A 57,671-nucleotide genomic window follows, 5' to 3' on the forward strand; every position below is an offset into this window, starting at 1 on the left:
GATGTCCCCGTCCGAGGACCCGCCCTCCGCCGTGACCTCTCCGCCGGTCTCGCCCGCCGCCAAGGCGTCCTGTGGCTTGGCGTCCGTCCTGTTCTTCCTGGTCTCGCTCATTGTCTACTCCGTGGGTCTCAGGGGGACCCATTTCTGTGGTGCCCGTCCGGCGACTCCCCCGTGGGTCGCCGGGCGGGCATCTCAGTGCCGTTCACCTCGGTGCCGTTCACCTTCAGAGGTGAGGCATCCCCCGACCCGCCTGCCCCCCGTTGCAGCGAGTCGATTGCCTCAAGAGTGCCGGGCCGCGATAAACGATCGATGAACGCGCCCGTCCGGATGCGGTCAGGCGACGGCGGCGGGCGTCAGCAGCGCCCGTACGTCCTCCGCCTCGGCCGCCCCCGCCTCCTCGAAGAGCCCCAGCGCTTCGCGCCAGCACGCCCGCGCCCGGTCCGACTGCCCGAGGCTGTCCAACGCCCGTCCCAGCAGCGTCAGGACGTTGCCCCGACGCCAGAGCCCGCCGATGCCGCGGAGATGTGTCAGGGCCTGTTCGGCGTGGGCGGCCGCCTGCGTCGGGCGCCGGGCCGCCAGATGTGTCGCAGCGAGCCGGTAGAGCGTCATGCCCACCCAGAACCGCTGCCGGTTCTCCTGGAAGACCGCCAGTGCGTCGGTGAGCCGGCTCAGCGCCTTGTCGTGCTGCCCGAGGTCGGTGAGGGCGAGCCCCAGGGCGTAGAGCCCGTTCGCGAGCCGCAGGGTCCCGCCGAGCTCCCGGTAGATGGCCAGGGCCTGTTCGGACAACTCGACCGCGCGCGTCGGCCGCCCCATGTTGAGCTGGACCCGGGAGAGGTTGCTCAGGGCGCTCGCCTCGCCGGGACGGTTGCCGTCGGCCCGGAACGCGTTGAGGGCCTGGGTCAGATGGGCCTCGGCGTCCTGGTGCCGGTTCTGGTAGATGGCGATGATCCCGAGGTCGTTGGGCGCGTAGCAGCAGGGGATCGGGTCGCCGGCGGCCCGGCCCAGCGCGAGAGCGGCTCGCGCTTCGGCGTCGGTCTCCGCGAACCGTCCCGCGATGCTGTGCCCATGGGCGAGCACGGTCCGGGCGCGCCCCTCCGCCTGCGGATCACCGGCCTCGCACGCCGCGCCGAGGACGGCCCGTGCGGCCTGCTCGTACTGCCGGGACACGGCGCCGGACTCGGCCAGATCCTGGGTGGCGAGCAGCAGATCGGCCGCCCGCCGGAGGGTGCCGGCCGCGGCGGACTGGCGGGCGGTGGCGAGCAGGCACGCGGCTTCCGCGAACAGCCAGTCCAGCGCTTCGGGCCGGTCCTTGAAGACCAGCCCGGCGTTCTCCGTCGCGGCCAGGTGGTGGACGACGCGGTCGCCCGGCCGCTCCAGTGCGTAGACGCGCGCGGCGCTCGCCAGATAGAAGTCCAGCAGCCGGGACATCGCCGCATCCCGCTCCGCGGGCGGCTGCTCGTCCCGCTCCGCGCACGCACGCGCGTAGAGCCGTACGAGGTCGTGGTAGCGGTAGCGGCCCGGCGCCGCCGACTCCAGGAGCGAGGTGTCCACCAGCGACTCCAGAAGCTCCTCCGCCTCGTACGGGTCCAGGTCCAGGACCGCCGCGGCCGCCGCCAGGGAGATGTCGGGTCCGTCGGCCAGGCCCAACAGGCGGAAGGCGCGGGCCTGCTGGGGCTCCAGCTGGCCGTAGCCCAGCTCGAAGGTGGCCTTCACCGCCAGGTCACCCGCCTGGAGTTCGTCCAGCCGCCGCCGCTCGTCGGCGAGCTTCGCGGCGAGCACCGAGACCGTCCACGTCCGCCGCGCCGCGAGCCGCGAGGCGGCGATACGGATCGCCAGCGGCAGGAAGCCGCACGCGGCGACGACATCGAGCGCCGCGTCGCGCTCGCTGCCCACCCGCTCCTCTCCCACGATCCTTGTGAACAGCTGGAGGGCCTCCTCCGGGCTCATCACATCCAGGTCGACCAGGTGCGCACCGGCGAGATCGACCATCCGGACCCGGCTGGTGATCAGCGCGGCGCAGCCTTCGGTGCCGGGGAGCAGAGGACGCACCTGTGCCGCGTCGCGCGCGTTGTCGAGGAGCACCAGCACGCGCCGCCCGTCCAGCGTGGAGCGGTAGAGCGCGGCCCGTTCGGCGACCGAGTCCGGGATCGCGGCGTCGGCCGTGCCCAGGGCGCGCAGAAAGGCTCCCAGCACCGCCTCCGGCTCCGCGGCCCGTGCGCCCGCGCCCTGGAGGTCGACATACAACTGCCCGTCCGGGAAGTGGTCCCGCGCCGTGTGGGCGACATGGACGGCGAGGGTCGTCTTGCCCACGCCCCCGATGCCCGCCACCGCCGAAACGGCCATGATCCGGCCCTCGGCGGTCGCCAGCTGCTCGCTCAGCTCCCCCACGAATGCGGCGCGGCCGGTGAAGTCGGCTACGGTCGCGGGCAGTTGGGCAGGCCGGACCAGATTCGGAGGCTGTTCGCTCGGCTCGCAGACCGGTGCCGCGAGTCCCGAGTCGGCCTCGAGGATGCCCTGGTGCAGATCGTTCAGCTCGGTGCACGGGTCGACGCCCAGCTCGTCCGCGAGGAGCCGCCGGGTGTCCGCGTACACCGCCAGCGCCTCCGCCTGACGCCCGCTCCGGTAGAGGGCGAGCATCAGCAGGGCCCGCAGCCGTTCGCGCAGCGGGTGCGCGGCGGTCAGGGCGGTCAGCTCCGAGACGGCCTCGGCGTGGCAGCCGACTTCCAGGTCCATGTCGAGGCGTGTCTCGATCAGTTGGAGCCGCCACTCCTCGAGGCGGGTGCGCTGGGCCTCGACGTACGGGCCGGGCAGCCCGGCGAGCGGCTCCCCGTCCCACAGGTCCAGGGCGTCGTTGATCAGCTCCCGGGCTCGGCAGCGGTCGCCGCGGCTGCGGGCCTTCTCGGCGTCGGCGGCGTAACTCTCGGCCATGGCGATGTCCAGCCCGCCGTCCTCGACCCGGATCGCATAGCCACCGGACTCGCTGACCAGAGCGTCCGCATCCGGGCCGAAGGCCTTGCGCAGCCGGGAGGCGTACGTCCGCAGGGCGGCGAGGGCGGCGTTCGGCGGCTCGTCCCCCCACAGGGCGTCGACCAGTTCGGAGGCGGTCGCCGTGCTGCCCCCGCGCAGGAGCAGGGCCGCGAGCAGGGCCCGCTGCTGTGGTGAACCGGGCGGGAGCGGCTGCTCACCGCGCCAGGCCCTTACGGGACCGAGTACGGCGAAACGCAGACGCGTCCGGTGCGCCGGTTCCTGTCCCATCGCTGTCCCCCAGCTGATCTCGGAGTCCTGTCGCACAGGCCAGTCTGCCTTGTCCACGACTGTCGCGTCAGTAGGGGCACCCTGTCTCCACAAGCCTGGTACAGACGCACTGTTGCATGCCGCGCCCACGTCCGGGCGGCGGCCCGCGGTTGGACTCCCGGGCGGCCGGGATCGTGAGCGTACGGGGCAACGGTGTGGAGACCATCCGGGACGACGAGGTGACCGGGGGTCCCGGGCCGTGTGCTGCGCTCCGGGCGGGACACCCGCACGGTGAGCACCGCGGCCCGACAGCTGTGCGGTTGCCGTCGTTGCGCCGTCACCAGGGCGGCCGCGGCAGCGGCTTCGCGGTCGTCGCAGCCGTCGCCTCTCCGCGCCCGGCCCTCCCCTCCCGGACCCGTGACGAGGCCCGGGAGGGAAGCGCCGGTGCATCGGTCCGCCCGCACAGGGGTGTTCGTGGCTGAGGATCAGCTGCGCTGGACGAACTCGCAGTTCACGACGGAGTCGAGGGCAGCCGAGTCCGCCACGACCGTGTCGATGCCGGGGCCGCAGTCCACCACGTCGAAGCCCTGGTTACGGCTGACGATCGCATCGTTGCCCGGCCCGCCGTTGAACGTGTTCGTGGTGGGCGGGCTGTCCCAGCCGTCGGGGTCGTTGAGCCGGTCGCTGCCGCCTCCGCCGTCGATGGAGTCCTCGCCCAGCCCGCCGTCGATGGCGGCCGGAACGAGGATGTCATCGGTCACGACCGCGCTGTCGTCCCCGTCGCCCAGGGCTGCGCCGATCGACGTCACGGTGGCGGTCGGGCCGCAGGTCGCCGAACCGGTGGTGAGCTGGGTGCAACCGGGGCCTGCGGTGAGGATGGGGGTGTCGGTGACGAGGAAGGTCCCCGCGAGGTCGGAGAAGGTCACCGCGTTCGTTTCCGCGGGCAGCGCGGCATAGCGGATCTGGCCGCCGACGCGTACCACGGCTGACGGGTTCGCGGCTGCTGAGCTGGTCACTGCCCCTGTCAGGGTGATCGCGCCGAGAAGGGGGACGAGTACGCGCGCTCCGCGGCGGAGGCGTGCAGCGTTCAAGGTCATCGGTGCAGTCCTTGCTGTCGGGCGTGCCCCATGAGCCGCTGGCGACTCGCGTGAAGCGCCCACGCGGGGCGTGGGCGCGATGGGGCCGCAGTCCTGATCGCGGCCCTCGAAGAGGTCCGTCAGTCCTGCGGTACCCGGTGCCCTGCCGACCGCATCGGGCCGCGGCGGCAGTACGCTCCGCTGCCGCGTGCGATCCCTCGTCCGGTCCTCCCCGGGTTGCACCGGCCCGACGTACGGTTACGGGGCGGGCGCCAACGCCCGCGTCAAAGCCTGCGCCAACGCCCGCGCCATGTCACAGCACTGGCCCGACGGTGGCCCGGACGCGACCGTGCCGACCGCTCCCACCGTGACCGCGTCAGTCCTCGCCCAGGAAGATCGGATTGGTCAGGGCGGCCATCGCTCCCGGAAGGCCGGAGGCGTCTCCGCCGGCCGGGGGGTGCCGAACCTCGGCGCGGACATAGGCGGCGCTCGACGGCGTCGTACGCCACTCGACCGTGCCGGAACCGGACGGCGGCAGCTGCGTGGCGTACAACTGGCCCTGGTCCGTGACCAGGCGGACCGAGCAGCCGGGAACGCCGGCCACCTCCAGACGGGCCGTCACCTCCTCCTGGCGGTCCACCGCCAGCCGCCCACCGATCCCGGCGTGCCGGCCGCGCCCCCCGGTGGCCCGGAAGGTGAGCGCGACCTCCGAGGACTCGGCGATCCAGCTCCGGCCGGCGCGGAGACCCTCCAGGATCGCCTGCCGGGAGAGGTCATCGGCGAGGACGACGGTCTGCGGATGGCCGACCACCTGCGGTTCGCGGTGGGCGTCGCTGTTCCCCATGGCGGGCAGCCAGCGGGGTGTCCTGTCTCCCGGCGCCGGGGACCCCGCGCGGACCGCCGCCACCAGGGTGTTGTCCCACTCGGCGATCGTCACCTCGTCATCCGGGGTGTACGGGCCGTTCCAGACCTCCACCGCGTCGGCGTCGTTCAGGCCGAACTTCCAGTTGCAGCCGACGCAGGTGGCGTGCGGATGGGCCGGGACGACCAGACCGCCCGCCTGGCGGATCTTACGGGCGAAACGGCCGAAGGCGTTGTCACGCGCCCGGTAGCGCCAGTCGATGAAGGTGCCCGCGTCGGTGCCGAGCGCCACGACATGGCCGTTGCGGGTGGTGATCTCCTCACCGGTCAGGATGAGCAGATCGTCACCCCACAGCCCGTGCCACGCGCCATGGCCGGAGGTCGTGTTGTGCTCCGTCGTGGTGATGAAGTCCAGCCCCGCGGCGCGAGCGGCGGCCGCGACCTCGGCAGGGGTCCGTTTGCCGTCCGAGTGGACGGTGTGCAGATGGCAGTCGCCGCGGTACCAGGCCCGGCCCCGGCCCTTCGCCCGCTGCGGAGGGTGGACCGGTTTCGGCGTGGTGCCCTGCTCGCCGTACCGGAGCGTGATGGTGACGGAGTAGTTCATCCCCTGCGGGGCGACCGTGTACGGGCCCAGGACGACATGCCAGGTGCCCGGCCGGACCGGGCCCGCGAGGTAAGCGGGCGTCGCTTCCTCCGCGCTGATCGCGAACTCCGTGCGGGCGCCGCCCGACCAGCCCCGGAAGCCCCGTCCGCCCAGGTCCGTGCCGCGCTCGTCGAAGATCCCGATGTCACAGGCGTTGCCCTGCGTACCGGGTGGGACGACCGGTTTGTCGTACGTATAGGAGACGGCGATCTCCCGTACTCCGCTCGGCACTTCGACCGGGAGGTACACGAAGTCCGGCGCCCCGGGCGGCAGGTGCCCGGTGATCGTCCTCGTCTCGTCCCCGCCGGCGTCACGCTCCTCGGTGCCCCTGGCGAAACTCACGCCGTTCAACGTAAGCGCGGCGGTCGTCCCCGTCACCACGGACGCGCGCAGCAGCCCGCGGCGGCCCATTCCGTCGGACACCAGGTCTTCGCACATGCCGCTGACTCCTCGGAGCGTCGGAAGGGACGGAAGAGAAGCAAAAGGAGGGAGTGGTGCGCCCGACTCTCGTATTGAGCCGTGAACCCCCGGACAAGGGAAGAGGGGACGCGGCTTTCGTGGCGGTGAGGATTGCGTCCGGGGAAAGCCCGGGGAGGAGGGCTTCCGGCGCCGGGCCTACGTGCGCTGTCCCGCGGAAAGGGGCAGGATCGGGACCCGGACGGGTGAGTCCCGGGTGACCCTCCGTCCTCCGAGGCCCGTCGTCCCTCACCGGAGGTGCCCCCGTGCGGATCGCCACCACCATCTTCGCGACCGATGAGACGATCACCCCCGTACGGCTCGCGCAGGAGCTGGAGCAGCGCGGCTTCGCCGGGCTCTATCTTCCCGAGCACACGCACATCCCGGTCAGCCGCGAGAGCCCGTACCCGGCCGGCGGCCCGCTGCCGCCCGAATACGGCCGCACGCTCGACCCGTTCGTCGCCCTCGGCCAGGCCGCCGCCGTCACCGACCGGCTCGGCCTCGGCACCGGCATCACCCTCATCGCCCAGCACGACCCCATCGTCCTCGCCAAGCAGACCGCCACCCTCGATTTTCTCTCCGGCGGCCGCTTCACCCTCGGGATCGGCTTCGGCTGGAACGTGGAGGAGGCCGCCGACCACGGCGTGGACTGGGCACGCCGGCGTGAAGTGAGCCGCGACCGGATGGCCCTGATGCGGGCCCTGTGGGCGGAGGAGCCGACCGCGTACGAAGGGGAGTTCGGTTCGGTGCGCGCCAGCGAGGCGTACCCCAAGCCGGTGCGGCCGCCCCGGGAGCGCACGGGGGCGCCGCCGCTCAGCGGCCCCCGCACCCTGGTCGGCGGCGGTGCCGGACCCAAACTGTTCGCGCATGTCGCGGAGTACGCGGACGGCTGGCTGCCGATCGGCGGCCGCGGCCTCACCGAGGCGCTGCCCGCTCTGCGTACGGCCTGGCAGGAGGCCGGCCGGGGCCCGGAAGGACCGGCCGTCGTGCCGTACGCGGTGCGGCCCTCCCCCGGAAAGCTCGCCCACTACGCCGACCTGGGCGTCGACGAGGTCGTCCTCCAGCTGCCGCCCGCCGGAGAGGGGGAGGTCCTGCGGGCCCTGGACGCGTACGCCCAGTACTTGTGAGGGGCTGCCCTTCTTTCTGAGGGCGCGGCCCGACGGCTTTTGAGGGTGCGGTCCGAGGGGCCGTCCGACGTTCCGGTTCGAGGTTCCGGCTATTCCCGGCAAACAGGTCACAGGGTCGTGAGCAGCCGCACACACACCCGGGACCTGCGAGGGCTTTCGTGGCTGGAATGCGCTCGTATGCTCGGGGAATGACGACCAGCGCGCAGGGGACCGAGCAGCCCGGACCGACCGCGAACGCCCTGCGACGGGCGCTGCGCCGTGCCCGTGACGGAGTGGCGCTGGACACCGCCGAGGCCACCGTCCTGCTCCAGGCGCGGGGCGCGGATCTGGAGGATCTGATGTCCTCCGCGGCGCGGGTGCGGGACGCCGGGCTGGAGGCCGCGGGCCGCCCCGGGGTGATCACCTACTCGCGCAGCGTCTTCATCCCGCTCACCCGGCTCTGCCGCGACAAGTGCCACTACTGCACCTTCGCCACGGTGCCCGGGAAACTCCGCCGCGCGGGCCACGGGATGTTCATGAGCCCGGACGAGGTACTGGACATCGCCCGCCGCGGCTCCGAAATGGGCTGCAAGGAAGCCCTGTTCACCCTGGGGGACCGCCCCGAGGACCGCTGGCCCGAGGCCCGCGAGTGGCTGGAGGCGGAAGGGTACGACGACACCATCGCGTATGTGCGCGCCATGGCGATCCGCGTCCTGGAGGAGACCGGGCTGCTGCCGCACCTCAACCCCGGTGCGATGTCCTGGACGGACTTCCAGCGGCTCAAGCCCGTCGCCCCCTCGATGGGCATGATGCTGGAGACCACGGCCGAGCGCCTGTGGAGCGAGCCCGGCGGCCCGCACTACGGCTCGCCGGACAAGGAACCGGCCGTCCGGCTGCGGGTCCTGGAGGACGCGGGGCGCTCCAATGTCCCCTTCACCAGCGGACTTCTGATCGGGATCGGAGAGACGTACGAGGAGCGCGCCGAGTCGCTGTTCGCCCTGCGCCGGATCTCGCGCACGTACCACGGCATCCAGGAAGTCATCCTGCAGAACTTCCGCGCCAAACCGGACACCGCGATGCGCGGCATGCCGGACGCGGAGCTGGAGGAGCTGGCCGCCACCGTCGCCGTCGCCCGGCACATCCTCGGCCCCTCCGGCTGCATCCAGGCGCCGCCGAATCTGGTCGACGAGGAGTACGCGATGCTCATCGGCGCAGGGATCGACGACTGGGGCGGTGTCTCCCCGATCACCCCCGACCACGTCAACCCCGAGCGCCCCTGGCCGCAGATCGAGGAGCTCACCGAGCGCTCCGCCGCCGCCGGCTTCCGGCTGCGGGAACGGCTGTCCGTCTACCCGGAGTACCTCCTGCGCGGCGAGCCCTGGCTGGACCCGCGGCTGCTGCCCCACATCCGGGCCCTCGCGGACCCGGAGACCGGTCTGGCCCAGGAGGGCGTACGGCCGTCCGGGCTGCCCTGGCAGGAGCCCGACGGCGGCTTCACCGCCTCGGGCCGCACGGAGCTGCACCGCACCATCGACACCGAGGGCCGGACCGCCGACCGCCGGGAGGACTTCGACGAGGTCTACGGCGACTGGGAGGCCCTGCGCGAGGCCGCGGCGCCCGGCATGGTCCCCTCGCGGCTCGACGGCGACGTACGCTCCGCGCTCTCCGTCGCGGCCGACGATCCCACGAAACTGACGGACTCCGAGGCCCTGACGCTGCTGCACGCCGACGGCCCGGCGCTGGACGACCTCTGCCGGATCGCCGACGACCTGCGCCGGGCGACCGTGGGAGACGATGTCACCTACATCGTCACGCGCAACATCAACTTCACCAACGTCTGCTACACCGGCTGCCGCTTCTGCGCCTTCGCCCAGCGCCGCACGGACGCCGACGCCTACACCCTCTCCCTGTCGCAGGTCGCCGACCGGGCCGAACAGGCCTGGGACGTCGGCGCGACCGAGGTCTGCATGCAGGGCGGGATCCACCCCGACCTGCCGGGCACGGCCTACTTCGACATCGCGCGCGCCGTGAAGGAACGCGTGCCCGGAATGCATGTGCACGCCTTCTCCCCGATGGAGGTCGTCAACGGGGCGACCCGCACAGGCCTGTCCATCCGCGACTGGCTGACGGCCGCCAAGGAAGCGGGCCTGGACACCGTCCCCGGCACCGCCGCCGAGATCCTCGACGACGAGGTCCGCTGGATCCTCACCAAGGGCAAGCTGCCGGCCGCGACCTGGGTCGAGGTCATCAGGACCGCCCACGCGCTCGGTATCCGGTCGTCCTCGACGATGATGTACGGCCATGTGGACCAGCCCCGGCACTGGCTCGGCCACTTCCGGCTGCTGGCCGAGATCCAGCAGGCGGCACTGGCCGAGAACCGGGAGGGCTTCACCGAGTTCGTGACACTGCCCTTCGTGCACACCAACGCGCCGGTCTATCTGGCCGGTATCGCCCGTCCCGGTCCTACGGCCCGCGACAACCGCGCCGTCACCGCCATGGCCCGGCTGCTCCTTCACCCGTACATCCCCAACATCCAGACCAGCTGGGTGAAGCTGGGCACGGAGGGGGCGGCGCAGATGCTGCGCTCGGGCGCCAACGACCTCGGCGGCACGCTGATGGAGGAGACCATCTCCCGTATGGCGGGGTCGCGTTACGGCTCCCACCGCTCCATCCGTGATCTGGTCGCGATCGCGGACGCGGCAGGCCGGCCGGCCCGGCCCCGTACGACCACCTACGGCGAGGTCCCGGCCGAACGCCAGGAGGCGGCCCTGGTCTCCGACGGCCACCTGCCGGAACTGCTCCCGGTGCTGGGTGAGTCAACTACTCGGCCGTGAACGACCGAGGGTGTTGACTCGGTTCGGTACGGCTGTGTTTATGCTCCCGACTGCCCCCTGGACAGGGCGGTTACGGGTCACATCCACCGGTCCCCGCGATGCGGGAACCGGATCAGGCTGAACGGCCGTGGGTGACTGAACGGCCGTCTGCCGGAAGCGCTCCCGGTGCCGGGGTGCCGGGGTGCCCAGGGCGTCTCACCCCTGGTGCCGCTTTGTCGTCGCTCGCCGACCGGGCGGCGACCGGCAGCACCCAGGGTGTCCGCCACGTCCTGACAACAGCACCCACAGCAGCCCCGGTACCTCGCGCGGCGGCCCGGTTCCGGTCCGGCGCCCGCCGGGCGGCCCACGCCCGAGCCGCCGCGCCGCGGGAGGGTCGACGCAAGGCTGAGCCGCCGGTGTCCCGGCGCCCAGGACGGCAGGTGAACGGGGCGGGGCCGCGGCAGGCCGTGCCGATGACGCATGCCACCAAACCCGTATGTTTCGGGGCGATTGGTTACAATCCGTCCTTGCCTCGGAGCTGCCCGTTCGCGTTCGATTACAGTGCTGCGCGAGCGAGGGACAGGCCGTACGGCTTCGGAACGAGAGCGGAATCGGGAGGACGCAGTGAGCGCAGCGGGCACAGCTGTCTGGGGCCGCGCCGAGCAGCAGGACTTCCGCAGCCGGGTCCGTGGCTGTCTCCTCGGCGGCGCGACCGGCGACGCCCTCGGCGCCGGTATCGAGTTCGACTCGCTCGAGGACATCCGCCTGGCCCACGGCCCGGACGGCGTCACCGACTACGTCCCCGCCTACGGGCGGCGCGGTGCGGTGACCGACGACACACAGATGGCCCTCTTCACCGTCGACGGGCTCATACGGGCCCAGGTCCGCCGGGACACCGGCGCCTGGCACCCGCCCACCGACATCTACCGCGCCCATCTGCGCTGGTCCGTCACCCAGCGCGACTGGGGACCCGACGAGCGGCGCAAGGACGACGGCTGGCTGGCCCGTGAGGAGTGGCTGTACGCCCGGCGCGAGCCGGTCCGCGCCACGCTCACCGGCCTCGGCGACGGCGTCATGGGCACTCTCGACAAGCCCAAGAATCCCGAGTGCAAGGGGTGCGGCGCCCTCGCGCGCTCGGCCCCCTTCGGGCTGCTCGTCGGCTGGGAGCCCCAGCTCGTCTTCCAGCTGGCCGTCGAGTGCGCCGCCCAGACCCACGGCCACCCCACCGCCTACCTCGCGTCCGGTGCCCTGGCCGTCGTCGTCCACACCCTCGCCCGTGGCGACGACCTCGACAGCGCCATCCAGCACGCTCTCCGGCAACTCGCCACCCGCCCCGGCCACGAGGAGACCACCGACGCCCTGCGGCATGCGCTCGGCGCCGTACGCCAGGGCATGCCGACCGCCGCCCGGGTCGAGTCCTTCGGCGAGGGCCGGACCGCGGCGGACGCCCTGGCGATCGGCGTCTACTGCGCGCTCGTCGCCGAGGACGTACGCCACGGCCTGCTGCTCTCCGTCAACCACGGTGGCGAATCGGACTCCACCGGCGCCGTCTGCGGCAACCTCCTGGGCACCCTGCACGGCGAGACGGCCCTGCCGCCCGGCTGGCTGGCCGAACTGGAGGGCCGCGCCACCATCCTGGAACTCGCGGACGACTTCGCGATGGAGATGACCCAGGGCCCCGCACTCCACGGCCCGGCGGTCTCCTCCCCGGGCTGGCTCGCCCGCTATCCCCGGGCGTAACGCCCAACTCCGGTGGCCCGCCCCTTCCCTATCTCTGACGGCACGTCAGAATCATCTCGCGACCTTGGCCAGTCGCCACAGCCCCTCCGCGATCTCGTCCGGTGTGTGCGTCGTGAAGGACAGCCGCATCGTCGCGGGATCGGCCGGACCTGAGTAGAAGGGCGCCCCCGGCACGTATGCCACATCGTGCTCCACCGCCTCCCGCAGCAGCGCCGTCGTGTCCCGCCCTTCGGGCAGGGTCGCCCAGATGAACATCCCGCCCTCCGGGGATGTCCACCGCGACCCGTCCGGCAGTGCGTCCGGCAGCCCCGCCAGCAGCGCGTCCCGCCGCTCCCGGTATGCGCTCCGCACCCGCACCAGATGGGCGTCGAGGTCGGCGTCCGCCAGATAGCGCGCGGCCGCCGTCTGATCGACCGTCGAGGTGTGCAGATCGGCCGACTGCTTCGCGACGACACAGGCGCGGCGGAGGGCTGCCGGGGCGCGCAACCAGCCCAGCCGCAGGCCAGGGGCCATGATCTTCGAGAAGCTGCCGAGCAGGGCCGTACGGTCGGCGGCTTCCTCGTACGACGCGATCCAGGGCACCGGGCCCCCGCTGTACCGGAGTTCTCCGTACGGATCGTCCTCGACGATCCACACGTCTCCGCGCGCCGCGGCCTCCGCCACCGCGCGCCGGCGGGCGGGCGGGAGTGTGCGCCCGGTCGGGTTCTGGAACGTCGGCACGAGATAGAGCAGCTTCGGCCGCTCGCGGGCCACCAGCTCCTCCAGCGCCGCGGGGTCCACGCCCTCCTCGTCGCCCGGCACCGGCACGACCCGGGCGCCCGCGAACGCGAAGCACTGCAGGGCGGCGAGGTAGCAGGGGTCCTCGACGAGCACGGTGTCGCCGGGTTCCAGCAGGGCCGTGGACAGCAGGGTGAGGCCCTGCTGCGAGCCGGAGGTGATCAGCAGATCATCCGGGCCGGTGACCAGGCCGCGCCCGGAGAGCCGGGTGGCGACGGCGGCCCGGAGGTCCGGGTCGCCCTCGGTCGTGGAGTACTGCAGCGTCCGGCGGGCGGTGTCACCGTCGAGCGCCTGCTGGAAAGCGGCCCGCAGCCCGTCCGTGTCGAACAGTTCAGCTGCGGGCAGCCCGCCCGCGAACGAGATCACTTCGGGGCGTGCGGTGAGCGCGAGGATGTCACGCACCGGGGAACCAGCGACCGAGGCGGCGCGTGCGGCGAGACCGGGGGCGGAGGTGCGCATGGACGGAACTCCTTCGCTCAAGGGGTGGCCGCACTGTACGAGAAATCATGCAGTGTCCACCTATCCGTCCGCGATGCGGTTGGCGATGGCGATGGCGACGGTCTTCGGGCCGAGGCCGCCTCCCCTGGACCGGCCGCTGCGCCCGTCCCGGTTTCCGGACGCCAAGCAGCGGCGGCACCTGGAGGGCAAGGGCAAGGGCAAGGGCGAGGACGCCGGCACCCGGCCGGGGCCGCGATGGTTCCGCGGGAGCATCCGCGCGGGTGCCTCGACGGCCACCTCAGGGTTCCGGAGCGCGAACTCGCCGCATCCGGCCTCGGCCGGGGCGAGTTCGCCGCTGCTTCATCCGCACCCTCCCCGGCACCGACCGCTGTGTCGTCGGACTCCGTCGGCCGGGGGGCGCCGGAACATGGCCGAGCCCCCTCGGCCGGGACGGCGGGCCAGTCGAGAGGGCTCCGGGCGGTGGCGCATATGCGGTGCGGGGACGGTGCGGCTCTTTCAGTCGAGGTCGAACGCGCCCTGGCTCAGCTCGGCCACGAACGCGGTCCATGTTTCGGGGGCGAAGGAGAGCGAGGGCCCCTCGGGGTCCTTGGAGTCCCGCACGGCGACGGTGCGCGGGGCGGGGGACTTGACCTCGACGCATGCGCCGTTTCCGGCGGAGTACGAGGACTTGGTCCAGATGTCCGTGGCGCCTTGCTGAATTGCCATGTCTGCTCCGGTTTGTACCAGTTGGTGAGGTTGCCAGCGTTCCTGCTCGATGGCGTGATCGACGCTACTCGCCAACCGTGCTTCCGGAGGCGGCCGTTCACTCGACCGGATGGCATATTCCGTTGCGGCTTCCATGTCGATGTGGCGAGGGTGTACCGTACCCGCGCTCATCACCGGGACGATGGCTGTTCAGCGTGCGTAGTCCTTGGCGACCTCGGTGATGAACTGCCGGGTCTGCTCGACATTGAGCGCCTGGGCCCGCAGATGCTCGTACATCACGCTGTAGCTCTGTACGTCGTTCGCCTTCTCGAGATAGAGATCGCTCGTCACACCCTCCAGATACACCACGCTCGAGTCGGCGGCGTCCGGGAACTCGAGGATGGTGTACTGCCCCGTGACGCCGGGGTGAGCGCCCATTTCGTACGGCATGATCTGCACCGTCACATGGGGGAGTTGGGACAGCTCGACCAGATGGTCCAGCTGGTCGCGCATGATCTGGCGGCCGCCCACCATCCGGCGCACCGTCGACTCGTCGAGGACGGCCCAGAGCCGCAGCGGGTTCTCCTCGGCCGTGATCCGCTCCTGGCGCCGGACCCGGACCTGCACCCGCTTCTCGATGTCCGTGTGCGAGGCCTCGGGAAGGGCTCCGGAGATCACCGCTTCCGCATAGGCGCGGGTCTGCAGAAGTCCGGGCATCACCTGGGGCTCGTACACGCGCAGCGAGGCCGCGTCGGTCTCGAGACCGATGTAGACGCTGTACGGGATGTCGCCGAAGGCATGCCACCAGCCCTGCTGGCGCGAGTCCTTGGCCATCTGCATCAGCGAGTCGACGATCCGGTGGTCCTCGACCTCGTAGACACCGCACAGATCGCGGACGTCGCGCTGGCTGATGCTGCGGCGGCCGTTCTCCAGCCGGCTGATCTTCGACTGGGAGACCAGCAGCCGCTCCGCCACCTCCTCGGCCGTCATGCCCCTGAGCTCGCGCAGCCTGCGCAGCTCCTGGCCCAACCGGCGTCGTCTGACGGTGGGATTGACGTTGGACGCCACGAGCTGCACCTCCGACTTGTACCGCTGTTTGTCCAGCAGACTGCCACTCCGGGCCACGGCGGCGCTGGAAAACGGCCACAGAGGGTCCCGATGCGAGCACATGAGGCTACGCGGACCTCCGCGGGCGCCCGCCTCCGGACGCCCGAGCGGGCCCGGGCACACGCACGGGGCGGCGGATCCGGCCGTCGTCCGGGCGGCCGGACCGCCACCCCGCGCATGGGTGAAACGCCTCCGGCAAGGGGGGCTCGCGGCGTGACGGTGTCCGGGGCCCGGCCGGATGCCCCGCGTCGTCGAACGCAGCGCCATTGCGCTCGTCCGTCCGACGCGGTACGCCCGGCCGTACCCGGTCACCGCTTCTCGTCCACGGCCGCCCGTGCCGGGAGCACTTCACGGCTCCCGGACCGGGTCGTGGGGACTGCGGTGCGGTAGGTGAAGCGGTCGGTGGTACGGGGTGATGCTCGTGTGCTGTCGGGTTCGCTGTCGTGTGTCGCCTCGGTCAGTGGGCCACCGCACGGGCCATGGGGCCGCGCCGTGACTGCACCGGGACTCCGGCGGGCTCCGCGCCCGCCCGGGCCGGTGCGCGCCGTGGCTGGGCGGCGACGCCGTTCTGCACATCCATCACGGCGTGCGCGACGAGTCCGCCCATCGGGTCATGCCTGATCAGGTCCCGGAGCCGGGAGCGGGAGGACCGCCCTTCGTTCCCGGGATAGAGGTGCTTGCCGAGTCCGACCGCGTGGGCCAGCGCGGCAAGCGCCGCGGTCCGCGGGTCCGGTGGCACCCCGGTGCGGATCGCGTTGTCCAGCCGGGCCCTGATCTCCCGGCTGATGGCCGTCTCCGTCGCCTGATAGCGAGTCGTCGGCAGCACCCCGCACATCTGGCCCGCCACGGCATGCACCATGCCGCATCGCTCCAGATGCGTGAGGTAGGTCTGACGCAGCCCCAGCCGGGGCCCGCCGATCCAGTGCACTGCCCGCACCGGGCTGCCGCGTCGGCGCAACAGCTCCAGCGCGGAGTCCAGTGTCGGATCTCCTGTCGGCCGTGGCATCACCACGGCGATACGATCCCCGTCCGGGGCTATCCGTCCTGCCAGAGCCAGCTCCACTAGCTGGGCCCCGGCCAGGCCGAGGTCGAGCGACTGCGGCTGCGCCGTGGTACCCGTGGCCGGGTCCAAAGCGAGCAACAGAAGCTCTTCCGGAATTGTTCTGCGGCTCCTGCCCATCCATGCCTCCCCGCGTGGATGTCTGACAGGGTGACCCCTCTCACACTTATCTGTCGAGAGTGCCTGGGTGTTTCGTACGGGAACCAGCACGTATGTCGTTCTCGTCTAGCACCGGGACTCGGCTCGGCGGGGGGTGTGGGCCAGGTCGCAACAGCGTGGCGGCGTGGGCACTCGTAGCCGGGCTGGAAACTGGTAAGTGCGGATGAGCAGCGGGACGTGGCGCCGGTCGGGCGCCGGGTGTCCCGCGCGATGTATGGAGGAGGCATCGGTGGCGGGCGAGTCCCCCGAGAGGTCGGAGCAGCGGAAGTCGTCGGGGGAGACGGCTCGTGGCGAAGGTGATCCGCGGCTCGCGGTCTTCCGGGCTTCTCCGGAGGAGCCCGCAGAGGCCGCGGAGGACGACGACCCCGAGACGCCGCCGGCCTCCGAGGACAGTGACGGGACCGATGACCGGGCCGGTGACGGGACTGACGACGCCGAGTCGGCCGAAGCCGACGCGGATGGGGCCGACGGGGTCGACGGCGACGGCTCCGAGGACGGGCCCGACGAGGGCGGCTCGGACGTGGACGACGCGCGGCTGCGTGCCGCGGTAGCGGCCTGGGTGGCCGGCACGGACGCAGAAACAGACGGTGAAACGGACGCTGAGGACGCGGAGTCGCAGGCGGACGCGGCGGACGCGGGCGCTGGGGACGCCCCGGACGAGGCGGACGGGGGCGCTGGATCCGGCGCGGCGCCGGAAGCGGACGAGGGCGGGGACGCGGGGGGACCGGCGAAGGCGGGCGGCTCGGCCGAGGCCGAGGCGGAGGCGGAGGACGAGGAGCCGGAGCCGTCCTCGAAAACCGGCCGGAAGAAGGCCGGGAGCGACCTGCCGAAGCGCCCCACCGACCGCCCTGCGGCGACGCCGGGTGCGCTGCGTGAGCCCGAGAAGCTGCGTGAGCCCGAGAAGGTGCAGCCCGCCGACGACGATTCGGCGGAGGCGGACGGGGAGCCGGAGCCCACGGAAGGAACTCTTTCGGCCGGTGACGCCGGAACAGGTAAGCCTGAGGGCGGGGACGAGGTGAAGAAGCCGGTGGACCAGCCGACGGCTGTGTTCAAGGCGCCCACGGTCGCCGTCGACGAGGGGCCCTCCGGCACCGGATCGACGTCGGATCAGAACGCCGCCGACGAGGAGCGGGAGGAGCGGTCGCCGGGTGCCGAGGCCCCCGAGTCCGAAGCCGCATACGGCGAGGACGGCCTGGGCGAGGACGGCCTGGGCGAGGACCGTCACAGCGAGGACGGTCAGGGCGAAGACGGCCGCGGTGAGGACGAGGGCGGCGCCTCGGACGAGGAGCCGGCAGGCGGGGCGGAGGAGCCCCACGAGAGCGCTTCCAGCGACCTGGTGACCGCAGCCTTCGGCCCCCGGCCCAAGAGCCGGGAGAAGGCCGCCCAGGGCTCCTCCGCGTCGGATGACGCGGAGGACGAGGGCGAGGAGAAGCGCGAGGGCGCGGACAGAGCCGAGGACAAGGGCGGGAAGGGCAAGGAAAGGGGCGAAGTCGAGGGCAAGGATGCAGCCCAGGGCAAGAGCCCCCAGAAGGCCCAAAAGAAGGCCCAGGAGAAGGCGCAGCAGAAGGACGAGGGCGACGACGAGGCCCGAGGCCGGGGGGCCAGGGACGACAAGGACCGCGACACAGCCCGCGTCCAGGGCGGTGACCGGGGCGACGACAAGACCCGTGACAAGGCCCCCGGTAAGGGCGGTGACAAGGTTGGCGGCAAGGCCCCCGGTAAGGGCGGCGGCAAGGCGGGCGGAGAGGGCGGCGGCAAGGCGCCGAGTGGTCGTGGCGACGGTGGCTCGAAGAAGCCCGTCGACCAGCCCACCACCGCCTTCAGGACGGTGCGCCCCGCCGATGGTCAGGGGCGTGAGAACAAGCCGGACACCGCGGCCGCCAAGAAGCCCGTCGACCGGCCGACGACCGCGATCAAGGCCGTACGGGCGGGTGCCGCGCCCGAGTCGGAGGCCGAGCGGACCAGCCGTTTCGTCCCTCTGAAGTCCGCCGACGCGGCGCCCCGCAAGCCACAGCCCGCCGTCGGGACCGCAGCCGCCCCGTCCGTGCCTCCGCAGCCCAGTACCGCGCCGTCGCTCCCGGAGTCCGAGCGGACCAAGCAGCAGCCGCTGCCGCCCGAGCCCACCCCGGGTGAGCCCGCACCGATAGATCTCCTCGCACAGCTGACCAACACCCCGCCGCCGCCGGAGACACCGGTGCGGATTCTCGTGCGGCGGATCAAGATCTGGACGCCGCTCGTCGTACTTCTCGCGATCATCTTTGCGATCGTGCAGGCAGTCCGGCCGCTGCCCGAGCCGACGCTCGACCTCACCGCGCGCGAGACGTACGCGTTCGACGGCGGCAAGCCGTCGATGCCGTGGCCCGCGAAGGGCCAGGCGGCCGTCGGGGTCGACGGCCTCGGCGGCTTCGGGACGTTCGGTGAGCAGAAGCCCGTACCGATCGCCAGCGTGGCCAAGACGATGACGGCGTACGTCATCCTCAAGGAGCACCCGCTGAAGAAGGACAGCCAGGGTGCCCGTATCCCGGTCGACGCGAAGGCCGAGGCGGATGCGCAGCTCGGTGCTCAGAACGAGTCCGTGGTGGAGACCAAGAAGGGCGAGAAGCTCACCGAGTACGAGGCCCTCAACGCCATCATGATCGCGTCTGCGAACAATGTGGCGAGGCTGCTGGCTCGTTGGGACGCCGGTTCCGAGGAGGCGTTCGTCAAGAAGATGAACGCCGCCGCCAAGGACCTCGGAATGAAGAACACCACCTACACCGACCCGAGCGGCCTCGAGGCGACGACGGTCAGCACCGCCGAGGACCAGGTCAAGCTGGGCAGGAAGGCGATGCAGGACCCCGTGTTCCGCGAAGTCGTCGGAAAGCCGTCGTATGTGGACCGCAACGGCAAGAAGCAGGACAATTGGAACCGGCTCGTGCCCTTCAGCGGTGTGGGCATCAAGACGGGCACCAGCACCGCCGCGCAGGGCAATCTGCTCTTCGCGGCGCAGAAGCCGGTCGGCGGCACCACGCAGCTGATCATCGGCGCTGTGCTGCGGCAGCCCCCGTCCCCCTCGGACAACTCCATCCTCACGGGCGCCGTCGATGCGAGCAAGGTGCTGATCACCGCCGCGGCGGACTCCCTGACGAGCAGTAAGGTCGTCAAGAAGGGCGATGTCGTGGGGCAGGTCGACGACGGACTCGGCGGCACGACCCCGGTCGTCGCGACCAAGGACGTCTCGGCCGTGGGCTGGGCGGGCCTGACCGTGGACATCGCCCTCACCGATGACGGGAAGACCGTTCCGCACGCGGCGAAGGCGGGGACGACCGTCGGCATCATGACCGTGGGCAGCGGCCTCGGTCAGGTGAAGGTGCCGATCGCGCTCCAGGAGGATCTGAGGGAACCGGGCTTCGGCGACAAGCTGACCCGCATTCTCTGACGGGTCCCCCGTACCGTCCCGGGGCCCCGGCGCATTCCGCTGCCGGGGCCCGTGACGTACCGGCTCGACGTACCGGCTCGACGTCCCCGTGCCGTACGGCCTGTTCTTCGACGGCGGGCACGCCCTCCTCCGTCAGCGGCAGCGTCCTGTCGCCGCCCGGCTCGCACGGCCGCGTGAGCGTGCGCAAGGGGACGCGAGCCCCACCGGCGCAGGCCGAGAAGGGCGACGAGGTCTTCGCCCCCGGCCGGAAAACCCCAACCTGACAGCAACCTCGCCGTCCGCGGCGGCGTCTCCAGGGACGTCGGCCGCGGGCCACCGGCGCGCGTACGTGACGCCGCGCCGCCCCGGTTGCGGTGGGTGCCGCGTGCTAGCGTCGCGAGCGCCGATCCGTGTACGGTCCCCGCCCGACCAGCAGGGGAAGTCGCACCGAACCGGGTGGCGTGATCTCGGGGATGGACGCCGGGAAGACGGGGAGAGCCGCAGTGACCACCGTGGAGCCGACGCGCGCTGATGACGACAGCGGCGGCGCGAAGGGACGGATACGCGTGCCCGGCCCGCGGCGTGGGGAGGACGGCGAGGAGGGCGGCGGCGTCGCCGCCGTCGCAGATGGCCACGGGAGTGACGCCCCGGAGCATCCGGAAGCCACCGAGCGTTCCGGAGCCACCGAGCGTCCCCAAGCCACGAAGCGTTCCGAAGAGGCGAAAGGTGCCGAAGCCACCAAGGCTTCCGAGAACGCGAAACGTGCCGAAGCGGGGGAGCGTCTCGTAGCCGCAGAATCTCCGGAGCGTTCGGAAGACACGGAGCGTTCGGAAGCCACGGAGCATCGGAACGCCGGGGAACGTCCCGCGCGTCCGGAAGCCGGGAAACGTCCGGAGTCGCCGGAGCCGTCACGGCCCACCGGCCCTCAGACCGTCCCCGCACCTCCGTCCCGAGCCACCGGTCGGCCGGCGAAGGCGACAGCGCCCACGGCCACCCGGCTCGGCTCCGCGCTGCGCCGCGTCGCCCCGCGGCCCGTCCGTATCACCCTGCTCGTCGCCGCGGTGCTCCACATCGTGTGGTTCCTGCTGTTCGCGAACAGCGGGGGCGATCTGGCCGCACAGGATGCCTGGGCCGAGTTCGCCGGGCGCCATCCTGACTCGGCGTACAACCTGGCGTGGTACGGCGGGATGCACCCGGTCTCGTACAGCGTCATCTCGCCGTACCTCATGCATGTCCTCGGTGTGCGCACCACGATGATGATCGTCGGCACCGTCTCCTGCGGCCTGCTCGCGTTCATCCTCACCCGCAGCCGCGGTGTCGAGCGCCCGCTTCCGCCCGCCCTCGCGGGTACGTTCGCCTTCATCTGCAACGCTGTGTCCGGCAGGGTGACGTTCGGCCTCGGGGCGATGTTCGCGCTGGGCGCGGTCGCTCTCGTCTTCTCCTGGCCGCGCACCTGGCGCTCCCCGTCGCGGATGTACGTACGTGCCGGTGCGGCCGCGGTGCTCGCCGGGCTGGCGACCGCGGGCAGCCCGGTGGCGGGGCTCTTCCTCGGGGTGCTGGCCGCCGCCCTGTTCCTGGACAAGCGCCGCCCCGCCGCCTACGCCCTCGGGGTCACCCCGGTGATCGTCGTGGGTCTGTCCGCCTGGCTGTTCCCGTTCTCCGGTACGCAGCCGATGAGCTTCAGCACCGTCGTGCTGCCCTTCCTGTCCGCGGTCGCCGCGCTGCTGCTGGTGCCCGCGGAGTGGCGGACCGTACGGATCTCCTCCGCCGTGTACGCGCTGGGTGTCCTGCTGACCTGGATCATCGACTCCCAGATCGGCAGCAATGTCACCCGTCTCGCGCTGGTGTTCGCCGGTGTGGTCTTCGTGGCCGCGCTGCCCAAGGCCCCGTACCGCTCCCGCCGCTGGGCGGGGCTGTGCGTCGCCCTCGCGACCGTCACGGCCTGGCAGACGGTCAAGACCGTCGACGACGTCGTCAACACCACGCCGGAGGCAGCCTGGGCGCGGGAGCTCGCGCCGCTGGTCCACCAGTTGAACCAGGGCGACGCCGATCGCGGCCGGGTCGAGGTCGTCCCGGCCCGCAGCCACCGCGAGGCCTCCGCGCTCGCCCCGTACGTCAATCTGGCGCGCGGCTGGAACCGGCAGGCGGACCGCGAACGCAATCCGCTCTTCTACGAGGAGGGCATGCTCACGCCGGGCAGCTATCACATCTGGCTGAAGCGCTGGGCCGTCCGCTATGTGGTGCTGCCCAAGGACGAGCCGGACGGCGCGGGGGCCGACGAGGCGCGGCTCATCGAGGCGGGCCAGCCGTATCTGAGGAAGGTGTGGTCGGACGCCAACTGGAAGCTCTACCGGGTGGTCGGTCCGACACCGCTGGCCGACCCGCCGGCGAGCGTACAGCGGGCCGGCGCCGGAGAGCTGATCGTCACCGTGCCCTCCGCCGGCCCGGTCCTCATCCGTATCCCGTACTCGCCGTGGCTCGGGCTGGTCGACGGCGACGGCAAGGGCGTCGAGCCGCCGGCGCCATACGAGAGCGGCGAGGGCTTCCGGAACCTCAACGGCTGTCTGACCAAGGAGGTCCAGTACGGCCTCGACGGCGCGCCGGAGGACGAGTGGACGCTGCTGCACGCTCCGCGTGCGGGCACCTACCGGATCGCGGCCCCGTACCAACTGCCCCGCGGCACGCCCTGCCCGGATGCGAACTGAGCTGATCCGACCTGAACTGGCCGGAGTTGATCCGAACTGACCAACGCCGCACCCGGTCGTCGTACGACTCCGCCCGAACCGTGGTGTCCTGTCCCTTGGGTATTGCTCTGGCCAATAAGCTCCAGAACCAACAGACTTGGCTGAGCGTCATGTGACGACAACGGGCTGTATGCGCCTGATGTGGGCGCCGGGGGCGACGGACGGGGCGGCGGAGTGGACATCCGGATCAGCGTCGAGGGCAGCAGGGACCAGGGCAGAGAACTGCAAGGCATCGCCGGGTGGCTCAAGGACGACGAGTCGTTCACCCAGCACTGGACATTCAAGTCGGAATCGGTGCCCGGCCGGGCGGGCGCGCTGGAGGACCTCGTCGTCGCTCTCGCCGCACATGCCGCGGTGTCGACGCTGGACGCCCCGGTGCGCGCCATGGTCGGCGCACTCATGGGGTGGCTGCGCAGCCGGGTGCGGCTCAGCCACGGCAACCGGACCGTGGTGAAGATCCGGGTGACGGGCCGCCCGGCGGTGAGCATCACCCAGGACGACCTCACCGCCGAGCACATTCCCGATATCGTCCGGCGGGTCAGCGAGGAGCTGGAGTCCGGCGCGGCCGGTGGTGCGTGAGCCGTGACCCCCGTTGTCCCCGATCGGAGGGGCTCGCGGGCATTCCTCGTCGGTGTGCCCCGGGTGACCGAAGGCGGATTCGAACCGCTGAAGTACGTCGAGCGGAATCTCAAGGACCTGGCATCCGTGCTGTCCGAAGGGGACCGGCCCGACGGGAAACGCGGGATCATCCCGCAGGACGCGATCACCGTCCTCGCCTCCCCCAGCCAGCGGAAATGGCTGAAGGAACTGAAACGGGTGGGGGAGGAGACGACCGACCTCCTCTTCTTCTACTTCGCCGGCCACGGCTACCGCGATCCCTTCGACAACCAGCTGTATCTGATGACGCAGGACGCCGACCTCGACGTCAATCCCGCCGTGGCCTGGTCGCATGTGCTCAAGACGCTCGAGCGCACGCACTTCCGGCACGCGGTGTTCCTCCTCGACTGCTGCAACTCCGGTGTGGCCGTGGAAGGCCGGGGTGCCGGGCAGACCGGGCACTACACCCTCTCCTCCGCCCTGCCCACCAAGACCCAGCCCTCGGAGGGCATCAAGGTGGACCAGGGTCCGCCGCGCAGCCGCTTCACCCATGAGGTCATCCGTGCGATGGAGCAGGTCGGTCCGGACTCGCCCGAGCTGACCATGCAGGAGCTGTACGACCGCCTGTACGCGGCGGCCCGCACCTGGCCCGTGAACCTCGGTGACGACTTCGGCGACGGGTGGGGGCCCAAGGGCGGCAGCAGCGGCGACGGCCCCGACATCGTCATCGCCCGCTTCACCCCTCACGAGAACCGGCCCGTCGGTGAGCAGCAGGACACCACCGCGCCGCCCCCGGTTCCGCCGCCGCGGCAGCGGACGCCCACCGGGCCCGAGGCCGGAGCGCCGGCCGGAGCGCCGGTCCTGCGGTGGCCGGCCGACCGCTGGAAGACCGTGACGGCCGGTGCCGCCGCCCTGCTTCTGGCCATCGGGATCCTGCTGTATCCCGGGCAGGGCGCCGACTCCCATGCCATGGACTGCCTGCCGCCGCTGGAGCTGCGCGTGATGACCGGTATCGAAACGCATGCCGCGGTCTCGCGCGCCGTCACCGCGTACATGGGGAGCGCCGACAACCGCGTACCGCTCGGCAAGGACGACAGGGCGCCGGGGAACTGCCGCCGGGCCAACTTCACGGTCTACGAGGCCGGGACGGGCCCGACCGTCGACGCGTTCGGGGCGACCGCCGCCTGGGCGGGCCACCGTGACAGCGTGGGCGGCACGGCTCCCCAGGTGGTGGCGTCGGCCGCTGCCGGCGGGCCCTGCCCGGCCGCCTCCGGCAGCTCGGTGCAGCAGACCGGCGCGCAGGGGAAGGACGCGGCGACCTGCTTCGACCCGTTGCAGGACGTCGGTCCGCAACCCGACCTCCTGGTCGCCGGGTCGAGCACCGAACTCGGCCGCATCGGAACGCAGCTCGAACGCGCCCCCGGCCCGGCCGAGGTGGTGAAGCTGGGGTCCGCGGGCTACTCGCCTCTCGTCCTCGCCGTTCCCGCCTCGCTGGAGAAGAAGCTCGAGGCGCAGGGCGTGCAGCGGACCGGCACCTCCTGGGACACGCTGCTGGCCGCGATGGAGGAGGTCGCGCCCACGATGCCGCTGCTCCGCCCCGATCCGGCCACCTCCAGCGCCGGACTGCTGCACACCGTCGGCCTCTACGAGGCGAGCGACGGTCTGTTCGCCGGCGGCAAGGGGGCGGACGCCAAGGGCGTGGAGGAACTGCTGCGGGGCAACGGCGCCCCGGCGCCCGCCTCCGACGCCGACAGTCTGCTCTGCGCCTTCGACAAGGGCGAGCGCGGCCACCCCCGCCTCGGCAAGGCCGCCGCACTGGTGTCGGAGAAGGCGGTCGCCGACTTCAACCTCGGTACCAGCCGGGAGGGTTCCGCCTGCGGCAACAGCAAGCCGGCCGACGAGAAGTCGCGGTTCCTCGCCTACTACCCACGGGGTGTGCCCGCGCTGGACATGCCGCTGGCCCAGGTGCGCTGGAAGGGCGCGGAGGACACCGACCGGCGTACGGCAGCCATCCGCCAGTTCCGTGCCTGGCTGACCGGGAAGGGCAGCGGCGTCTTCCTCGGCGGACTGGTGCGGGGCGTGGAGGCGGACGGCTGGCCCGCCCCGCCCGGCGGAGCCGCCTGGCAGGACACCAGGAGCAGCGGTGTCGTGGGGGATGTGTCCGTCGTGACCGAGACGGCCGACGGCCGTACCGCCGACACCGTCGTGGAGCAGTACACCAAGACGCGTGTACCGGGCCAGGTGCTGTTCCTCGTCGATGTCTCGGGGTCGATGGCCTGGGGCGGGAAGCCGGCGATGGCGGATGCCGCACTGCGCCGTTCCCTCCGGCGTCTGGGGCCGGAGGACACCTACGGGATCTGGTCGTATCCGAAGTCCGCGGACCACCCGGACCAGGCGCGTACGGAGATCGAGCCAGGCACCCCGGGCGACGACCGGGCGAAAGCCCTGGCCTGGGTGGACTCCCTCTCCACGAGGCGGATGAGCAGCAGCGGTGCCGCCGTCTACGAAGTGGTGGAGCGTGCCCTGCGCGAGACCAGCGGTGAGAAGGGGCGGCCGCTCATCGTGCTGATCACGGACGGGGACGACCGGCCGGAGGGGGATTCCGTGGAGGACGAGGCGCAGGCGCTGGGACGGGAGCAGGGGGCGGATGACAGCACCCGGGCGCTCGTGCTGTCCGTACGGCTCGACGGCTGCACCAAGGAGATCCGCAGGTTCGAGAACCCGGACCGTACGGGCTGCTTCTCGGGGCGGGCGGACCAGGCCGCCGAGGAGCTGGCCGAACAGGTGGCCAACCAGGTACGGGGAGGCACGAGTGACGATGCGTCATAGCCGCCGGGCCGCGATGGCGGGGGCCGCACTGCTGCTCTGCGCGGGCTGCTCCTCGGGCGGCGACGCGGCCCCGGACCCCGGTCCGTCGGAGGGGAAGGTGCGGGTGCTGCGCGTGGCGACCGCCTCCGACGTGTCGCAGGGCCCGGTACGGCAGCGGCTGATCGAGGCCTGGGACCGGTCACAGCGCGACGTACGGGTGGAGATCGTCCAACTCCCCGCGGCCGCGGACGACCAGCGCAGCCAGATGGTGGCGGCGCTCCAGGCCCGCAGCGCGGACTACGACGTGGTGAACATCGATGTGACCTGGACCGCGGAGTTCGCCGCGGGCGGGCTGATCGAGCCGCTCGACGGAGATCCGCTCAAGGGGATGTGGCCCCAGGTGGCGGAGACCGCCCGGTACGAACGCAAGGTCTGGGCCGTGCCGTTCAACACCGACGCGGCTCTCCTCTACTACCGCGACGACATCTGGAAGGACACAAAGCGGCGGCCGCCGTACACCTGGGGCGAGCTGGAGACCGCCGCGGCCGACGCCACGGACCACCGGCAGGTGAGACAGGTCTTCGAACACGGCTACGCCGCCCAGCTCGACGAGTACGAAGGGCTGACGGTGAACGCCCAGGAGGCCGTCTGGGCGGCCGGGGGCGAACTCGTCGACAAGGAGGGCAAGGTACGGGCCAGGACCGTGGAGACCCAGCGGGGGCTGACGGATCTGGTCGACCACTACCAGGACCTCATGCCGCCTGAGACCAGCACGGCGGACGAGCTCGACAGCCTGGAGATGTTCCGGGACGAGAAGGTGCCCTTCATGCGCAACTGGCCGTACGTGTACAACGTGCTGTCCGCCAAGGGCTCCAAGGTCGCGGGGAAGTTCCACGTCGTACCTCTGCCCGGCCCGGGCGGGAAGGGGGCGTCGGTGCTGGGCGGCCAGAACCTCGCGATCACGCAGGACAGCCACCACCCCGACGACGCCCGCCGTTTGCTCGACCATCTCGTCCGGCCGGAGCAGCAGCGCTGTCTGCTGGAGGCCGGTTTCGCACCGGTCCTGAGGGCGTCCTACGACGCGCACGGCCCCGGCTGCTCGCTGCCGGACACCGGCCTCTCGGGTGGCGGGGAGTCCTCAGCAGGGAGCCCCGGGGACGGAGAGTCCTCGGCAGGGAGCGCGGGAGGCGGGGAGTCCTCGGGGAAGGGGGAGAAGGAGGATCCGGGTACGGCCTCGGAGTCGGCGGCCCACGGACTGCCGCCCTACACCGAAGCGTTGCGCAAGGCCTTGGGCAACGCCCGGGCGCGGCCGGTGACCCCGTACTACGCGGCCTACACGGAGCTGGTGCAGACCGAGGTTCATGACCTTCTGGAGAACCGCTCGGGAAACGGCACGGTGGCCACCGATCTCGACAAGGGCCTGAAAAAGATCATGAATGGAGGCTGATCGGAACGCCTCCGGAACTCCCGGACTCTGGCGACCTTCTTGCCGCCCCGCCTCTCCCTCTGCCTCCATGCCTCATGCATAGTGGGTCCGCCCTGAATCGCCGGTCAGTCCGAGGAACCTTGTCGATGGCGTGTGAGCAGTGCGGCGGACATGAGGACACGTTGTCGGGACAGCCGTGCGTGTGCCGTTTCATGAGGCCGGGGCACGGCCGACGGTCCGCGCGGGTGCGGAGCCAGGACACGCGGGTGCGCAGCCGGTCCGCGCGGGCCGCCGGAGCGGCTGTCGGGCAAGACCGTCGCGGTCATCGGAACCAGGACGCGTGGGCGCGGAGCCACGACACGTGGGTCGTCCGCGAGACGTTGTACGGCCGCTGGACCACGTTGCCCCGCCGCAGGAAGGCCGGTGTGGCGGTGGGTGCCGTCCTCGCGCTGTCCGGCCTGATCGGGCTGGGCATGCTGGTGGCCTCCTCGTCCCTCTTCTCCGGCTTCTCCGGCTCCGACACCCGTACGCAACAGGCCGCCGAGCCCGACGTACGGAAACCGCCGAAACCGAGCCTGATCCTGCCGACCGTGGACCCGGCCGGGCCGGACCTCCCGGAGGACGGGGAGTCCTCCGGTTCCCCGGGCGGTGCCGCCGAGCCCCCGCACGCGACGGTCACCGTCCGCCCGGACTCGATCCCCGCCGAGCACGGCGAGGTCACGTACGACGCGTGGGCGGGTCACGGCTGCGTCGCGCCCAAGGGGGGCGGCTACTACGCGTACGGCACCTACTCCGACGGCATCGAGGGCTGGTACTCCGTCGGCTCCGGTGGCCATGACGGGGACGGGTGCGACGGCTCCTTCTCCGCCGTCCCCATGTCGGGGCGCGCGACGGAGGACGAGGGCGGCCGGGTGGTGTGGTGGTGGTCGGTGGGCAGGGACTCGGACGAGTGCGCACTCGGGGTGTGGGTGCCCACCAGCGACAACGGCCGCGATGTGGCGGGCGACCCCACGATGTACCAGGTGCTCTCCGACCCCAATGAGCGGGATTCGGTGTACGACGCCTTCCTCATCGATCAGGCCGCCAACCGCGGACGCCTCGTGGAGGCCGGGACCTACCCGGTGGAGGACGGCCGTATCGCGGTGGAGATGCTCGACCGGGGCCGGGACTGGAACCACTACGGTCCGACGTACGCCCACCACGCGGCGGCCCAGATGAAGGTCGTCTGCCAGAAGTCCTAGGGCGTGTTTCGAAAGTAGCGCCGTCCGCCCGAAGGGCGGGGGTCGCGGCGGTTGGTGCGTGCGATCGCAAGGCGGTGGGGGTACCCCGGCCGGAGGCTGGGGGAGGTCGTCCTCGTACTGGGGTCCCCCATGCCGAAGGCCAGGGGAGTACTCGGACGAGCCCGACAACGCAGCGAGCGTGCGTGCCAGGCGTCGCGGGCCTGGGGGCACTCCCCCAGCCTTCGGCCGGGGGCACCCCCACCCGGACGGAGTCTGGGGGAGGGACTTTCGAAACACGCCCTAGCTGACCTGCCGAAGCCACTGACGGGAATGCAGGGCCCGTCCGCCGGGACCGGGGGCCGGGAGTCACCGCGCCGGCCGACGGCCCGTCAGCGATCGACGGGCGCTGCCGTGCCGGGCTCTGCCATGCCGAGTTCTGCCGTGTCGGTCTCCGCCGTGCCGGTGTCCGCCGGGAGGCCCGGCTCGTCGGTCGGGGCGGGTTCCTGTGCCGGGAAACCTGGTTCCGCGCCCGGCCCGGCCTCCTCCGGCCGGGCCGCGAGGGTTTCCAGGATCGGCTGCCCGTACTTGGCCAGCTTGCTGTCGCCGACACCGCTGACCGCCGCGAGCTCCTCCAGGGTCGAGGGGGCCACCGTCGCGATCTCGCGCAGCGTCGCGTCGTGGAAGATGACGTAAGCCGGTACGCCTTGTTCCTTCGCGGTGGCCCCGCGCCAGGCGCGGAGCTGTTCGAACGCCGGCACGGCCTCCGAGGGAAGATCGACGGCCGCAGTGCGACGGGAGGCGGTCCTGGCCGCCTTCGCGGCACGCGCGGCGCGCTCGGGCTCACGGCGCAGCAGCACCTCGCGCCGGCCGCTCAGCACCTCGGCGCTCGCGTCGGTGAGCACCAGCGTGCTGTAGTCGCCCTCGACGGCGATGAGCCCCTGGGCGAGCAGTTGGCGCACCACACCGCGCCACTCCGTTGCGCTCAGTTCGGTGCCGATGCCGAACACCTTCAGGGAGTCGTGGTCGTGCTGGATGACCTTGGCCGTCTTCTTGCCGAGCAGGATGTCGATGATCTGACCCGCGCCGAACTTCTGACGCCGCTCGCGGTCGAGCCGGACCACGGTCGACAGAACCTTCTGGGCGGGGACCGTGCCGTCCCAGGAGGCCGGTGGCGACAGACAGGTGTCGCAGTTGCCGCACGCGGTGCTCTTCTCCCCGAAGTAGGCGAGCAGTTGGACGCGCCGGCAGTCGACGGTCTCGCAGAGCGCCAGCATGGCGTCGACATGGGCACCGAGACGGCGGCGGTGGGCCGCGTCCCCCTCGGAGGTGTCGATCATTCTCCGCTGCTGTACGACGTCCTGGAGGCCGTACGCGAGCCACGCGGTGGACGGCAGCCCGTCGCGCCCGGCGCGGCCCGTCTCCTGGTAGTAGCCCTCGACCGACTTGGGCAGATCGAGATGGGCGACGAACCGTACGTCCGGCTTGTCGATGCCCATCCCGAACGCGATCGTGGCGACCACGACCACACCGTCCTCGCGCAGGAAGCGGGCCTGGTTGCCGGCGCGGACACGGGCGTCGAGCCCCGCGTGGTAGGGGAGTGCCTCGATCCCGTTCTGCACCAGGAACGCGGCCGTCTTCTCCACGGAGGCCCGCGACAGGCAGTAGACGATGCCCGCGTCGCCCGCGTGCTCGGTGCGCAGCAGCTCCAGGAGCTGGCGCTTGGGCTCGTTCTTCGGCGCGATGCGGTACTGGATGTTCGGCCGGTCGAAGCTCGCCACGAAATGGCGGGCGTCCTCGAGGTTCAGCCGGGACGCGATCTCGGCGTGGGTGGCCTCGGTGGCGGTCGCGGTCAGGGCGATACGCGGCACGGTGGGCCAGCGCTCGTGCAGGGCCGACAGGGCGAGGTAGTCGGGCCGGAAGTCGTGCCCCCACTGGGCCACGCAGTGTGCCTCGTCGATGGCGAACAGTGAGATCGTGCCCCGGTCCAGGAGCCGCAGCGTCGACTCGACCCGCAGCCGCTCGGGGGCCAGATAGAGGAGGTCCAGCTCGCCGGCGAGGAACTCGGCCTCGACGAGGCGCCGCTCCTCGAAGTCCTGTGTGGAGTTCAGGAACCCGGCCCGGACACCGAGCGCCCGCAGCGCGTCGACCTGGTCCTGCATGAGTGCGATGAGCGGCGATACGACCACGCCGACGCCGTCCCGTACGAGTGCGGGAATCTGGTAGCAGAGCGACTTGCCGCCGCCGGTCGGCATGAGGACGAGCGCGTCGCCGCCGGCGGCCACATGCTCGATGATCTCCTGCTGCCCTCCCCGGAACGTGTCGTAACCGAAGACGCGGTGCAGGACCCGCGACGCGTCGCTCGCCTCGGGACGGTTCTCGGGGCTGGTCATTGGTTCAGTCTAGGAGGCACCGCCCCGCGGAACCGGCCCGTCCCTCCATCTGCCCCCGGGGCCCGGGCCGCCGCCTACTGTGCGCCGGGATCACGGCGGCGGTCGGGCAGGGCGCGGATGTCGTCGCCCAGCCCGGGGGCGGAGATGTCATGTCCTTGCGCGAAGCTCTTCAGCGTCGCGGGCCCCTGCTCCTTGCCGGCCCGGTAGGTGTAGCAGACTTCCACCTGCCGGCACTGCGGGCAGAAGCCGCCGGCCACGAAGGGGGACAGCGGAACCGGGCCCTCCGGACCCAGGACGTAGAACATGTCGTCGGCGACAGGCGCGGCCCAGGTGAACGTCCGGCGTTCGAAGTCCGGATGGTCGCCCATGGCATGATCCGCAACCACGGCGAAGGTGTGCGACTTCGGCTGGTACGAGCACGACACCGTCTGCAGCCATGGCACGTCCTTGAGGAACTGTGCCTTGGCCAGGGCCTTTTCGAGGTGATGCGCGCGCTCGGTGACGCGCAGGGCGGACTCGTGCTGGTTCCGGGGCTTGTTGCCGTGAGCGGCCCGGTTGCGCTCCTGCCGCAGGGCGGTGAGGTGCGCGGCCATGCCCGGATCCTCGGGCGTGTCACCGAGAGCGGCCAGGAGCCCGGGGACCAGCTGGGGGTGGTCCGCGGCGAGTGGGCGGAGGTTGTCGAGGAAAGCCGTCCACGTGCCGAACATGGCTCCGCTCCCGAGGTAGGCGCTCCGGAGCGCCGACACATTGCGCCGGCCCACGCCCATCCGATGACCACGGCTGTCGGCCCGGTTGCCACTCCACCCCTGGATCAGCGCCGCCGCGGTGACGGCGATCGTGATGGTGAGGATCTCGGCGGCGTCGAGCAGTGCCTCGTACTGCTCCTTGGGAGTGCCCGCCCGCTGTAACGCGCGGACGGCGCGGGCCGCGGGATGGGGCAGCGTACTCCGCGCGCTCTCCAGCACCTGCGATCCGGACAGAGGCCGGTCGCCCTCCAGTCGCCCGTCACCACCCGGCGGCGCCGCCCTCGTGGCGGGGCCGGCCTTGGGCGCCGCCCTGGTGGTGGTGTCGGCCGGTGGCGCGGCACGAGGCACCGGCCGGCTGGGGGGCGAGGCGGAGGCCGGTGGTGCGGCATGGGCATGCGAGGGCTGGTGACGCCTGCGCCACTGCCATCGTCTGATGAGCAGCCGGATCCAGGTGGGGAGCATTCCGAAGGCGGTGACGAAGAAGATCACGGCCAGCAGCGTGTCCAGCCATACGGGCAGGGAGGTCGGTTGGCCCTCGGTGGGGATGGAGACTGCTGCCAGGAGTCCCCACCCCGCGGTCATCCAGAACGCCCAGTCCCGGTACAACGGGCCGTCGTACAGCCGGAGCACCACGTTCCGCCGTTTCGGCGGGGGCAAGGGCGGAGCCGATGGCGTGAATCTGGCGTTACCTTTCATAACCGTATGGTGCCGCCGCGTCACGCTTCGGAACTAGCCTTACACGCACATCAGTTGACACTTGTAACACTTAAGGGTCCAGCTGAAGCGCGGAGTGGTCCGAAGGCGACTGCGCCACTCTCCCGCGTGGCGCGGAGGGGAGAGCCGGGCTCAGGCGGCCTTCTCCACCTCGCGACGGACGGCCGCGGTCCACGCCGCCCGCAGACGCTCGTACTCCTCCCGCTCGTCCGGCCACAGCGGACGGCCCGAGCGGGCCGCGAGGAACGCGCGGATCGCCGCGTTCGCTTCGGATGCGGACGGGCAGGGGGAACCAGAGGCAGGGGAGTCGGACATGGCATCCAGAGTAGGGGCACAGTCTGACAATCGGTCCTATCCTGCGTGGTGATATCGGCCCCATCCCCTCTTGCATGGTGATATTCGCCCCATCCCGTCCCGCGAGCCGGTTACGGGCGGGGCGGGCGTGTGGCGCGCATCACGCCCGCCGGGGCTGAGCGTGGGCATGCCGGGCATGACGAGGGACGGTCGCGCGGAGGGCGGCGACCGTGCGTCCGAACCCGTGCCCCGGTGAGGCGGGCGGCCGCGCCGGGCAGGCCGCGTGTCGACGCGTCCGGCCGCAGCCGCTCCGGACTGATCGCCCATACAGGCGACCTCCCGCGTGATCCTGATTGACGCCGGACGGCAGAGGTCACGACTACAGGAGCCGCTACGGGCCATCACCGGATCGCCCCCCTCCGCCCCGCATCGATTGGGACCTGACCATGACCACGTTCCACGCGGCGGTCGTCCACCCGGACCAGACCGTGACCTACTGCGGCACCGTCGACCAGGGTCATGTCGACGCCGTACGAGCCCTGGCCGAGCCCGAAGGTGCCCCGAGGGTCGTCCGTGACCACCCCGAGCAGCCCGGAACCCTGTTCGTGCTCCGCGACGACGGGGAACTCGACTGGTACGTTCCGTCCGAATACGTCCCGTTCGGTGCTCCTGACGCCCCTCGGGGAGGTCCGGCCCGTCAGGGCGGGGCCGAGTCCGCGCTGGAGACGGACACGGAGACGGAGCGGGCCGCTGATTCCGCCGACGAGGTCACGGGGCCCGATTACGTGCCCGGCGCGATCCGGTTCGGGAACCAGATGATCGGCGGGGCCATGGATCACCCGGAGAACCCGGCGCGCGCCGTCTGGCACACCACCGAATCCCCGGCAGGCGGGAACTTCATCACATCCGTGGCCACGTTCCTGATGAAGGTGGCGTCGGAGCCGCAGGTCATCTATGACCCCGTGACGGACAGGCTCGGCCAGTTCGGGCCCATGAGCCGGAGCGCACGGGCGCTGAGGAACGACGGCTCACGCCGTACCAACCGCGAAGGCCGTGTGTGCATCCAGGTGGAGGTGCTCGGCCGCGCCGCCCGGCCCTTCACACAGAGCTTCGACCCGGCGACGAAGCCGACCTTCCGCAGCCTTCTCACGGCGATGCGGGCGCATGGCATCCCGGATGTCTGGCCTGCCGGAAAGCCCGTGCCGAGTGCGACATCACCGATGCCCCGGCCCCGCCCCACATGGCAGGGGAAAGGCGGCCACTTCGGGCACTGCCATGTGCCGGGCAACACGCACTGGGATCCGGGTGCGATCGACACGAGCCTCATCCCGGGCGCACCCCTCGCACCGGCCACCCCGGACTACGACGAGAGCTGACGGCCGCTCGTCGCGAGGTGCAGGGAAGGTCTTGGGGGCCGCTCCAGCAACGCCCACCGTCCCTGAGCTGCCGCAGTCTTGACTCTGCATCAGGTGATGAAACGCCCCGGATCGCCCGACGGCTCCGGGACGTTCGCGGTGTGCCGGTACCAGGCTTAACGAACGCGTTACGAGCCATTGGGTCTGGTGTCACAGTGACCAATGAGGCTTATGGTGCTGACCGTCATTGTCGATACCGAAAGGGGTCAGTCACCCTCGCTCATGGAATATCGGTCCTCCCCCACGATCCGACCAGGATGGGACCACATCTATGCAGAATCTGCCGGAACGCGCTCAGGCGTTCCGGGGGCTCATCGCCGCGCGCCCGGACACGGTCGGGCCGTTGGCGGAAGGGCAGTCCCTGTACACCCCGTTCGTCGGCCGCTCCGATGGGCGCCGCAGCTCCTTATCGTGCTCAGGTACCTCTCCGGGAGAGTTCTCCGCACGGTGCGCACCGTGCGGGGCGTGCGATGGCGCCACCGGTTGCCCTCCTGAGCTGCCCCTGACCGATGCGGTCATCACCCCCCGTGCCCGGGGGGTCGCGGATGGGCCCCGCCTCACTGGTCTACCGCCCTGCGTCCGGATGTACGGACCTGTTGTGCTGACGATGTGTCAGCACGGGCCTGTCCCGGGCACCGAGGGGGGCAAAGATGTACTTTGCCCCGAGTTCATCGCCGCGAATGCACCGAGGCTTTTCGGAGCATTGACCGAGTGCCCCGAGGGGCGTGTCCCCGGAAGCACGGCCCGGAGCCCATGGCCGGGCGCCGGGCATGCCGGCGCGAGGCGTCCCCGCCCCCGGCCCACCCGGTCCCTCGGGTCCACCGGGCCCGCCCGGTTCTCCCGCTCCCGCCCCAGGTGCCCCACCACACCCCGTAGGGCGGGTTTCGAAAGTCCCTCCCCCAGACTCCGTCCGGGAGGCGCCCCCAGGCCCGCGACGCCTGGCACGCACGCTCGCTGCGTTGTCGGGCTCGTCCGAGTACGCCCAGTACGAGGACGACCCTCCGCCTTGCGATCGCACGCACCAGCCGCCGCGACCCCCGCCCTTCGGGCGGACGGCGCTACTTTCGAAACACGCCCTACGCCGACAGGCGTCAGGCCCCGCCGAAGATCCGGCCTCACCAGACCCTAGGCCTGTCGCACATCCGGCTCATTCCCGCAGCCGCAGCTGCGCTTCTGCGGGCCCCGGGGAACCGGCGTTCGCCGATGCCGCCCGGCCTTCTGGCAATCCCAGTCCCGGGCAGGAGACCTCGGTATGCGCCGCCGTTCCGTGGTGCCGGAGACCCGGATGAGCCCCCTCTCGTAAGGAAGGAAACTCCCAGGTGCTCACTACGCACCACTCGAGCGCACCGCACGCGACCCTTGATCCGCCCGGCCCTCGGCACGAGACGCTCCCCACCGGCGGGCGTGTGCTGACGGTCGGTACGCCCGGACCGAGGCTCGACCAGCTGACACAGACCCTGCTGTCGACCGGGCACGAGGTGAGCCATGCCGTGCCGGGGCAGGTGAACCTGCACGGCCGGCAGGCCCCGCCGGACGCGATCGTCGCCCTCGACGAAGGGCGGGACGGTCTCGACACCATCCGGGAGATCCGCGCCGTGCCCGCGGGCCGGGCGCTGCCGCTGCTCATGGTCACGGCCGACCACCGGTCGGCCGATGTCGCGGACCTGCTGCGGCACGGGGCGGACGACTGCTTACCGGACACCTCGTCACCCGACGAGCTGTCGGCCCGAATAGAGGCCAAGCTGCGCCGCGTTCCGGTGCCCGTCGAGAATCTGATCCTCGACCCGCGCACCGGCCTGTACTCCCATCAGCACTTCCTGGACGAACTCGACCGGGAGTTCCAGCGTCCCGAGGTACGGCGCGGCGGCATCATGGCTGTGGTCAGCGTGGCCGAGATGGGCGCGCTGGAGTCCCGGCTGGGGCCGCGCGTACGCCGTGAGGTCGCCGAGCGGCTGGCCGGCGTGACCGAGCGGCTGGGCAGCGCCTGCGACCGGCTCGGATGGGACGACGACGGCCATCTGCTCATGCTGATGCCGGGCGTCGACGAGGACGCGGCACGCCGCAGCCTCGAGAAGTTCGCGCATACGGTGGCCGGCACCCGGTTCGTCGTCGCCGACGAGAACGTCCGGCTGACCCCGGCGATCGGCTGGGCACCGCTGGCCGAGTGCGACGGTCACCAGCAGGCCGTCGAAAAGGCCCGGGACGCGGCCGCCGAGGCACTGGAACACCGTGATCTGCGCCCGGTGATGTACGCGCCGTGGATGCGCGGCACACCGCGCCGGCGCCATGCCCTCGGCGCCTCGGTCCGCGCCCTGCTGGCGGCACTCTCCCCGGTCGTCGTGCTGCTGTTCGGTGTGGGCGTGCCGTTCACGCTGTACCAGCAGGCGTACGAGCTGGGCTGGGACGTCGGTTCGGCCATGTACTGGGTGGTGGTGGCCGGGCTCCTGGTGTCCGCGGGTCTGATCGTCCTGGAGTGCCTGTTCGCGCTCGACTCGGTGCCGCGGCCCGAGCGGCCCTCCCAGCCGTATCCACCCGCCAGCGCGGTCATCGCCGCGTATCTGCCGAACGAGGCCGCGACCATCGTCGAGACGGTCGAGTCGTTCCTGCGCCTGGACTACCCGAACGACCTGGAGATCGTCCTCGCGTACAACACACCGCACCCGCTGCCCGTGGAGGACACGCTCCGCGAGATCGCACGGCGTGACCCGCGTCTGGTACTGCTCCCGGTGGAGGGCAGCACCTCCAAGGCGCAGAACATCAACGCCGCGGTCACCCGGGTGCACGGCGAGGTCGTCGGTATCTTCGACGCCGACCACCACCCGGCGCCGAACGCCTTCCAGCACGCCTGGCACTGGCTCTCGAACGGCTATGACGTCGTCCAGGGCCACTGCGTCATCCGCAACGGCGACAGCTCCTGGGTCTCCAAGCTGGTGGGGGTCGAGTTCGAGACGATCTACGCCGTCTCCCACCCGGGCAGGACCCGGCTGTACGGCTTCGGTGTGTTCGGCGGCTCGAACGGCTTCTGGCGCACCGATCTGCTGGCCCGTACCCGGATGCACGGGTCCATGCTGACCGAGGACATCGACTCCACCCTGCGCGCGCTGAGCGAAGGCGCCCGGATCACCGTGGACCGCACGCTCATTTCCCGCGAACTCGCGCCCACCACACTGAAGTCGCTGTGGAACCAGAGGTCGCGCTGGGCACAGGGCTGGCTCCAGGTCTCCCTCAAGCACCTGTGGCGCGCCCTGCGCTCCCCGGCCTTCACGCTCCGCCAGAAGGCCGGACTGTTCGTGCTGCTCGGCTGGCGGGAGGTGCAGCCGTGGCTGTCGCTGCAGATCCTGCCCATCCTGCTGTACTCGGCATGGAAGGCGGGCGGGGTCGACGAGCTCGACTGGACGGTTCCGGTCTGCCTGCTGGCCATGCTGTTCACGCTGTCGGCCGGGGTGGTACAGGCGGCGTTCGCCTGGCGGCTGGCCGTACCGGAACTGCGCCGTCGCCGTGGCTGGTTCTGGCGCTATCTGCTGGTGACGACCTTCTTCTACACCCACTTCAAGAACATGCTGGCGCGGCACGCGTGCCTGAAGGAGGCGCTGGGCGACCGGCAATGGCGGGTCACTCCCCGCGCGGCGGCAGCGAAGGCGGTGAACGGACCGTGAGCCTCCCGTCCTCCGGCCGTGCGCCGACGGCCGCATCCGCGGACCGGGCGGCCGCATCCGCGGACCCGGGAGCCGCATCCGCGGACCCGGGAGCCGCACCCGTGGGCCCGGCGGCCGGCAGTCCCGCTGGGCCCCCCGGCGCAGCTGTGCAGGCCACTGACGGATCCGGGCGGCCCGGCGTGGCTGCCCCCGGGGCGCCCGGCGCCGTCGTACCGGCCGTCACCGCCGCCGTACCGGCCGCTGAGTCGGCCGGGCCGGCCGCCGATGCCCGTCCGCAGCATCCGCCGGAGGGGTCCCCGCCCGGCAGCCGGGCCCGTGAGGTCGAGGGCTTCCGAGGTCTCGCCGCGCTCAGCACGGTGGTCTTCCACGTCTGGCAGCAGTACTTCCGGTACGACGCCGACGGCTCCCACCCGCCCGTGGACAATCCCTTCCTGGGAGCGCTGATCTCCCTCGAAGTGATCGACTTCTTCTTTGTGATGTCCGCGTACCTGCTGACGCTGACGTACGCACGCGCGGCCATCGACGGGGGGCGGACCCGGACGGCCGGGACGTTCCTGTTCCGGCGGGCGATCCGGATCGTGCCGCTCTACTTCTTCGCGGTCCTCGTCGTCTGGTCGGTCCGCAATCCGACACTGCCGGGCAACTGGCTCGATCTGGTCGAGCATCTGACGTTCACGCATGTCTTCGACAAGCAGCAGATCTTCTACACCATCGGCCCGACCTGGTCCTTGTCGCTGGAGGTGCTGTTCTACGTCCTGCTGGTGACGCTCGGGCCCCTGGCGGCACGCGCCTGCCGGTCGATCCGTACGCGGAGGGCGCGGGTGGCCGTATGCGCCGGCGGCTGCCTGGTGCTGTACGCCGCGCCGCTCGTGTGGATCGCCACAGCACACTACGGGTTCGAGGTGCCGCACACCGACTGGCCGGTCTACTTCGGTCCGCAGGCCCGCTTCGGCGGGTTCGCGGCAGGCATGGGGCTGGCCGTCCTGACGGTCGCCCTGGGCCGGCGGGGCCGTCTGCGCGCCTGGTCGGCGACAGCGCTCCGGGTGGCCGCGCTGGCGGGCCTCTATGTCCTGTCGCTGCTCACCACCCACCCCGAGAGCGCGGCGACGACCTTCTTCCACCCGGCGTCCGCCGTGCTGTGGGCGCTGCTGCTGTTCAGCACGGTCCACGTCCGCCGGCAGGGTCGTTGGCATGAGGCGTTGCGCGCCCGCTGGCTCACCGGCGTCGGGCTCATCAGCTACAGCCTCTTCATCTGGCACGAGCCGATCCTGCTCGAACTCGCGGGAGCGGGACTGCTCCCCTCCGCCCAGTCGGGCTTCCCCCTGGGGGCGTTGATCGTGCTGCTGGTGGCGGTGCCGGTCGCGGTGGCGAGCTACTGGCTCATCGAGTATCCGACGAGCCTGCTCGGCCGCCTGAAGGACGCCAAGGGCCGGCCCCGCGACTTCTACCCGGACCCGACCCGGTAGGGGACTGAGGGCAGGTGCTGGTCGCAGCCTCCACAACCGGCTGTGACCAGCACCTTCCCGTATGACTCGGTGGGCCGCAGCGCATATGTTCGACCGAGGTGGGCAGGTGCGCCGGCGCGATCTGCGCGACCGCCGCCCGCAGCGCGGCAGGGGCGAGTGCCGGCATGGAAACCAGCGGGGGACCGGGCGCTGAGGGGTGCTGCTCGGACATCGCTCGTCTCCTGAGGAGTGGCGCTCCACCACCGGGTGCCTGCTGCCAGGGACTGGGGTGAGCCTACGCCCCGGCCTTCACCTGTTGCGTGGCATGGGGACACCGCGGCCCCTCCAGGCCTTGCCACGATTGCTGCCGCGCGGGCTTCCGTACGCGGATGAGCCCCCCGACGCACCGGGCCTCTCTGCCCCCGCGCCGCCCGGCGACGGCTTCCGACAGGTGGCGGGTGTGGGTCCCGGGGACCCGTCGGGGCCGGAGCGGGGAATGATCGAAGAGGCCCCTGACTAGCCTCCTCCCGCCGCGGCGCACAGTATGGATGGCAGGTGGATGACGCGATGTCCAGCGAAGGCGGCGCCGGGGTCGGACTGCCGAGGCCACGGGCCGACCCGGCAGCCGGGGCGCACCGTGCCGACAGTCTGCGGCCCAGGGAGGCGGAGCAGGCCGTGCCGGAGCAGGTCCCGGTGTTCGCCGGGGCCGCGGTGGCCGCCGTCTATGTGCTCGGCGAAGGGGACGAGGGCGGGGAGGTGCGGCTGGTCGGGAGCGTCGGGAGCCCCTGGGCCCGGTACGGCCTCTCGTCGCGGTACGCCTTGTCCGGGCGGTCCCCTGCCGCCGACGCCTTCCGGGCGGGCCGGCCCCTGTGGCTGGACTCCGCGGAGCTCGCCGACTACCGCGAGAGCGGCGGTCCAGGGACGTTCCCGGCCGGCATCTCCCTGGGTGCGCTGCCGCTCGGTGTGAAGGCCCGGGGTCTGGGTTGCCTGCTCGTCGTGGACGAGAGCGGCGAGGGCTTCGACGCCGAGCGGCGCAACCTTCTGGAGCTGTACGCCGACCAGGTCGCCGCGCGGCTCGAAGCGGGCGGTGAGCCGAGTGCCGTCCGGTCCCTCGCCCGGACCGATGCCTGCGCGCTGCCGGGCCCGGTCCTGGACGGTCTCCACGTCGGCTCGTTCACCCTCGTACTGAGGACCGGCCGGATCCACGCGGACGCGTGCGTGCTCGAACTGGTCGACATCGACCCGGAGGAGTACGACGGCCAGGTGGAGACGCTGCTGGCCCACACCGTCCCGGACGACCTGCCCGCGCTCATGTCCATCGTCGAGCCGGGCCAGATGACCACCGGCGGCCGCGAACTGGAGTTCCGCATCCGCCGGCCCAGTGGCGAGCTGCGCTGGCTGCGGCTGCGCTGCCGGATTCTGTCCGACACCGCGGGCAGACCGGAGCGCGTGCTGGGCGTGGTGGCCGACGCCTCGTATCTGCGGCCCGGCGCCGACGAGGTCTCCCGGGTGCAGCGGCTGTCCGTCACGCTGGCGAATGCGGTGACCGTCCGGGAGGTGAGCCGGGTGGTGGTCGCCGCCCTGCGCAATCCGCTCGGAGCCGACCGGGTGGCGCTCGCCGAGCTCGTGGGCGACCGGCTCGTGGTCACGCTTCTGGACCCGCCGGAGCCCGGCGTCTGGCCGGAGGTCTGGCGGTCCGAATGGCGTTCGGAGTGGCCCGACGCACCGACCCGCGCTTTGCCCACGCTGGAGGCCGCGCTGCGCGAGGGCCGGGCCAGCCTGTGGCCCGCGGGCACCGCGCTCGAACCGGGCCTCGCGGGCGTCGGTCCCGGCGGTCTCGCCGTCCTGCCGCTCCCGGCCGACGGGCGGGTGGTCGGCGCGTGTCTGGTGGGCTGGGACGAGCCGCACGAGTTCGGCCCCGAGGAGCGGTCCCTGCTGACCGCGACCGCGGGCCTGGTCGGCCAGGCCCTCAAGCGGGCCCATGCGCTGGACGCCGAGCACGAGCTCGCCACGATGCTCCAGCGCAGCCTGCTGCCGCGCCGACTTCCCGAGCTCGCCGGAGGGGTGGCCGTAGCCCGTTATCTGCCCGCCATGGTGGGCCTCGACGTGGGCGGCGACTGGTACGACGTCATACCGCTCTCCGACGGCCGCGTCGCTCTGGTCATCGGGGACGTGCAGGGGCACAGCGCCGGGGCCGCCACGATCATGGGCCAGATGCGGACGGCGATCAGGGCGTACGCCGTCGAGGGCCACCCGCCCGACGTGGTCGTCTCCCATACCAACCGCCTGCTCGTCGGCATGGAGACCGACCTGTTCGCCACCTGCTGCTACGTCGAGCTGGACATGGAGGAAGGCGAGGCCTGGATCGTCCGGGCCGGGCACATCCCGCCGCTGCTGCGCCATCCCGACGGCAGCGCCCAGGAGGTGAACGCCGAGGGCGGGCCCCCGCTCGGGGTGATCGAGGACGCCGATTTCGCCATCACCACGGTCGGTCTGGTCCCCGGAACCCTCCTCGCCCTGCTGACGGACGGCATGGTGGAGTCCTCGCGTCTCGACCTGGACGACGGCATGCACCGTATGTGCGAGGCGCTCGCCGCCACCGACCCGTCCGACGCGGGACGGGCGGCCGATGAACTGCTCGTCGACGCCAACCGTCGCGACGACGACGTGGCGCTGCTGCTCCTGCGCTACGACGGGATGGAGTTCCGGCCGATACGTGCCGGCTGGACGGTGTGGCGGCTGCCCGACGCCGTGGTGCACGCCCGCCGTTTCACCGGGCGCAAGCTGCGTACCTGGGGCCTGGAGGAGGCGGCGGACGTGGCCCTGCTCGTCGTCTCCGAGCTGGTCACCAACGCCCTGATCCACACCCAGGGAGCAGTGCGCCTCGACCTGACGCTGGGGGTGGACCGGCTACGGGTGGCCGTCACCGACTCCTCGCCGCGTGCGCCCGCCAAGCCGGTGATCGTGGACTGGGAGTCGACCGGCGGGCGGGGCATCCTCCTCGTCGAGGCGATGTCGTCTACCTGGGGATCGGTGCCGGTCAGCGGCGGCAAGCAGGTGTGGAGCGAGATCGCGGTGCCACCGGGTGAGCCGCGCCGCACGGACGCCGCCGGGACGGGGAGCGGGCGGGCGCGGTCCCGAGGGGGCCTCCGTCCGGACACGCCGTCCCCGGGTGGTCAACCACCAGGTGATCAGTCTCCCGGTGAGCGGGTGCCCGTTGACCAGCCGCCCCGCGATCAGTCTCACGGTGATCAGTCTCCCGGGGATCAGGCGCCCGGGAATCAGGCGCCCGGGAATCAGGCGCCCGGGAACCAGTCTCCCGGCGAACAGTGAGAAGGTGCTCGCCCGTGAAGCCCCGATCTCCCGGCGCGGCCCTGGTCGTGGCCGCCGTATCCCTGGCTCTCACCCTCCTGTCCTGCGGAAAGGCCGCCGAGTCCGGCGGCTCGTCCGGCTCGGACGGAAGCACCCCCGGCGGGACGAAGGACGGGGTGACGATCGGCCTGCTGCTGCCCGACAGCCACACGGCGCGCTGGGAGGCGTTCGACAGGCCCCTGATCGAGCAGAAGATCAGGGAGCTGTGCCGCGAGTGCAAGCTGGAATACGCCAACGCCCAGGGGGACGTGGCCGCCCAGCAGCAGCAGGTGGACACCATGATCACCAAGAAGGTCGATGTGATGATCCTCGACCCCGTGGACTACAAGGCGCTCCGCTCGTCGGTGAAGCAGGCGGACGCCGCGGACATCGCGGTGGTCTCCTACGACCGCCTGGCCGAGGGCCCGGTCTCGGCCTATGTCTCCTTCGACGGCGACCGCGTCGGCGAGCTCCAGGCGAACGCCCTCCTCGAAGCCATGGGCGACAAGGCGGACGGTGGGCGGATCGTCATGATGAACGGCGACCCGACCGACCCCAACGCGGCCTGGTTCAGGGAGGGCGCACTGTCCCGCCTCAAGGGCAAGGTGAAGATCGGCAAGGAGTACGACACCCCTCGGTGGAGCCCGGAGAACGCCCACATCAACATGTCCGGCGCCATCTCCGCCCTCGGTGCCGACAGCATCGACGGCGTCTACTCGGCCAACGACGCGCTCGCCTCGGGCATCGTCTCCTCCCTCAAGGCCGGCAATGTCAAGCCGCTTCCTCCGATCACCGGTCAGGACGCCGAACTCAACGGCGTACAGCGCATCGTCGAGGGCGAGCAGTCCATGAGCGTGTACAAGCCGTTCAAGCCTCAGGCGGAGGCCGCCGCCGCGATGGCGGTCGCGCTCGGGCGCGGCGAACCGCTCGACGCCGTCACCGAACAGAGCATCGACACCTCCTCCGCCAGGGATGTCCCGGCCGTGCTGCTCCGGCCCGTCGAGCTGACCGTCGACAACATCAAGGAGACCGTCGTCAAGGACGGCATGTACACGATCGATCAGATTTGCACTCCGAAGTATCTGTCGGCTTGCGAGAGGGCCGGACTCGTTACGTAATCGGGCAGAGAAGGAGATGGTTTCCGTGTCATCCCTGCCCCTGCTGTCGTTGCGCGGCGTATCCAAGCACTTCGGTGCCGTCCAAGCGCTCACGGACGTCGAGCTGGACCTCCACGCCGGTGAGGTCGTCGCCCTGGTGGGGGACAACGGCGCCGGCAAGTCCACTCTCGTGAAGGTGATCGCGGGCGTCGCTCCCGCCGACAGGGGTGTCGTCGAGTGGGAGGGCCGGCCCGTGCAGATCAAGCGCCCCCACGACGCCCATGCCCTGGGCATCGCCACCGTCTACCAGGACCTCGCGCTGTGCGACAACCTCGACGTCGTGGGGAACCTCTTCCTCGGCCGCGAGATCCACAAGGTCGGCGTCCTCGACGAGGTGGAGATGGAACGCCGCACCCGCGAACTGCTGCACACCCTGTCCATCCACATCCCCGATCTCCGCGCCCCCGTCGCAGCCCTGTCCGGCGGGCAGCGCCAGACGGTCGCGATCTCCCGCTCCCTCCTCGGCGGCCCCAAGGTCGTCCTTCTGGACGAGCCCACCGCATCCCTGGGCGTCCAGCAGACGACCCAGGTGCTCGACCTCATCGACCAGCTGCGCGACCGCGGAATCGGGGTGCTCCTCATCAGCCACAACATGGGCGACGTCAAAGCCGTCGCGGACGAGGTCGCGGTGCTGCGCCTCGGCCGTAACAACGGCTTCTTCGACGTGAACACCGCATCCCAGGAACAGATCATCTCCTCCATCACCGGAGCGACGGGCGACGCCGTGGCGCGCCACACCCCGCGTGCGGGGGAGACACAGCTGTGAGCAGGCCCCGACAGGTCCTCAAGGACTGGATCGACGCGTACGAGCACAGGCTCGTCAGCGGGGAACTCGGCTCGGTCAGCGTCGTCCTGGGCCTCGTCAGCATCTGGATCATCTTCCAGAGCCTGAACAGCAACTTCCTCTCGGCGCGCAATCTGTCCAATCTCAGCGTGGACATCGTGGGCACCGGTCTGATCGCGGTCGGCATCGTCTTCGTACTGCTGATCGGCGAGCTCGACCTGTCGGTGGGATCGGTCAGCGGCCTCGCGGCGGCCCTGTTCGCCGTACTGAACGTGCAGCACGGCATGCCGGAATGGCTGGCCCTCGTCGTCGCGGTCCTCTGCGGCGCGGCCATCGGGGTCATCCATGGATTCTTCTTCGCCAAGGTCGGCGTCCCCGCGTTCGTCGTGACCCTCGCGGGGCTGCTCGCCTGGAACGGGCTGATGCTCTACGTCTTGGGCACCAGCGGCACCATCAACCTGGACGACGAAGGGCTGGTCGCCACGCTGACCAGCTACTACTTCAACGACGTCGCTCTCGCCTACGGCGTCGCGGCACTCGGCGCGGCGGTCTACTTCCTCAACGCCTACCAGGACCGGCGGCGCCGCAAGGCCATCGGGATGCCGTCCCGGACACCCAAGGAGATCGCGGTACGCACGGGCGTGCTGGCGGTCATCGCGTTCGCCGCCGCGCATGTGCTCAACCAGTTCCAGGGGCTGCCGCTCGCCCTGCTGATCTTCCTGGTCGTCATCGCCGCGCTGGACTTCGTGCTCCGCCGTACGTCGTACGGACGCAAGGTCTACGCCCTCGGCGGCGGCGTCGAGGCGGCCCGCCGCTCCGGCATCAACGTCGTATGGGTGCGGATCTCGGTGTTCATGGTGTCCGGGACGATGGCCGCGGTCGGCGGCCTGTTTCTCGCCTCGCGGATCACCTCGGCGAGCCAGACCTCCGGATCGGGCATCCTGCTGATGAACGCCATCGCCGCCGCCGTCATCGGCGGCACGAGCCTCTTCGGCGGCCACGGCACGACGTGGTCGGCGCTGCTCGGCATGCTGGTCATCCAGTCGATCGCCTCCGGGATGGCGCTTCTGGGCATCCAGGCAGCCGTACAGTTCATGATCACCGGCGGTGTACTGCTCGCCGCGGTGGTCATCGACTCCCTGTCGCGCCGCACCCAAAAGGCCCACGGCCGCGCTTGAGGCCGGGTCCGTACGGCTGTGCCTGGCTCCGGGGCCGAGTCGGCTCCGCAGACAGCACGGTTCAGGCCAGGTCCTCAACGAGCCGGTCGAGGGTGGCCTCCTCGTGGAGCGCGATACCGAGTGCGGTCATGGCAGCTGCGAGGTTCGGGTCCCAGGCGGCGTGGACAGGTTGGCCGGTGAGCGGGAGCTGGGGAACGCCGCGGGACTGGGAGTGAGCGGCGAGGCGTTCGTAGTCCTCGGCATGCAGCCGCCAGGGCTGGGCGTCGTAGCGGCGGATGACGCGGTTGGCCAGGGCGATACCCGGCCAGTCGAAGTCGCCGTGGTAGGCGAAGCGGCATCCGGTGGCGGCGAGGGCGTCGAGGAGTGTGAGGACCACGGTGGCGGCGCTTCCGGAGGTGCACACCAGGGGCTGTGAGCATCGCGCGTCGGCGGCCGCCTCCACCACACGGGGGTTTTCGCAGATGCGGATCACCGTGCCGGCCGGCAGGGACAGCCGCAGGCCGTGAAGGTCGCGCAGGGTGAGGTGGGTCTCGACATGGTGAAGGGCCCGTTCGTGAAGGGAACGCTCCCGCCATCCCCTGCCCTCGGGACGGAGGCCGTAGGTGAGCACGGTGCTGGAGACCTCGTCCGGTGATACGGACACCAACCGCCACAGCGCACGTCGGCCGGCGGCGTGGTCGGGGAACTCGGTGCCGTGGGCGAGCGCCGCGCCGCGCTGGACGAGGCGGGCGAGCCAGGTCCCGTCGTCCAGGCCGTGGGCCGATCCGGTCGCCTCGGCGGCGAGTTCGCCCCGGCCTCGTGTGCCGTTCCGCCCTGGTCCGAGGAGCAGGGTGAGGATCTGGACCGCCTGCTGGAGCGTGCGTACCGCAGTTTCGGGTGCCACTCCTTTGGGCACGCCCGCTCGACGCAGTCCGTCGTACCACTGCCGGGCCCACTCCTGGTCGGCGAGTGGGGAGGCGTCCAGGGACCTGGCGAGCGACGTCCACACCTGCTCGCGCCGTGCCTCGGCGTCTGCCCGGGCGGCTCGGCGGTCGGTGAGAGCCGGCCCGAGCTCCTGCAGCACGTCCATGAGTCCGAGCCCCGCGGCCGAGGAGCGAAGCCGGGCGTCGAGTGCGTCGAGCCTTACCGTCACGGCGGCCCCGGTGATCGGCTTGCGGAGCAGGAGAGACAGGTCGGTTCTCTCCTGTGCCCCCAACCCGGACAGCCGCAGGGAGCCGGTGGCCTGCAGGCCGTTGCCCTCCAGGCGTCTCCGTGCCGCTTCCCAGAGCCGGGCCAGGCCCGGCCCGGCCAGCCAGCCGCGGGTGGCAGTGGGGAGCGAGCTCATACGGACACCAGGCGCCGGTGGCGGCCGTTCCACGTGTAGTGCAAGGTAGCCACCCCCCGGGCGTGGGGGTCGCGCAGGCACTCGTAGATGTGCAGGGAAGGCACCTCGGGCCAGTTGCCCATGAGCCGCTCGCTGGTGAGGACGAAGTCGAGGTCGAGATCGACGAGGATCCGGCCGAGCCGTCCGTGGGTCGGTTCGTCGACCTTCGCGAAGGCGTCATCCAGGAGGATCAGCCGCGGTGCGTGGGGCGTGGCCTCGCCGAGCGTGGTGAAGTGGGCGGCGGCCGCGGCGAACAGCACGAGGTAGGAGAGCACGCGCTGCTCGCCCTGGCTGAGTCCCGTACGGCCGGTGAGCTTGCGTTTGCGGCCGGGGGCGGCGTCCTCGACCACGAAGGCGTGGAAGCGGAACCAGTCGCGGTAGTCCAACGCGGTCCGCAGATGGGCGGCGTAGCCGGCCGACGGGTCACCCCGGCGGGCCTCCTCGATGCGGCGCTGCAGCACCTCGCGCAGGTGCTCGGTCTGCTCACGGGTCCGCAGGCTCGATGGGCTGCGGAGCAGGTCGACGGCTGCCCGCACATCGGCGTCGACGTCCTCGTCCAGCTTCCACTGCAGCTCCACGCCGAGGCCGTGCGACGTCCGAACGGTCCTCAGCGTGCCGTTGAGGGCGGCGACCAGGTTGGCGGCGGTGATGACCTGCGCTGACAGGTGGTCGCCGAGCTCGCCGGTCAGGAAGCGCTGGAACACCTCGCTCTCACGGTCGGTCAGTCGTCCCCGGGCTTCGGCGGCCTGGGTGGCGATGCGTTCCCCGACGAGCGCGACGTCGTGCGGGCCGTGGTCGTCGACCAGGCGGCAGACTTTGATCCCGTCGCTCTCCTCGAGCTGCGCGTCGTATCCGCCGGCCAGTTGGTCGCGCAGTTCGGTGTGCCGGTTGAGCAGTGCGTTGTCCGAGACCTCTTTCCTCGCGCGGCCCAGGCTGCTCCGCACGGCATCGGCCAACGCGCGCAGTGCCCGTACGCGGCTGCGGACGTCCGTGCCGGGGTCGTCCGCCAGATGCGTGGGCAGAGATGAGCGGTCCAGGCCGGCGCCGCGGAACACCTCCGGACGGGCGAGAGCGCCGCGCAGGGTGCTCCCCGCCTCGATGACCGCCGTCTCCTGTCGCAACAACTCCTCACGGCGGCGATTCTCGTCCTCCTCGGCCCGGACTCTCCGGTCGTGCAGGCCATCGCGTCTCCGTACGGCTCCCGGGATCGCCTGGGCGGCGTCCGCGATGCGCTGCTTGGTTTCCTCCTCTCGGGCGAGGATCTCCTCCTCGGAGGAGCCGATGGCCTCTTCGCGGGTGCGGAGATCCTGCTGGGCCGTGCGCAGTTCGCCGAGCCGGATCCGGTAGTCCTCCTCGGCCTGCACCCGGTCCTCACGGGCGCCTCCGTACCTCTCGCGGTCCGCCTGGCTCGTGCCCAGCCCTTCGGCCGTTCCTCGCATGGCTCTGCCCATGCGTCCGATGCCGCCCAGCAGGGTCGCCAGAGCGGTGCGTACGCGATCCAGGGCGTCGGAGGCCGTGGGAAGGTCGTTGGCCGTCGCGGTCGCCTCGGCCTCACCGCGGGCGGCCACGGCACGGGCGCGGGCCTCCTCGGCCAGGCGTGCCGCCCGGGTCGCCTTGGCGGTCAGTTCCCGCAGTGCCTTCTCATCGGTTTCGAGTCCGCTCCAGGCATGGGCGAGGGTCCGGGGCCGGGGAAAGTCGCGTTCCGCTGCGGTCAGGGCCCGGCGCCAGGAGTCGAGTGCGTGGAGCCGGCCGCGATCGTGGGCCAGCCGCTGTTCCGCCTCCGCGAGCTGTTCTTCCAGTTCGGCGATCTTCCGGCGTCGCGTCTCGGCCCGTACGGCGGCGCCCACGTACTCGGCGTCACCCTTGAGATGACGGCCACGGAGGAGGCCGAGACGCCAACTGCCGTCGTAGTACACCGCTTCGGAGGCGGTTGCCTCCTCGGCCGGGGCGAGTGCGATGGCGGACAGCAGGTGCTCGACCCGCTCGGGTGTGACGCCGCTCTCCGGTTGTGCGGCCGGACGAAGTGCGGTGGTCAGAGTCGGCCCCTCCGGCGGGACCGTGCCGGACTGGAGGAGGGTGTCCCGAGTCGAGGGGTCGAGCAGCACGCCGTCCGCGGTGACCCAGGCGTCCAGGATTCCGCTCGCCTCCAGCGCCGCTTCCAGGCCCGCCCGGTCGGTGCGGGACAGGCCGTCCACGAAGTCCACCAACCGGTAGAAGGGTGCGCCGGTGCCCGGAGCGCGCTCGGCGGCGCGGTGATACGGGACGGGCGGCTGCGGGTCGGTACGCCGCCCCCACTCCTCCCTCTCCCGGGACAGGCGGTCGTGTTCCTCGGTGAGCCGGACGACGCTCAGCGCGAGGGCGTCCCGCCGCTCGGTGAGATTCTCGCCGTACGGCTCCAGTACGGCCAGAGCCGTCCGCTTCGCCTGACCGTCGATGTCGGGCGGGAGCACGCGGTCCGCGAAGGGCGCTTCCGGCGAGATCTCGCACGCGACGACGGCACGGACGGGATCCAGGGGCGGACACTCCGGGCCTGCCACGACCCGGGTGCGCTCCACCCACTCCGCCACCTCACGGACGTAGCCACCGCTCTCCTCGGCGACCTTCTCACGGCTGCCTTCGAGGCGGCCCGCGGCTTCCTCCGCATCTGCCTCGAGTCGTTCACGGTCGGCGTCCGCTTGGGCCGCCTGCCTCTGCGTGTCCTGGGCCTGCGCGACCAGGCGGACCACGTCCTGAACCATCCGGGCTCGGTGCCCCACCACGACCTGGGCGCCCTCCAACTGCCCCTGCCAGGACCGCAGGGCGGTTTCCGCGGCCGACGTGTCCACAGCGGTCACGTGCCGGTGCCGCACACTCCGGACTTCTCCGCCTGGACCGGTCAGCTCCGTCTCCGATGCTCCGGCCAGGTCCGTCCTCGGCAGAGCGACCGCCTCGCCGAGATGGCCTGTGGGAAGCCCGGCTCTTTCGGCCTGGGACAGCAGCTCCCGGTGTTCCGTGCCCAGTTCACCGAGCCGGCTCCCCAGGTGCCCGATGCCCTCGGCCAGCCGCTCGGCCGCCCCCTCCTCTGCGTCGTGTGCCTTGCCGAGCGCGGTGAAGGACGTTCTGGCCGCGATGTGCAGGGCCTCGACCGTGGTGCGGCGTTCCGACAGTTCCTTCAGACTGCGATAGGCACTGCTCGTGTGCAGGGCGGCGAGTTCGGTTCGGGCGGCCTGTTCCTCCTCCCGGAGGACGCGCATGTGCGCGTCCGCCTCTTCCTCCTGCGCCTTCAGCTCGCTCGTCCTCTTCGCGGCGTCCCCGGCCTCCCGGCGTCGCCGCGCCAGGACGTCCAGTTCCGCGTCGACGTGCTCCGCGGCCCTGCGCAGTACCCCGGCCAGATACCCGCGATAGTCGGTGAGGAAGGTTCGGAGAGCCCGGTCGGTGCGCTCCAGACGCCCGAGCTCATCCCGTACGGCATCGAGGTCGTGGAGGTTGCGCGCCACCTTCTCCACCACGTCGTCGTCCAGCCCGGGCAGTGTCTCGCTCAGCAGGGATGCCAGCCCGCCGGACTCGATGCGGTCCCCGACGGTGGGGCGCCGCAGCCGGTGGAGGAGCTGAGTGAGGTTGCGGTAGCGCGTCGCATCGGTGATGCCGAACAGATCGCGGGCCACCCGAAGGCGGTGCTGGACCGCACGGTCCGTGACGTTCTCCGTGCCGACGATCTCCTTCAGCCGGTCGACCGGCAGGGGCCTGCCCGCTTCGACCAGGCGGAGGCCCTCACCGACTCGCAGCGGGGTGACGAAGAAGACCGGCACGGCCTTCTTCGTCGATTTCGAGGCCCGGATGGCGGCGCCGAGGGTGAGGTACTGGTGGTTACCGTCTTCCGTCGCCATGCGGAATTCGACCCACAGGTACCCGAGGCGGTTCGTCTGCTCGAAGCCGTCCAGCATCAGCCAGACGAGGGTGGTCCGGCCCGTACCCGTGGCGTCCAGCCCGCGGGAGTCGCCGTCCAGCAGATACGGCAGCAGCATTTCCAGGGCCTTGGACTTGCCCGCGCCGTTCTTGCCGCGGAGCAGCAGCCGCCCGTCGCCGAACGCGAACTCCTGCTCGTCGTACTGCCAGATGTTGTGGATGCCGGCGCGGTGGAGACGGAAGCGGGCACCGGCCGGAGGAGCGGAACCCTGCAAGGGGATGAGGCCATGCGTGCCCGGCGTCATAGCGGCAGCTCCTGCTGTGTGTCGGTGACCGGAACCGCTTCGGCGGCCCGGCGTACGGTGACCTGGGTGGCATAGCGGGCGGCTGCGGCGAGGAGTACCCATCCGGTGCCGTCGGCACGGGCTCCCTGGACATCGGTCACGACGCGGCCCTCCGGGACCGTGCCGTCGTACCCCTCGGGCAGACTTTCTCCGTTGGCGCGGAGGGGGCCGGCCGGGGCCATCAGCCGCATGCGGACCAGCAGGTCCAGCACGGCCACCCGCAGTGCGGAAGGGTCCTCCAGAAAGCCACGCTGCCAGTTGCCGCGCTGCCCGTACTCGGCGACGAGCCCGGCCAGGAGCTCGTCCACCAGACCGTCTGGAACGGCCACCCCGATGACGAGTCGCCCGCCGGTCGCCGGGTGCCCCGGCTCATCCGGCCGCAGTCGTTCCACCAGGCGCTCGACCAGCAGGAGCGCGGCCTGTGCGACGGTCCCCGTACCGGGCAGGCGCAGGTCCGTCAGCTCCTCCTCGGGATCGACCAGCGCCACGCCCTCGGCACGGATTTCGGTCTCGAGGCCGAGAAGCTCGGAGAACGCCTGGGCCTCGCGACGCTGCCGGGTCCGCAGCCAGTCGCGTTCGGCGTCCGTCAGCTCGTCGAGGTAGACGACGGGCGTCTCCACCAGCATCCGGCGCACGTAGGTGCGAGGGCCGCCGAATCCGGGGTCCGCTGCCCGCCGCACCAGATCGGCTCCGTCCCGGCTCTGCGCCAGAGGACCGGAGACGATGACACGGGCGATCTCCCGGTCCACCGTGATCAGGGCTTCGCCCCCGTCCTCCTGCGCGATCGCGCCCACGCTCCCCTCGGTCTCCGTCAGGACGCTCCAGTCGACCAGTTGGCGCAGAGCGGCAACCAGCGTCCGTTTCTCCGCGGCGCGGCCCGATCTCTCCAGTTCCACTCCCGCATCGGCCGCCGCGGCCTTGATATCGGCGACCAGCTGGGAGAGCAGAAGCTGTTCCGGGGCGGTGACCAGCACGGAGAGTGCCAGCGCCAGACAGGCGTAGGTGCGCGGGGTGAAGGCCGTGCCGGTGGAGCGTTCCAGCCGGTGGCCTGCCCCGGCGCCGAGCCCGGCTTTGAACAGCCTGGCGTACGAGGTGTCGACCAGGAGGCGGTAGCCGAGCACCTGCTGGAACCGCTTTGCCAACCAGTCGGCGTGTCTGCGGATCAGGGGGAACAGGTCGGCATGCGGACCGTCCGACGTCACCAGCGGGTGGGCGAGCAGCAGCCGTCCGGCAGCGCGGCGCTCGGCGGCCAGCGCCACATCGTGTGCCGCGGGGAGCGTCACGACACACTCACCTCCGCCTCGCCACCGGTTGGGGCGGACGAACTCCCGACCTCCAGCTCCAGCTCGTCCAGCACCAGGTCGCCGTCGGCCGAGCGCAGTACCGTCTGCGCACCGGCCAGGCGCCGCACGGTGAGCCGGATGCCGAGTTCGGCGTCCTCGCTCTGTGCGGCATCCAGGTCGAACTCCTGCGTCACGGCCGTACTCGAGACTTCACTGCGCCGCGGTCGCGCGTTCCCCAGAGCCGTCGCGAGCAACTCCAACAGCAGTCCGAGGGCGGCTGACGTGAGGCGTACGTCGGCGAGGTGCCCGGCGGCGCTGCGCAGCTCGTCCGCGGCGGCCCGTCTGGCGGCCGCCCGGTCGTGGGCGGCCTGCTGAAGCCGCCGCTTCTGCTCGGAGTGGTCCTCCACGGCCGATGCCCGGCCCCGCTGCGCGCGGCTGCCCCGTTCGCGCAGCGCCACCGGCACATCGACCACGGGACCGGTCCACCAGCTGGTGTACGCGGGCACCACCTCGTCGGAGGCCGGCGGGATGCCGATATGGCGGGCGCGGTACAGCCCGAAGGCGGCGACCGCGATGTCGTGCGCGTCCTCCGGGGCCGCCTCGTCGAACCACCGGGCGAGCCGCAGCAGGTCCTTGCGCCGCGACATCTCGCCTGAGGCCGAGCGCAGCATTCGTTTGGCGTTGGCGAGCAGGGACTGCAAGGCGCGCAATGTGGCGTCACGCAGCTGATCGACCTGGCTCCCCTGCCCGTCGACATCGGTGAACCAGCCACGCAACCCTTCCCAGTCGGCCAGTTCACGGCCCCGGCTGCGCTGCACCCGGATCTCGGGCTGACCGCCTGCTTCCGGAAGCGCCCCGGAGAGCCCCTGGGCGTGGGCGTCGAGGCGCTCCAGAAGGCCGGGAAGGTGTGGCCACAGCTCATCCAGGACCGATGCGATCCGGGGGGCGCGGAAGGCCACGTCCTCTCTGATCGCCTCGACGTAGTCGAGCAGCAGTTCCTTGAAGCCCTGGTACTCGGCGCCGTCCAGGTCGTACCGCGCCAGTACCTGGCCGAGGTAGGCGTAGAAGTCCCGCACGGAGTCCGCGAACTCGGTGAACTGCACGAACAGCGTGCTGACCCGTTCCAGCGCGTCCTGCGGCTCGATACCGCCGGGCTTCCGGACCAGGTCGCTCAGCTCGCGCAGTCCGCGCTCGACCAGAGCCAGCAGCTCACTGCTCACCTCGCGTGCCGCGTCCGCTCCGGCCAGTATCTCGTCGGCGGCCCGCTGGATCCGTTCGCCCAGTTTCGACAACTGGTAGCGAGACCGGGACTGTTGGTACTCGGTGATGCTCGTCGCCTTCACCGTGTGGCTGCTGCGCAGCAGGTTCCCCCAGCTCACCAGCTGCTCCAGCCGGGCGGTGAGTGTCTCGACATTGACCCCGGTTGTCGGCTCACCGGACTCGGCCAGCTTCGCCAGCACGTCCGGCACCGCGAGGTCGGCCAGGAGCGTGCCGCAGAAGACCCGCATGATCGCGATGTACTCCAGCCGCTCCGGTGCACTGAGGTACGCGTACGCGTTCAGCCGCTGCCACGCCTCGTTGCGGTTGTCTTCCGGTGATGAAGTCTGTGCCGCTGCCCCCATGGCAACGAGGTTACGCAGCACTACCGGCGTTTTTCGAAGGTTCGGCGTGCGGCCTCCGCCACCAGCCGTCATCCGCGGCAGCTCGGCCGCCGACTCCCGTTCATCGACCCCTCAGCTCCCACCGTCCGGACCATTCGGGCACCAACCGCTCCGCGTGACGTCCCTGAGCGGCCCGCCGAGATCATCTCCGCCGCGGACGGCAACCCGCTTCCACCCCGCCGCAATGCATCAAACCCCTCCTGGACAGCCTCGGAATGCCGGAGGCGGGCCAGAGTTCCCCGACCCCCCTCTCGGAGGGAGTCTTCCCTCTCCCGGCCCCACTCCCGCGTCGACCCCTGCGGTTCAGCCCGACTGCCGGCCAAGGCCCACGGAGCGGCAGTCGGATCCGCTGGTGCTTCGAAGCCGAGTCCCAGCTCTTCCGTCACGTGACCGAACAGCTCCTGCGTCTCATGCTCCTCGCGACGTCCGAGGCCGGCCAGGAGCGGGAGCGACGGAGCCTCGATGCCGGCCGGCAACGCCACCGTGGCGGCACACGAGGCCGAGCGCGTCGAGGGCCGCTTGGATGAGACGGTCCGAGCCGATTTGCCGACCGAACGCGCGCGCCTGCAAGGGACGTCCGACCGGGGGTTGGTGCCCGGCGGCCGACGACCGGCCGCCGGGCGGACATGGCTCAGACCAGCGCGTTCTTGTAGAAGATGCTGGAGCGCCGGTCGCCCTCCTCGCCGGTGGCGAAGCCGATGAAGAGGCGGGCCTCGCCGGCGTCGGTGCGGTAGATCGCCAGGCCCTCGGGCTCGCGGAAGTGGAGGGTGGAGCCGGCCTTGGTGAGGACGGGGCCCTGCTTCACGGTGCCCGTGTTGATGTCGATGCTGGTGACGTAGGAGTTGCCGTCGCCGGTGGGGGTGCCGTCGCCGGGGTACGCGTCACCCGTCAGGTAGTACATGTACGAGCCGTAGAGGGTGTAGCCCTGCGGAGTGCCGGAGATCGTCGGCTGCTTGAAGTCGACCAGCGGCGAGCCGAAGCTGCGCGTCTCGAAGGCGGAGAGGGGATACACGGCGATGCGCTTGCCGGCGCTGGTGTGGTAACGCACGATCATGCGCTGGTAAACCGGGTCGACGGAGCAGGTGTACTCGGTGGCCCCGGAGATCGGCCGGTAGGCGGCCGAGGCAGCCGGCGAGCCCAGGGTGGTGTTGGCGGTGTAACGGATGGGGGCGAGCGCGGTGCCGTACCCGTTGGTGTTCGCGGCGCACTCGATCCACAGCTCGGTGCCGGAACCGCTCGGCAGCGCGGCGAAGGCGACGCCGTGGCCGAAGCCGTTGAGGTGCATGTACGAGATGTAGTTCCCGTCGAAGTCCATCTTGTTGATGCACAGGTCACCGGCGGACTCGGCGCTTCCACTCCGCTTGGTCGCCACGAACAGGAACTTGTTCACCCAGTCGAAGGCGAAGCTCTGCTGGACGCGCGGACCGTGCGTGTCCTTGGACCGGAATAGGTCGTACGACGGCTGCGTGAGATCGAACCGCTTGGTGGTGGCCACGTCGGCTGAGGCGGTCTGCGCGCCGGCGCCGAGCCCGAGCGCGGCGAGCGAGGCGCCGGCGCCGGTGCGTATGAGGCCGCGGCGGGAGAGGGGGAAGCCAGGGGTGCGGTTCATTTGGGACTCCAGGGGCATGGGTGGAGGGCAGGGACACGTGATGCTATCCGTCGCAGGGGTGGTGTGACCTGCCGGTCCCGGTGGGCAGTTGGGTGTCCGGTTACCCGGGGCCAGCGCGAAGTGGTGTTGTCCGGGGCCGCCCGGACCGGGTGGAGAGGACTTCGCGGGCCTGTTCCGCAGAGCGGAGCAGGCTCTCGGCGACGAAGTCGACGAAGCGGGCGATGTTCTCCCGGCGGGCGGCGCGGCCGTGCGGCCGCCCGCCTTGGCTGACCTCGCTGTTGTGGTCGATAGGGTCAGTGGGCGTCACCGAGCTCACAGAGGGCGTCGACTCCGTCGGCGACGATTCGCACAGACGCCCAGTCCGTCTGATTGCCGCATGCGCAGGCGAACGCCAACCGTTGACGAGGGTCACGACTGGACGGTCGGTGACGATGCCCGCGGGCAACGGAAGCCGCTCGGTGAGCGAGGAGACCGCGCGGCGGTCGGAGGACGGCAGGAAGGCCGGCTTTCCCGTTCCGTCGGCCCACACACTGTTCCTTGCAGCGGCGCAGCGTCCGTAGAAGAGCTCAAGCGCCTCCGCGGAAAGCTTGGTCGCTTTCAGCTTCCGAAAGGTGGGGCGTATGTAGAGCCGAATCAGGTCCTCGGTCCGATCTCGGCTCTCCTCCTCCCAATCGGCGACGGAAAGCCAACGGTCGAGGATGAACCCCATCGTGACGTTGCTCTTCGGCGCCCGCTGGGCGTCGACCTGAGCGAGGAACTTCGTCCGGGCCTTCTCCGCCTCCGCCCTCGTCGGCTCGACCTTGGTCAGGTTGAGGCGCTGCTTTTGTGAGGGGATCGCGTCCGGTGTAGACCCGGACCTGGAAGCCGCCTCTGCGGGGCCGGATGCTGTCGCGCTGACGGTGCTCGCTGGGAGTCTTCGACATGGCGGGACGGTAGTGATGGCCCAAAGGATGGCACTACCGGCCCCGCAGCGTGTCGGCCAGACACATAGTGCCTGGTCACACATGGTGCCCCCGGCAGGATTCGAACCTGCGACACCCGCTTTAGGAGGGCAAGTGGGTCTATGACCTACGGCTCCTACCTGCATCTTTCTCTTCCAGGATGGCATGCGGGGGTCCTGGGTGTGCAGGTTTCGCCTGTGGTTCAGGGCCGGGGACGTGTCCAGCTGTGCCGCCCGGCGACGGGAGTGTCCGTGTAATTCTCGGGCGGCTGCTGGCCATGGTGCGTGCTCCTCGGCGGCGTCCGTCAGTGCCTGGCGGCAAGAGCAACCCCGACCACCGGCCGAGGCCGGGTGCCACGGCGTGACGCCATGCCACGGAGCATCAACTCCCCGCTGTGGTAAGACTTTTCCTGACAGAAGCGCTTGCGTCAGTGAGACGCGACGAGGTGAATGGAGGTCACTCGGCAAGGTTGGCCAAGGGGGACTCGCGTGACGTCAGCAGACCCGGCGGGACAGGCGTGGAACACGTCTGCCGACGCCGTACCCACACCCGGGGGCCCGTCACCGCCCGCCGTCCCGCCGCAGCCACCGGCCGCCCCGCCGCCCACCGCCGACCCTTATCCCGATGTGTCACCGGCGGCCTCGGCACAGCCGATCATCGGGGTCAGCCTGCGGGTCAGCAGACGGCTGCTCTGGGTCGGTGACGCCTATTACCCGCTCCAGAACATCGCCCGGGTGTACACGCTCACCATCCACCCCCGGCGCAAGGACGCCGTCCTGCTCTTTGCGAAGCGGCTTCTGATCATCGGGGCGGTGACGACACTCCTTGGGCTGCTCGCTGCCCTGATCGACTCGTCCGGCGGATTCGGAAGCAGCGACAGCGGCGGTTCCTCCGGGCTCACCGCTATCGTCCTGATCGTCGCGGTTGCGGCGCTGATCTATTCCCTCGTGGAGATGCTGAAAGTACTCGGCGCGCTGTCACACTTCGTCCTGGCCGTCGAGACGTCCGGCCCCTCCACCGCCGTGGTGACCAGCCCCGACCGGGACCAACTGAGGCGGCTGGCCCAGCAGATCGCCGACGCGATCGAG

33 protein-coding genes (1 of these 33 running past the window's edge) are annotated in these 57,671 nt (G+C 71.3%); 17 read left to right on the top strand and 16 right to left on the bottom strand.

From position 1 onward, the window contains the following. Window positions 1–333: 333 nt before the first annotated feature. The 3 genes from ACTWQE_RS11865 to ACTWQE_RS11875 form a co-directional block, all read right to left on the bottom strand. Window positions 334–3,255 carry a BTAD domain-containing putative transcriptional regulator gene (locus tag ACTWQE_RS11865; RefSeq protein ID WP_443328852.1) on the bottom strand — a complete coding sequence of 974 codons (2,922 nt, stop codon included), beginning with the start codon at window positions 3,253–3,255 and terminating at the stop codon, window positions 334–336. 464 nt (window positions 3,256–3,719) lie between these two features. After that, window positions 3,720–4,331 carry a hypothetical protein gene (locus tag ACTWQE_RS11870; protein ID WP_443328903.1) on the bottom strand — a complete coding sequence of 204 codons (612 nt, stop codon included), beginning with the start codon at window positions 4,329–4,331 and terminating at the stop codon, window positions 3,720–3,722. Between the two features lie 355 nt (window positions 4,332–4,686). Next, entirely contained in the window at window positions 4,687–6,252 is a 1,566-nt protein-coding gene (locus ACTWQE_RS11875) for a CehA/McbA family metallohydrolase (RefSeq protein WP_443328853.1), read from the bottom strand. A 284-nt stretch (window positions 6,253–6,536) separates the two neighbouring features. On the opposite strand from ACTWQE_RS11875, the gene ACTWQE_RS11880 reads away from it, so the two are divergent. The 3 genes from ACTWQE_RS11880 to ACTWQE_RS11890 all read left to right on the top strand — a co-directional run bounded on the left by ACTWQE_RS11880 (window position 6,537) and on the right by ACTWQE_RS11890 (window position 11,929). Next, on the top strand, window positions 6,537–7,397 hold the full coding sequence (locus tag ACTWQE_RS11880; protein WP_443328854.1) for an LLM class F420-dependent oxidoreductase: 861 nt from the start codon (window positions 6,537–6,539) through the stop codon (window positions 7,395–7,397). A 188-nt stretch (window positions 7,398–7,585) separates the two neighbouring features. Then, window positions 7,586–10,210, top strand: a complete 2,625-nt coding sequence (locus tag ACTWQE_RS11885) for a bifunctional FO biosynthesis protein CofGH (protein WP_443328855.1) — start codon at window positions 7,586–7,588, stop codon at window positions 10,208–10,210. 603 nt (window positions 10,211–10,813) lie between these two features. Beyond that, on the top strand, window positions 10,814–11,929 hold the full coding sequence (locus ACTWQE_RS11890) for an ADP-ribosylglycohydrolase family protein (protein WP_443328856.1): 1,116 nt from the start codon (window positions 10,814–10,816) through the stop codon (window positions 11,927–11,929). Window positions 11,930–11,980: 51 nt separating this feature from the next. On the opposite strand, the gene ACTWQE_RS11895 is transcribed toward ACTWQE_RS11890, so the two are convergent. The 4 genes from ACTWQE_RS11895 to ACTWQE_RS11910 form a co-directional block, all read right to left on the bottom strand. After that, on the bottom strand, window positions 11,981–13,165 hold the full coding sequence (locus ACTWQE_RS11895; RefSeq protein WP_443328857.1) for an aminotransferase-like domain-containing protein: 1,185 nt from the start codon (window positions 13,163–13,165) through the stop codon (window positions 11,981–11,983). 495 nt (window positions 13,166–13,660) lie between these two features. Continuing rightward, on the bottom strand, window positions 13,661–13,870 hold the full coding sequence (locus ACTWQE_RS11900; RefSeq protein ID WP_443328858.1) for a DUF397 domain-containing protein: 210 nt from the start codon (window positions 13,868–13,870) through the stop codon (window positions 13,661–13,663). Between the two features lie 189 nt (window positions 13,871–14,059). Further along, window positions 14,060–14,917, bottom strand: coding sequence for a helix-turn-helix domain-containing protein (locus ACTWQE_RS11905; RefSeq protein ID WP_443328859.1), 858 nt, complete (start codon window positions 14,915–14,917; stop codon window positions 14,060–14,062). A gap of 496 nt (window positions 14,918–15,413) precedes the next feature. Further along, entirely contained in the window at window positions 15,414–16,136 is a 723-nt protein-coding gene (locus tag ACTWQE_RS11910) for a GOLPH3/VPS74 family protein (protein ID WP_443328860.1), read from the bottom strand. A 268-nt stretch (window positions 16,137–16,404) separates the two neighbouring features. Between ACTWQE_RS11910 and ACTWQE_RS11915 the strand changes: the two genes are divergently transcribed. From ACTWQE_RS11915 to ACTWQE_RS11940, 6 genes are all read left to right on the top strand, one after another. Then, window positions 16,405–19,593: a D-alanyl-D-alanine carboxypeptidase gene (locus ACTWQE_RS11915; RefSeq protein ID WP_443328861.1), complete on the top strand. Its 3,189-nt coding sequence runs from the start codon at window positions 16,405–16,407 to the stop codon at window positions 19,591–19,593. A 482-nt stretch (window positions 19,594–20,075) separates the two neighbouring features. Continuing rightward, window positions 20,076–22,277, top strand: coding sequence for an MFS transporter (locus tag ACTWQE_RS11920; RefSeq protein ID WP_443328862.1), 2,202 nt, complete (start codon window positions 20,076–20,078; stop codon window positions 22,275–22,277). A 213-nt stretch (window positions 22,278–22,490) separates the two neighbouring features. After that, window positions 22,491–22,895, top strand: a complete 405-nt coding sequence (locus ACTWQE_RS11925; RefSeq protein ID WP_443328863.1) for an effector-associated constant component EACC1 — start codon at window positions 22,491–22,493, stop codon at window positions 22,893–22,895. Between the two features lie 63 nt (window positions 22,896–22,958). Beyond that, a complete protein-coding gene (locus tag ACTWQE_RS11930) occupies window positions 22,959–25,742 on the top strand; it encodes a VWA domain-containing protein (protein WP_443328864.1) in 2,784 nt (927 codons plus the stop codon). Then, on the top strand, window positions 25,732–27,168 hold the full coding sequence (locus ACTWQE_RS11935; protein ID WP_443328902.1) for an extracellular solute-binding protein: 1,437 nt from the start codon (window positions 25,732–25,734) through the stop codon (window positions 27,166–27,168). The genes ACTWQE_RS11930 and ACTWQE_RS11935 overlap by 11 nt, the downstream gene beginning before the upstream one ends. 245 nt (window positions 27,169–27,413) lie before the next feature. Beyond that, complete coding sequence (locus ACTWQE_RS11940; protein ID WP_443328865.1) at window positions 27,414–28,388, top strand: adhesin; 975 nt, start codon at window positions 27,414–27,416, stop codon at window positions 28,386–28,388. 368 nt (window positions 28,389–28,756) lie between these two features. On the opposite strand, the gene recQ is transcribed toward ACTWQE_RS11940, so the two are convergent. The 3 genes from recQ to ACTWQE_RS11955 form a co-directional block, all read right to left on the bottom strand. Beyond that, complete coding sequence (recQ, locus tag ACTWQE_RS11945; protein WP_443328866.1) at window positions 28,757–30,757, bottom strand: DNA helicase RecQ; 2,001 nt, start codon at window positions 30,755–30,757, stop codon at window positions 28,757–28,759. A gap of 74 nt (window positions 30,758–30,831) precedes the next feature. Then, the gene (locus ACTWQE_RS11950) at window positions 30,832–32,160 is read right to left on the bottom strand and encodes a hypothetical protein (RefSeq protein WP_443328867.1); all 1,329 of its coding nucleotides are present in this window, start codon (window positions 32,158–32,160) and stop codon (window positions 30,832–30,834) included. Between the two features lie 189 nt (window positions 32,161–32,349). Continuing rightward, the gene (locus ACTWQE_RS11955; RefSeq protein WP_443328868.1) at window positions 32,350–32,532 is read right to left on the bottom strand and encodes a hypothetical protein; all 183 of its coding nucleotides are present in this window, start codon (window positions 32,530–32,532) and stop codon (window positions 32,350–32,352) included. Window positions 32,533–32,957: 425 nt separating this feature from the next. Here ACTWQE_RS11955 and ACTWQE_RS11960 point away from each other — a divergent pair, with 425 nt between their 5' ends. The 7 genes from ACTWQE_RS11960 (at window position 32,958) to ACTWQE_RS11990 (ending at window position 45,497) form a co-directional block, all read left to right on the top strand. Next, window positions 32,958–33,887 (top strand): hypothetical protein, encoded by a 930-nt coding sequence (locus tag ACTWQE_RS11960; RefSeq protein ID WP_443328869.1) that lies wholly within the window; start codon window positions 32,958–32,960, stop codon window positions 33,885–33,887. A gap of 1,358 nt (window positions 33,888–35,245) precedes the next feature. Continuing rightward, window positions 35,246–37,582: a glycosyltransferase gene (locus tag ACTWQE_RS11965; protein ID WP_443328870.1), complete on the top strand. Its 2,337-nt coding sequence runs from the start codon at window positions 35,246–35,248 to the stop codon at window positions 37,580–37,582. A 179-nt stretch (window positions 37,583–37,761) separates the two neighbouring features. Next, on the top strand, window positions 37,762–39,048 hold the full coding sequence (locus tag ACTWQE_RS11970) for an acyltransferase family protein (RefSeq protein ID WP_443328871.1): 1,287 nt from the start codon (window positions 37,762–37,764) through the stop codon (window positions 39,046–39,048). A gap of 546 nt (window positions 39,049–39,594) precedes the next feature. After that, window positions 39,595–42,360: a SpoIIE family protein phosphatase gene (locus ACTWQE_RS11975; protein ID WP_443328872.1), complete on the top strand. Its 2,766-nt coding sequence runs from the start codon at window positions 39,595–39,597 to the stop codon at window positions 42,358–42,360. Between the two features lie 14 nt (window positions 42,361–42,374). Then, window positions 42,375–43,496, top strand: coding sequence for a sugar ABC transporter substrate-binding protein (locus ACTWQE_RS11980; RefSeq protein WP_443328873.1), 1,122 nt, complete (start codon window positions 42,375–42,377; stop codon window positions 43,494–43,496). Between the two features lie 16 nt (window positions 43,497–43,512). Then, on the top strand, window positions 43,513–44,301 hold the full coding sequence (locus ACTWQE_RS11985) for an ATP-binding cassette domain-containing protein (protein WP_443328874.1): 789 nt from the start codon (window positions 43,513–43,515) through the stop codon (window positions 44,299–44,301). Beyond that, a complete protein-coding gene (locus ACTWQE_RS11990; RefSeq protein ID WP_443328875.1) occupies window positions 44,298–45,497 on the top strand; it encodes a sugar ABC transporter permease in 1,200 nt (399 codons plus the stop codon). The genes ACTWQE_RS11985 and ACTWQE_RS11990 overlap by 4 nt, the downstream gene beginning before the upstream one ends. A gap of 61 nt (window positions 45,498–45,558) precedes the next feature. Here the strand turns inward: ACTWQE_RS11990 and ACTWQE_RS11995 are convergent, their stop codons facing one another. The 6 genes from ACTWQE_RS11995 to ACTWQE_RS12020 form a co-directional block, all read right to left on the bottom strand. After that, window positions 45,559–46,821 carry a TIGR02679 family protein gene (locus ACTWQE_RS11995; protein ID WP_443328876.1) on the bottom strand — a complete coding sequence of 421 codons (1,263 nt, stop codon included), beginning with the start codon at window positions 46,819–46,821 and terminating at the stop codon, window positions 45,559–45,561. After that, a complete protein-coding gene (locus ACTWQE_RS12000; RefSeq protein ID WP_443328877.1) occupies window positions 46,818–51,050 on the bottom strand; it encodes a TIGR02680 family protein in 4,233 nt (1,410 codons plus the stop codon). The genes ACTWQE_RS11995 and ACTWQE_RS12000 overlap by 4 nt, the downstream gene beginning before the upstream one ends. Continuing rightward, the gene (locus tag ACTWQE_RS12005) at window positions 51,047–52,372 is read right to left on the bottom strand and encodes a TIGR02678 family protein (RefSeq protein ID WP_443328878.1); all 1,326 of its coding nucleotides are present in this window, start codon (window positions 52,370–52,372) and stop codon (window positions 51,047–51,049) included. Before ACTWQE_RS12005 ends, ACTWQE_RS12000 begins: the two co-directional genes overlap by 4 nt. Continuing rightward, a complete protein-coding gene (locus tag ACTWQE_RS12010) occupies window positions 52,369–53,994 on the bottom strand; it encodes a TIGR02677 family protein (protein ID WP_443328879.1) in 1,626 nt (541 codons plus the stop codon). Before ACTWQE_RS12010 ends, ACTWQE_RS12005 begins: the two co-directional genes overlap by 4 nt. 670 nt (window positions 53,995–54,664) lie before the next feature. Further along, on the bottom strand, window positions 54,665–55,642 hold the full coding sequence (locus tag ACTWQE_RS12015; protein WP_443328880.1) for a phage baseplate protein: 978 nt from the start codon (window positions 55,640–55,642) through the stop codon (window positions 54,665–54,667). A gap of 100 nt (window positions 55,643–55,742) precedes the next feature. Continuing rightward, the gene (locus ACTWQE_RS12020) at window positions 55,743–56,351 is read right to left on the bottom strand and encodes a hypothetical protein (protein WP_443328881.1); all 609 of its coding nucleotides are present in this window, start codon (window positions 56,349–56,351) and stop codon (window positions 55,743–55,745) included. Window positions 56,352–57,071: 720 nt separating this feature from the next. On the opposite strand from ACTWQE_RS12020, the gene ACTWQE_RS12025 reads away from it, so the two are divergent. Beyond that, a protein-coding gene (locus ACTWQE_RS12025; RefSeq protein ID WP_443328882.1) for a DUF6232 family protein crosses the window boundary here: on the top strand, window positions 57,072–57,671 show its 5' portion. The gene runs 120 nt beyond the window's last position; 600 of the gene's 720 nt are visible here — the first part of the coding sequence; the start codon lies at window positions 57,072–57,074; its stop codon lies beyond the right edge, outside the window.

Source organism: Streptomyces sp. 8N706, assembly GCF_052245415.1.
Taxonomy (GTDB): domain Bacteria; phylum Actinomycetota; class Actinomycetes; order Streptomycetales; family Streptomycetaceae; genus Streptomyces.

Excerpts from the sequence above, each read along its gene's own strand:
- ACTWQE_RS12020 (WP_443328881.1), bottom strand. The coding sequence starts at position 56,351 with ATGGGGTTCATCCTCGACCGTTGGCTTTCCGTCGCCGATTGGGAGGAG.
- ACTWQE_RS11875 (WP_443328853.1), bottom strand. The coding sequence starts at position 6,252 with ATGTGCGAAGACCTGGTGTCCGACGGAATGGGCCGCCGCGGGCTGCTG.
- ACTWQE_RS11985 (WP_443328874.1), top strand. The coding sequence starts at position 43,513 with ATGGTTTCCGTGTCATCCCTGCCCCTGCTGTCGTTGCGCGGCGTATCC.
- recQ (WP_443328866.1), bottom strand. The coding sequence starts at position 30,757 with ATGACCAGCCCCGAGAACCGTCCCGAGGCGAGCGACGCGTCGCGGGTC.
- ACTWQE_RS11975 (WP_443328872.1), top strand. The coding sequence starts at position 39,595 with ATGTCCAGCGAAGGCGGCGCCGGGGTCGGACTGCCGAGGCCACGGGCC.
- ACTWQE_RS12010 (WP_443328879.1), bottom strand. The coding sequence starts at position 53,994 with ATGGGGGCAGCGGCACAGACTTCATCACCGGAAGACAACCGCAACGAG.
- ACTWQE_RS11865 (WP_443328852.1), bottom strand. The coding sequence starts at position 3,255 with ATGGGACAGGAACCGGCGCACCGGACGCGTCTGCGTTTCGCCGTACTC.
- ACTWQE_RS11935 (WP_443328902.1), top strand. The coding sequence starts at position 25,732 with ATGCGTCATAGCCGCCGGGCCGCGATGGCGGGGGCCGCACTGCTGCTC.
- ACTWQE_RS11995 (WP_443328876.1), bottom strand. The coding sequence starts at position 46,821 with ATGAGCTCGCTCCCCACTGCCACCCGCGGCTGGCTGGCCGGGCCGGGC.
- ACTWQE_RS11960 (WP_443328869.1), top strand. The coding sequence starts at position 32,958 with ATGACCACGTTCCACGCGGCGGTCGTCCACCCGGACCAGACCGTGACC.
- ACTWQE_RS12000 (WP_443328877.1), bottom strand. The coding sequence starts at position 51,050 with ATGACGCCGGGCACGCATGGCCTCATCCCCTTGCAGGGTTCCGCTCCT.
- ACTWQE_RS11895 (WP_443328857.1), bottom strand. The coding sequence starts at position 13,165 with ATGCGCACCTCCGCCCCCGGTCTCGCCGCACGCGCCGCCTCGGTCGCT.
- ACTWQE_RS11870 (WP_443328903.1), bottom strand. The coding sequence starts at position 4,331 with ATGACCTTGAACGCTGCACGCCTCCGCCGCGGAGCGCGCGTACTCGTC.
- ACTWQE_RS11885 (WP_443328855.1), top strand. The coding sequence starts at position 7,586 with ATGACGACCAGCGCGCAGGGGACCGAGCAGCCCGGACCGACCGCGAAC.
- ACTWQE_RS12015 (WP_443328880.1), bottom strand. The coding sequence starts at position 55,642 with ATGAACCGCACCCCTGGCTTCCCCCTCTCCCGCCGCGGCCTCATACGC.
- ACTWQE_RS11910 (WP_443328860.1), bottom strand. The coding sequence starts at position 16,136 with ATGGGCAGGAGCCGCAGAACAATTCCGGAAGAGCTTCTGTTGCTCGCT.
- ACTWQE_RS11900 (WP_443328858.1), bottom strand. The coding sequence starts at position 13,870 with ATGGCAATTCAGCAAGGCGCCACGGACATCTGGACCAAGTCCTCGTAC.
- ACTWQE_RS11955 (WP_443328868.1), bottom strand. The coding sequence starts at position 32,532 with ATGTCCGACTCCCCTGCCTCTGGTTCCCCCTGCCCGTCCGCATCCGAA.